At 45.0% G+C, this 56,432-nt stretch carries 58 protein-coding genes, 13 tRNA genes, 1 pseudogene and 1 riboswitch (1 of these 73 running past the window's edge); of the genes and pseudogenes, 59 read left to right on the top strand and 13 right to left on the bottom strand.

The window, feature by feature from the left end:
- The first annotated feature begins 628 nt into the window (after positions 1-628).
- From J2Z34_RS13100 to J2Z34_RS13110, 3 genes are all read left to right on the top strand, one after another.
- Entirely contained in the window at positions 629-1,285 is a 657-nt protein-coding gene (locus tag J2Z34_RS13100) for a hypothetical protein (protein ID WP_209460325.1), read from the top strand.
- A gap of 133 nt (positions 1,286-1,418) precedes the next feature.
- Positions 1,419-2,105: a response regulator transcription factor gene (locus J2Z34_RS13105; RefSeq protein ID WP_209460326.1), complete on the top strand. Its 687-nt coding sequence runs from the start codon at positions 1,419-1,421 to the stop codon at positions 2,103-2,105.
- Entirely contained in the window at positions 2,102-3,466 is a 1,365-nt protein-coding gene (locus J2Z34_RS13110) for a sensor histidine kinase (RefSeq protein ID WP_209460327.1), read from the top strand. Before J2Z34_RS13105 ends, J2Z34_RS13110 begins: the two co-directional genes overlap by 4 nt.
- Before the next feature lie 296 nt (positions 3,467-3,762).
- On the opposite strand, the gene J2Z34_RS13115 is transcribed toward J2Z34_RS13110, so the two are convergent.
- Entirely contained in the window at positions 3,763-4,485 is a 723-nt protein-coding gene (locus tag J2Z34_RS13115) for a pseudouridine synthase (protein WP_209460328.1), read from the bottom strand.
- Between the two features lie 159 nt (positions 4,486-4,644).
- Between J2Z34_RS13115 and J2Z34_RS13120 the strand changes: the two genes are divergently transcribed.
- Positions 4,645-4,875 carry a glutaredoxin family protein gene (locus J2Z34_RS13120; protein ID WP_209460329.1) on the top strand — a complete coding sequence of 77 codons (231 nt, stop codon included), beginning with the start codon at positions 4,645-4,647 and terminating at the stop codon, positions 4,873-4,875.
- Positions 4,876-4,933: 58 nt separating this feature from the next.
- Here the strand turns inward: J2Z34_RS13120 and J2Z34_RS13125 are convergent, their stop codons facing one another.
- On the bottom strand, positions 4,934-5,938 hold the full coding sequence (locus tag J2Z34_RS13125) for an anti-sigma-I factor RsgI family protein (RefSeq protein ID WP_209460330.1): 1,005 nt from the start codon (positions 5,936-5,938) through the stop codon (positions 4,934-4,936).
- Positions 5,939-6,111: 173 nt separating this feature from the next.
- On the opposite strand from J2Z34_RS13125, the gene J2Z34_RS13130 reads away from it, so the two are divergent.
- From J2Z34_RS13130 to J2Z34_RS13150, 5 genes are all read left to right on the top strand, one after another.
- Positions 6,112-6,915, top strand: a complete 804-nt coding sequence (locus J2Z34_RS13130; protein ID WP_209460331.1) for an alpha/beta hydrolase — start codon at positions 6,112-6,114, stop codon at positions 6,913-6,915.
- Between the two features lie 206 nt (positions 6,916-7,121).
- Complete coding sequence (locus tag J2Z34_RS13135) at positions 7,122-7,760, top strand: redox-sensing transcriptional repressor Rex (protein ID WP_209460332.1); 639 nt, start codon at positions 7,122-7,124, stop codon at positions 7,758-7,760.
- A gap of 282 nt (positions 7,761-8,042) precedes the next feature.
- Entirely contained in the window at positions 8,043-8,945 is a 903-nt protein-coding gene (locus tag J2Z34_RS13140) for a sulfide/dihydroorotate dehydrogenase-like FAD/NAD-binding protein (RefSeq protein WP_209460333.1), read from the top strand.
- On the top strand, positions 8,932-10,323 hold the full coding sequence (gltA, locus tag J2Z34_RS13145) for an NADPH-dependent glutamate synthase (protein ID WP_209460334.1): 1,392 nt from the start codon (positions 8,932-8,934) through the stop codon (positions 10,321-10,323). The genes J2Z34_RS13140 and gltA overlap by 14 nt, the downstream gene beginning before the upstream one ends.
- Positions 10,324-10,325: 2 nt before the next feature.
- On the top strand, positions 10,326-11,267 hold the full coding sequence (locus J2Z34_RS13150) for a DNA-3-methyladenine glycosylase family protein (protein WP_209460335.1): 942 nt from the start codon (positions 10,326-10,328) through the stop codon (positions 11,265-11,267).
- Between the two features lie 134 nt (positions 11,268-11,401).
- On the opposite strand, the gene J2Z34_RS13155 is transcribed toward J2Z34_RS13150, so the two are convergent.
- The gene (locus J2Z34_RS13155) at positions 11,402-12,064 is read right to left on the bottom strand and encodes a TIGR01906 family membrane protein (RefSeq protein WP_209460336.1); all 663 of its coding nucleotides are present in this window, start codon (positions 12,062-12,064) and stop codon (positions 11,402-11,404) included.
- A 305-nt stretch (positions 12,065-12,369) separates the two neighbouring features.
- Between J2Z34_RS13155 and J2Z34_RS13160 the strand changes: the two genes are divergently transcribed.
- The 7 genes from J2Z34_RS13160 (at position 12,370) to J2Z34_RS13190 (ending at position 19,249) form a co-directional block, all read left to right on the top strand.
- The gene (locus J2Z34_RS13160) at positions 12,370-13,752 is read left to right on the top strand and encodes an MATE family efflux transporter (protein ID WP_209460337.1); all 1,383 of its coding nucleotides are present in this window, start codon (positions 12,370-12,372) and stop codon (positions 13,750-13,752) included.
- A gap of 15 nt (positions 13,753-13,767) precedes the next feature.
- Complete coding sequence (locus J2Z34_RS13165; protein ID WP_209460338.1) at positions 13,768-14,667, top strand: LysR family transcriptional regulator; 900 nt, start codon at positions 13,768-13,770, stop codon at positions 14,665-14,667.
- A 75-nt stretch (positions 14,668-14,742) separates the two neighbouring features.
- Positions 14,743-15,543 carry an MBL fold metallo-hydrolase gene (locus tag J2Z34_RS13170; protein ID WP_209460339.1) on the top strand — a complete coding sequence of 267 codons (801 nt, stop codon included), beginning with the start codon at positions 14,743-14,745 and terminating at the stop codon, positions 15,541-15,543.
- Positions 15,544-15,773: 230 nt separating this feature from the next.
- Positions 15,774-16,055: a co-chaperone GroES gene (gene groES / locus J2Z34_RS13175; protein WP_209460340.1), complete on the top strand. Its 282-nt coding sequence runs from the start codon at positions 15,774-15,776 to the stop codon at positions 16,053-16,055.
- Between the two features lie 10 nt (positions 16,056-16,065).
- Positions 16,066-17,682 (top strand): chaperonin GroEL, encoded by a 1,617-nt coding sequence (gene groL / locus J2Z34_RS13180; protein ID WP_209460341.1) that lies wholly within the window; start codon positions 16,066-16,068, stop codon positions 17,680-17,682.
- Positions 17,683-18,334: 652 nt separating this feature from the next.
- The gene (locus tag J2Z34_RS13185) at positions 18,335-18,679 is read left to right on the top strand and encodes a type II secretion system protein (RefSeq protein ID WP_209460342.1); all 345 of its coding nucleotides are present in this window, start codon (positions 18,335-18,337) and stop codon (positions 18,677-18,679) included.
- Positions 18,680-19,249, top strand: a complete 570-nt coding sequence (locus tag J2Z34_RS13190) for a hypothetical protein (protein WP_209460343.1) — start codon at positions 18,680-18,682, stop codon at positions 19,247-19,249.
- A 38-nt stretch (positions 19,250-19,287) separates the two neighbouring features.
- On the opposite strand, the gene J2Z34_RS13195 is transcribed toward J2Z34_RS13190, so the two are convergent.
- Complete coding sequence (locus tag J2Z34_RS13195; RefSeq protein ID WP_209460344.1) at positions 19,288-20,076, bottom strand: Cof-type HAD-IIB family hydrolase; 789 nt, start codon at positions 20,074-20,076, stop codon at positions 19,288-19,290.
- Between the two features lie 227 nt (positions 20,077-20,303).
- A riboswitch (purine riboswitch) is annotated at positions 20,304-20,403 on the top strand.
- Positions 20,404-20,461: 58 nt separating this feature from the next.
- Here J2Z34_RS13195 and guaB point away from each other — a divergent pair.
- Together guaB and guaA are read left to right on the top strand one after the other, a co-directional pair.
- Entirely contained in the window at positions 20,462-21,919 is a 1,458-nt protein-coding gene (gene guaB, locus J2Z34_RS13200; RefSeq protein ID WP_209460345.1) for an IMP dehydrogenase, read from the top strand.
- A gap of 8 nt (positions 21,920-21,927) precedes the next feature.
- On the top strand, positions 21,928-23,460 hold the full coding sequence (gene guaA, locus J2Z34_RS13205) for a glutamine-hydrolyzing GMP synthase (protein ID WP_209460346.1): 1,533 nt from the start codon (positions 21,928-21,930) through the stop codon (positions 23,458-23,460).
- 72 nt (positions 23,461-23,532) lie between these two features.
- Here guaA and J2Z34_RS13210 read toward each other — a convergent pair whose 3' ends face one another.
- The 3 genes from J2Z34_RS13210 to J2Z34_RS17980 form a co-directional block, all read right to left on the bottom strand.
- A complete protein-coding gene (locus tag J2Z34_RS13210; protein ID WP_209460347.1) occupies positions 23,533-24,507 on the bottom strand; it encodes a hypothetical protein in 975 nt (324 codons plus the stop codon).
- Between the two features lie 88 nt (positions 24,508-24,595).
- A complete protein-coding gene (locus J2Z34_RS13215) occupies positions 24,596-25,057 on the bottom strand; it encodes a helix-turn-helix domain-containing protein (RefSeq protein ID WP_209460348.1) in 462 nt (153 codons plus the stop codon).
- Between the two features lie 197 nt (positions 25,058-25,254).
- Positions 25,255-25,425, bottom strand: a complete 171-nt coding sequence (locus tag J2Z34_RS17980) for a transposase domain-containing protein (RefSeq protein ID WP_209460349.1) — start codon at positions 25,423-25,425, stop codon at positions 25,255-25,257.
- Between the two features lie 473 nt (positions 25,426-25,898).
- Here J2Z34_RS17980 and J2Z34_RS13225 point away from each other — a divergent pair, with 473 nt between their 5' ends.
- Positions 25,899-26,276 (top strand): DUF4143 domain-containing protein, encoded by a 378-nt coding sequence (locus J2Z34_RS13225; RefSeq protein WP_209460350.1) that lies wholly within the window; start codon positions 25,899-25,901, stop codon positions 26,274-26,276.
- A 163-nt stretch (positions 26,277-26,439) separates the two neighbouring features.
- On the opposite strand, the gene J2Z34_RS13230 is transcribed toward J2Z34_RS13225, so the two are convergent.
- Complete coding sequence (locus tag J2Z34_RS13230; RefSeq protein ID WP_209460351.1) at positions 26,440-27,279, bottom strand: HAD family hydrolase; 840 nt, start codon at positions 27,277-27,279, stop codon at positions 26,440-26,442.
- 313 nt (positions 27,280-27,592) lie between these two features.
- On the opposite strand from J2Z34_RS13230, the gene J2Z34_RS13235 reads away from it, so the two are divergent.
- The 30 genes from J2Z34_RS13235 (at position 27,593) to J2Z34_RS13380 (ending at position 44,369) form a co-directional block, all read left to right on the top strand.
- Positions 27,593-27,919 carry a CC/Se motif family (seleno)protein gene (locus J2Z34_RS13235; RefSeq protein WP_209460352.1) on the top strand — a complete coding sequence of 109 codons (327 nt, stop codon included), beginning with the start codon at positions 27,593-27,595 and terminating at the stop codon, positions 27,917-27,919.
- A gap of 50 nt (positions 27,920-27,969) precedes the next feature.
- Complete coding sequence (locus tag J2Z34_RS13240) at positions 27,970-28,257, top strand: CC/Se motif family (seleno)protein (protein ID WP_209460353.1); 288 nt, start codon at positions 27,970-27,972, stop codon at positions 28,255-28,257.
- A gap of 146 nt (positions 28,258-28,403) precedes the next feature.
- Positions 28,404-28,706: a CC/Se motif family (seleno)protein gene (locus J2Z34_RS13245; protein WP_209460354.1), complete on the top strand. Its 303-nt coding sequence runs from the start codon at positions 28,404-28,406 to the stop codon at positions 28,704-28,706.
- A 203-nt stretch (positions 28,707-28,909) separates the two neighbouring features.
- Entirely contained in the window at positions 28,910-29,104 is a 195-nt protein-coding gene (locus J2Z34_RS13250) for a hypothetical protein (protein ID WP_209460355.1), read from the top strand.
- 66 nt (positions 29,105-29,170) lie between these two features.
- On the top strand, positions 29,171-29,668 hold the full coding sequence (locus J2Z34_RS13255; RefSeq protein WP_209460356.1) for a SprT-like domain-containing protein: 498 nt from the start codon (positions 29,171-29,173) through the stop codon (positions 29,666-29,668).
- A gap of 146 nt (positions 29,669-29,814) precedes the next feature.
- Positions 29,815-31,155 (top strand): glucose-6-phosphate isomerase, encoded by a 1,341-nt coding sequence (locus J2Z34_RS13260; protein ID WP_209460357.1) that lies wholly within the window; start codon positions 29,815-29,817, stop codon positions 31,153-31,155.
- 73 nt (positions 31,156-31,228) lie between these two features.
- Positions 31,229-31,939 (top strand): pseudouridine synthase, encoded by a 711-nt coding sequence (locus J2Z34_RS13265; protein WP_209460358.1) that lies wholly within the window; start codon positions 31,229-31,231, stop codon positions 31,937-31,939.
- Positions 31,940-32,275: 336 nt separating this feature from the next.
- Complete coding sequence (pcrA, locus tag J2Z34_RS13270) at positions 32,276-34,510, top strand: DNA helicase PcrA (protein ID WP_209460359.1); 2,235 nt, start codon at positions 32,276-32,278, stop codon at positions 34,508-34,510.
- 28 nt (positions 34,511-34,538) lie between these two features.
- Positions 34,539-36,539, top strand: coding sequence for an NAD-dependent DNA ligase LigA (gene ligA, locus J2Z34_RS13275; protein WP_209460360.1), 2,001 nt, complete (start codon positions 34,539-34,541; stop codon positions 36,537-36,539).
- Positions 36,532-36,837, top strand: a complete 306-nt coding sequence (locus J2Z34_RS13280; protein WP_209460361.1) for a hypothetical protein — start codon at positions 36,532-36,534, stop codon at positions 36,835-36,837. The genes ligA and J2Z34_RS13280 overlap by 8 nt, the downstream gene beginning before the upstream one ends.
- Before the next feature lie 76 nt (positions 36,838-36,913).
- Positions 36,914-37,204, top strand: coding sequence for an Asp-tRNA(Asn)/Glu-tRNA(Gln) amidotransferase subunit GatC (gene gatC / locus J2Z34_RS13285; protein WP_209460362.1), 291 nt, complete (start codon positions 36,914-36,916; stop codon positions 37,202-37,204).
- 1 nt (position 37,205) lies between these two features.
- Positions 37,206-38,648 carry an Asp-tRNA(Asn)/Glu-tRNA(Gln) amidotransferase subunit GatA gene (gene gatA / locus J2Z34_RS13290; RefSeq protein WP_209460363.1) on the top strand — a complete coding sequence of 481 codons (1,443 nt, stop codon included), beginning with the start codon at positions 37,206-37,208 and terminating at the stop codon, positions 38,646-38,648.
- A 9-nt stretch (positions 38,649-38,657) separates the two neighbouring features.
- Positions 38,658-40,091 carry an Asp-tRNA(Asn)/Glu-tRNA(Gln) amidotransferase subunit GatB gene (gene gatB / locus J2Z34_RS13295; protein WP_209460364.1) on the top strand — a complete coding sequence of 478 codons (1,434 nt, stop codon included), beginning with the start codon at positions 38,658-38,660 and terminating at the stop codon, positions 40,089-40,091.
- Between the two features lie 102 nt (positions 40,092-40,193).
- Positions 40,194-41,168: an AIR synthase family protein gene (locus J2Z34_RS13300; RefSeq protein ID WP_209460365.1), complete on the top strand. Its 975-nt coding sequence runs from the start codon at positions 40,194-40,196 to the stop codon at positions 41,166-41,168.
- Between the two features lie 30 nt (positions 41,169-41,198).
- Complete coding sequence (gene rph / locus J2Z34_RS13305; protein WP_209460384.1) at positions 41,199-41,936, top strand: ribonuclease PH; 738 nt, start codon at positions 41,199-41,201, stop codon at positions 41,934-41,936.
- Between the two features lie 3 nt (positions 41,937-41,939).
- Positions 41,940-42,551, top strand: coding sequence for an RdgB/HAM1 family non-canonical purine NTP pyrophosphatase (rdgB, locus tag J2Z34_RS13310; RefSeq protein WP_209460366.1), 612 nt, complete (start codon positions 41,940-41,942; stop codon positions 42,549-42,551).
- Between the two features lie 3 nt (positions 42,552-42,554).
- Entirely contained in the window at positions 42,555-43,043 is a 489-nt protein-coding gene (locus J2Z34_RS13315; RefSeq protein ID WP_209460367.1) for a metallophosphoesterase family protein, read from the top strand.
- A 101-nt stretch (positions 43,044-43,144) separates the two neighbouring features.
- Positions 43,145-43,220: transfer RNA gene (locus J2Z34_RS13320), tRNA-Pro, on the top strand.
- A gap of 94 nt (positions 43,221-43,314) precedes the next feature.
- A tRNA-Gln gene (locus tag J2Z34_RS13325) sits at positions 43,315-43,389 on the top strand.
- Between the two features lie 9 nt (positions 43,390-43,398).
- Positions 43,399-43,474: transfer RNA gene (locus tag J2Z34_RS13330), tRNA-Lys, on the top strand.
- Positions 43,475-43,482: 8 nt separating this feature from the next.
- Positions 43,483-43,556 (top strand) — tRNA-Gly (locus J2Z34_RS13335).
- 21 nt (positions 43,557-43,577) lie between these two features.
- A tRNA-Pro gene (locus J2Z34_RS13340) sits at positions 43,578-43,653 on the top strand.
- Positions 43,654-43,674: 21 nt separating this feature from the next.
- Positions 43,675-43,749 (top strand) — tRNA-Gly (locus tag J2Z34_RS13345).
- A 9-nt stretch (positions 43,750-43,758) separates the two neighbouring features.
- Positions 43,759-43,835, top strand: a tRNA-Arg gene (locus tag J2Z34_RS13350).
- 4 nt (positions 43,836-43,839) lie between these two features.
- Positions 43,840-43,915: transfer RNA gene (locus J2Z34_RS13355), tRNA-His, on the top strand.
- 9 nt (positions 43,916-43,924) lie between these two features.
- Positions 43,925-43,998: transfer RNA gene (locus tag J2Z34_RS13360), tRNA-Gln, on the top strand.
- Positions 43,999-44,003: 5 nt separating this feature from the next.
- A tRNA-Leu gene (locus J2Z34_RS13365) sits at positions 44,004-44,088 on the top strand.
- 14 nt (positions 44,089-44,102) lie between these two features.
- A tRNA-Gly gene (locus tag J2Z34_RS13370) sits at positions 44,103-44,177 on the top strand.
- A 1-nt stretch (position 44,178) separates the two neighbouring features.
- Positions 44,179-44,252: transfer RNA gene (locus J2Z34_RS13375), tRNA-Gly, on the top strand.
- Between the two features lie 40 nt (positions 44,253-44,292).
- Positions 44,293-44,369: transfer RNA gene (locus J2Z34_RS13380), tRNA-Arg, on the top strand.
- A gap of 123 nt (positions 44,370-44,492) precedes the next feature.
- Here J2Z34_RS13380 and J2Z34_RS13385 read toward each other — a convergent pair.
- The gene (locus J2Z34_RS13385) at positions 44,493-44,630 is read right to left on the bottom strand and encodes a DNA-binding protein (RefSeq protein ID WP_209460368.1); all 138 of its coding nucleotides are present in this window, start codon (positions 44,628-44,630) and stop codon (positions 44,493-44,495) included.
- A 234-nt stretch (positions 44,631-44,864) separates the two neighbouring features.
- Positions 44,865-45,053 (bottom strand): annotated as a pseudogene (locus J2Z34_RS13390) (LysR family transcriptional regulator substrate-binding protein); the annotation flags it as partial.
- Positions 45,054-45,086: 33 nt separating this feature from the next.
- Here J2Z34_RS13390 and J2Z34_RS13395 point away from each other — a divergent pair.
- The 8 genes from J2Z34_RS13395 to J2Z34_RS17985 all read left to right on the top strand — a co-directional run bounded on the left by J2Z34_RS13395 (position 45,087) and on the right by J2Z34_RS17985 (position 50,722).
- Entirely contained in the window at positions 45,087-45,230 is a 144-nt protein-coding gene (locus J2Z34_RS13395) for a hypothetical protein (protein ID WP_209460369.1), read from the top strand.
- Between the two features lie 126 nt (positions 45,231-45,356).
- Complete coding sequence (locus tag J2Z34_RS13400) at positions 45,357-45,581, top strand: helix-turn-helix domain-containing protein (RefSeq protein WP_209460370.1); 225 nt, start codon at positions 45,357-45,359, stop codon at positions 45,579-45,581.
- An 18-nt stretch (positions 45,582-45,599) separates the two neighbouring features.
- A complete protein-coding gene (locus J2Z34_RS13405) occupies positions 45,600-46,442 on the top strand; it encodes a hypothetical protein (protein WP_209460371.1) in 843 nt (280 codons plus the stop codon).
- Between the two features lie 56 nt (positions 46,443-46,498).
- Complete coding sequence (locus J2Z34_RS13410; protein ID WP_209460372.1) at positions 46,499-47,806, top strand: DUF262 domain-containing protein; 1,308 nt, start codon at positions 46,499-46,501, stop codon at positions 47,804-47,806.
- A complete protein-coding gene (locus J2Z34_RS13415; protein ID WP_209460373.1) occupies positions 47,803-49,584 on the top strand; it encodes a DUF262 domain-containing protein in 1,782 nt (593 codons plus the stop codon). Before J2Z34_RS13410 ends, J2Z34_RS13415 begins: the two co-directional genes overlap by 4 nt.
- Before the next feature lie 100 nt (positions 49,585-49,684).
- Positions 49,685-49,846 carry a hypothetical protein gene (locus J2Z34_RS13420; RefSeq protein WP_209460374.1) on the top strand — a complete coding sequence of 54 codons (162 nt, stop codon included), beginning with the start codon at positions 49,685-49,687 and terminating at the stop codon, positions 49,844-49,846.
- Between the two features lie 105 nt (positions 49,847-49,951).
- A complete protein-coding gene (locus J2Z34_RS13425; RefSeq protein WP_209460375.1) occupies positions 49,952-50,452 on the top strand; it encodes a DUF4238 domain-containing protein in 501 nt (166 codons plus the stop codon).
- Between the two features lie 27 nt (positions 50,453-50,479).
- Entirely contained in the window at positions 50,480-50,722 is a 243-nt protein-coding gene (locus J2Z34_RS17985) for a DUF4238 domain-containing protein (RefSeq protein ID WP_425348048.1), read from the top strand.
- A gap of 291 nt (positions 50,723-51,013) precedes the next feature.
- On the opposite strand, the gene J2Z34_RS13435 is transcribed toward J2Z34_RS17985, so the two are convergent.
- Genes J2Z34_RS13435 through istA (J2Z34_RS13445) form a run of 3 tightly spaced genes read right to left on the bottom strand, consistent with a single transcriptional unit; the run spans position 51,014 to position 53,699 of the window.
- On the bottom strand, positions 51,014-51,442 hold the full coding sequence (locus J2Z34_RS13435; RefSeq protein ID WP_209460377.1) for a hypothetical protein: 429 nt from the start codon (positions 51,440-51,442) through the stop codon (positions 51,014-51,016).
- A complete protein-coding gene (gene istB / locus J2Z34_RS13440; protein WP_209460378.1) occupies positions 51,435-52,202 on the bottom strand; it encodes an IS21-like element helper ATPase IstB in 768 nt (255 codons plus the stop codon). The genes J2Z34_RS13435 and istB overlap by 8 nt, the downstream gene beginning before the upstream one ends.
- A gap of 15 nt (positions 52,203-52,217) precedes the next feature.
- Positions 52,218-53,699, bottom strand: a complete 1,482-nt coding sequence (gene istA / locus J2Z34_RS13445) for an IS21 family transposase (protein ID WP_245250754.1) — start codon at positions 53,697-53,699, stop codon at positions 52,218-52,220.
- 630 nt (positions 53,700-54,329) lie between these two features.
- Between istA (J2Z34_RS13445) and istA (J2Z34_RS13450) the strand changes: the two genes are divergently transcribed.
- Entirely contained in the window at positions 54,330-55,895 is a 1,566-nt protein-coding gene (gene istA, locus J2Z34_RS13450; RefSeq protein ID WP_209460380.1) for an IS21 family transposase, read from the top strand.
- Positions 55,892-56,432 carry the 5' portion of an ATP-binding protein gene (locus tag J2Z34_RS13455; protein ID WP_209460381.1) on the top strand. It continues 200 nt past the right edge of the window, so the window shows 541 of its 741 coding nt (coding positions 1-541); it begins with the start codon at positions 55,892-55,894; the stop codon falls past the right edge of the window. Before istA (J2Z34_RS13450) ends, J2Z34_RS13455 begins: the two co-directional genes overlap by 4 nt.

Consider the following 56,432-nt stretch of genomic DNA (forward strand, 5'->3'; position numbering starts at 1 on the left):
TGTGCCTTTCTTGTCCTGGATCAGCACACTTTCATTGTATTGCTATGGGTCTCCTTTTTCAAAGTTCAGGTTTTTTCATTACAGGAATGCTCCTTAATTTGAAATCCCAGGCAGTTTCACCATGCTAAGGAGTCTTTTTGTTTCCGGCCGAAAAACAAAAAGACTCCCGCCTCATACAGAGGCGAAAGTCAAGCTTCCACGGTTCCACTCTGTTTAAGGAAAATCACAAGGATCTTCCCAAACTCATTATCGGTACGATCATACCTCAATGCTGTAACGGGCATACCCGCTGGAGTCTACTAGTCTTCGATCCAGTACTCAGAGATGCATTTCATTCCTGCTACGTATGGGATCCCTCTCAGCCATGGGGTTCCTTCTCTGTAGACATCGCCTGGAACTACTCTTCTCGTCAATGTAATCCGATTATTCTGCTCGGGATTAAATACAATTGTTACTATAAAGCAGAAGCGGAATGTTGTCAACACCATTTCAGAAAAAAACGAGATTTGAACTTACCACAATTATGCCACAGTCTTCACTGAGGTTTAGGGGTATTATTGAATCAGAGAGATGGTATAGTTTCTACAAGGGAAGCAGATAGCTTCAGAAATGAAAGGGAGAGATGATGATGAACAAGAAAGTAATTGCAGCTGCAATGGCAGCGGTGATAGGAATCGGAGCAATGGCATTCTTCGGATCGAAGGCACTTGCGGCAGAAACTGAGACGGAGGTTCCACAGCAGAATCAGTTCTTAGGAAGAGGCGGATCGTTCGGTGGCGGAATGTTCGGCGGAGGCAGAATGTCTGGTGGACGTGGCATGATGGGCGGACAGGCAGGTAACTACCAGGACCTCACAGATGCTCAGGTAGCTGACCTTCAGAAAATCAGGGAAGAGATGGTAGACCTCAGGGATGAGTTCTATGAAGAGACACAGGAAGTCAGGGACGCTTTGGTAGGAGCTCTTGAAGAAGCGGACAAGACTAAGATACTTGCAGCATATCCAGATTTCAAGACACAGAAGGAAGCTAACATAGCGAAGCTGGAAGATCTTAGAAACAAGATGCATGAGATCCTTGGAACTACTGATGTAACACCAAGAGGACTTGAATTCATAGCAGAGGCTGATGCTCTTATAGTTGAACTCAAAGCTACTGATGACCAGACCGAGATAAAGAGCATAGCTGATGAAATCCTCGGACTTTTCGGCAGAGGCGGCAGGGGTGGCAGAGGCGGCTTCAGAGGAGCTGGCTGTGGATTCTACAACGCACCTGACAGCGACAGCTAGAAACAAATAGCATGACAAATACCTCTGGTCTCCAGGGGTATTTTCCTTATCCGGGATATTTTCAGCATCCCGGATGAAATGTTTGAAAGAATGGTTTAGAATCAAGTAAAGATGTGAAATTATGGAGGTTGAAATGGGAAGACTCATATATGCCGCAGATGATGAAGAGAATATCAGGAAACTCATACAGTCATTCCTTGAGAAGGAGGGCTATGAGGTTGTAACCTTCGGCGATGGGGAAGCCCTGCTTTCAGCTTTCAGGGAGAAGCCTTCAGACCTTGTGGTGCTTGACATAATGATGCCTGGAAGGGACGGCTTTGCCATAACTCAGGAGATAAGGAGCATCAGCAGGGTGCCGATCATAATACTTACTGCCAAGACCTCGGATGCTGACTTCATAGCGGGGATAACACTAGGCAGCGATGACTACATGACCAAGCCATTCAGTCCCATGGCTCTTGTCATGAAGATCAGGGCGATGTTTAGAAGGGTGGAGCTTGACAGGGAGGACCAGGGTATCGAGCAGTCAGTCTTCCTCGACATTATGATTGAGAACCAGAAGAAGGAGGTAAAGGTAAAGGGGAAAACCGTTGACCTTGCCCCCAATGAATACAGCCTTCTCAAGTACCTTGTCGACAACCAGCACAGAGCGGTTTCAAGGGATGAGCTTCTGGATAAGGTCTGGGGTTATGCTACTGCAGTTGAGACAAGAGTGACAGATGATACCATGAAGAGGCTCAGGAAGAAGATATCAGAAAGCGAAGCCCAGATTGAGACAGTCTGGGGATTCGGCTTCAGACTCAGAAAGAGGGATGCATGATGGCTAAAAGAGGCATCAGGACAAAGATACTTGTATATTTTTCAGCTGCTATGGCGCTGGTGCTCATCATGGTCGCAGTGGCATTCGGCCTGGCCGGCCGGCAGTATTCCATCAACGAAGCCAAAAGGCAGCTTGAGGACGCATACGTGACAATATCCTCAAGGAGCGGAATGGGCATGGGTCGTGGCATGAGGTCAATGGAATATTCCATGATGATCAGGCAGGGCAATGTCCTGTCGGATGTCGATGCGATAATCGTTGATAAAGACCATAATATCGTGCAGGAAAATACACTTACGGACAGGTCTGCCCGGATTGTAGCTGAAGCAGCAAAGGATAACGGAATTTTGCTTGAAAAAAGTGAAACTACCAGGGTAGCAACTTCAGACGGGGCTTATTTCGTGAAGTCTGCGAAGCTTTCAGATACAGCGGACGAATATCTTCTCATGTACATCAGCATAGCCAAGTTCCAGGGAATAACAGACCGGTTCCAGGGGATATTAAGGCTTGTCATATTGTTTGCACTTGCTATTACAGTAGTCTTCGTGCTGTTTCTTTCAAACAGCATTGTTGAGCCAATATACAAGCTTCAGGGACTTTCAAGGAGAATCGGGAATGGGGATTTCACCCACGAGGACTTCAATTTCAGCGAGAAGGAGCTTGCGGACCTGAACCTGAGCCTCAATGAGGCTTCAGCCAAGCTCTCAGACTATAACGAAGCCCAGAAGACATTCTTCCAGAATGTATCCCATGAGCTGAAGACTCCCCTAACATCCATCGAAGGTTATGCGGAGGGGATAAAGTACGGAGTATTCACGCCGGAAGAGGCAAGCGATGTCATTGTGGCAGAAAGCGAGAAGCTTAACAGGCTGGTGGAGGATATACTTTTCCTCTCCAAGATGGAAACTAGGGGTGAGGGGCATCAGGAAATGACCAGGAGCCTTCTTGATGACATAGTCATGGAATCCATAGAAAGGACAGCTACATTCTTCAGGAAAAGCGGCAGGGAGCTTTCGATTAACGTATTGGAGAAGGGAATGAAGGCGGATGTTGTTACCGAGGAGATTCTAAGGGCCTTGGACAATATCCTGAACAATGCTGCCAAGTACTCAAAATCAAAGGTTCAGGTCTCCCTCACAAAGGAAGGGGACTTTGGAGCAATCAGGATCAGGGATGATGGCGACGGGATTTCAGAAAAAGACCTTCCTCACATTTTTGAAAGGTTCTACAAGGGCACTTCAGGAAGCCATGGGATTGGCCTCTCAATAGCAACCACAGCAGTAGAGAAGCACGGAGGCACCATAGAGGCGGAGAATACCGGGAATGGAGCAGTGTTCACAGTGAGGCTGCCACTAGTATAGGTCAGAGGTAAAAGATTAAGGTCTGGAGATTTTTCTCCAGACCTTAATTTGTTGCTGTGGACAAGCAATATGCCATCCCCAGGCTTTACCCTGTACTTGCAACAGGTTATCCACAGATACTGCACTGGTTTGCGTGGATAACTGTGGATAACTACTGAAATGGGTAGATGATTTTCTAAAAGCATTTTGAGTTTCAAACTGCTTTCCATAGGATAAAAACAGCATCTCCACAAGTTATCCACAGGCAACTGTTAACAATGTTGAAAACTGAACAGATGTACTAAATATGTATATTCTTATGGGGTAAAGGTCTTATCCGAATCCTTAAGAAGTTCTTCAAGACCCTTGAGCTCCAGTGGTGAAAGGTTCCTCCACCTGCCTGTCTCGAGGGATCCGAGAGTAATGTTCATGATCCTTATCCTCTTCAGTGAAACCACCCGGTAGCCCAGATATTCTGTCATCCTTCGAATTTGCCTGTTTAAGCCCTGGGTGAGGATTATCCTGAAGGTTTCACGGCCTAGCCTTTCGACAAGGCATTCCCTTGTGACTGTATCAAGGATAGGGACTCCGCCTGACATCTTTTTGAGGAATGAATCGTCATATGGCCTGTCGACCTTTACGATATATTCCTTCTCATGGTTATTCCTTGCCCTTAAGATCTTATTCACTATGTCCCCGTCATTGGTCATGAGAATAAGGCCTTCTGAATCCTTGTCCAGCCTGCCTACCGGGAATATCCTCTCCTTGTGGTTCACGAAGTCAACAATGTTGTTCCTTGTCCTTCTGTCTGTCGTGCATTCTATGCCTCTTGGCTTGTTAAGGGCGATGTAGACCATGGGCGGCTTCTTTGATACGGTCTTGCCATCTACAGTGATTTCGTCCTCAGCTGTCACCTTCATGCCCATGAGGGCCGGGTTGCCGTTGACCCTTACCCTTCCTGCATCTATAAGGGCATCAGCCTCCCTGCGGGAACAGAAGCCTGTATCTGATATTGCCTTGTTTAGTCTTTTTTGTTCCATTTGATCACCATCTATAAATATTTTGCACAATTTAATTTATCAAAATTTAATCTTTGTACATTAGACAAATTTCATTACATAGTATACAATCATTTTAGGTGGAATGCACAATTATTTTGGCGGCTTAAGTGTCGTCTAGGTTAAAATGGAGGGAAAAAGATGGAGAAGAAGGTTGTAATATATACTTCGCAGACGTGTCCATACTGTGATCTTGCAAAGGAGTACTTCAACGAGCACGGGATATCGTACGAGGAGAAGAGCACAACTAAGCCTGAATTCAGGAAAGAGCTCATTGCACTTGGAGTTAGAAGCGTACCGACTATTTTTGTTGATGACAAGTACATGGTAGGTTTTGAGGAAGGCGCATTCGAGGAGCTTTACAAGGGCTGATCGGGTATATGTAGAAATGACAAGGACTGTCTTATTGCAAGGCAGTCCTTTAATATTGCTATTTTGTCTGCGACTGCTCAATGCTCATCAGGTTGCCCAGGTTGTTTATCTTGTACTTGAGCTGATAGCTTAAAAGCCTGTCATGGGTCCTGCCTGATGTGAAGAAGTCAGATGGCAGGGCCTCTCCTGATATGAGGATTGTAATCTCATCGCCTTCTCTGATGTATTCCTTGATATATGCCTGCTCGATTATCTCCCCAACAGCAGTATCTATGTCCTTCCTGTCAAAATTTGCTCCTTCAAGCATGCTTGTGCCCCAGGAGTTTTCAGCCCTTGATGCAAGCATCGTACCCAGCTCGTTGAACTGAAGCTGTACAAGTCCTCCTGCAGATATCCTGACAGTTGTCGCTATGGTCTTTGACATGTTGTATGAAATGAGAAGGAAAATCGCAAGAAGAACCGTCAGGAGAATGAGAGGTATCCTCAGATGATTCCTTGTATTTGCTATCCTTCCGGTAGTTATCTCGCCGATTCCTGAATCAGATCCTGTTATGGCGAGGAATTCTCCCTGGCTGGTCATTATCATGGTCTTGTCCTTATGCTTCTTGAGGGCTATTCCTGTGAATATCCTCTGTTCCTTCTGGAAGCTGTCACCCTGGCCTTTTTCCGCAAACTGCAGATACCTGGTTACCAGAGGGTACTTGCCGCTGCAGAAAAGGAGAACATAGGCGGTTAGATACCTCTCATGCTTCTGGAGGAAGAATACAGGTTCTTCTACGATTTTTGAGATCTTCTTGAAAGGAAGCTTGCGCGATGACAAAAAGTCGTTAATAAGCGCCTCTTCGGTCGATACTATCAGTGCTATGTTGAGCAGAAGGTTCCGTGTCTTCTCATCAGGTACTTCCTGGGAGAGCTTCATGAGGCTGAGCTTGTGCTGGATGAATTCCCTCTTCATGAGGGATATCTGCCGCTCCCTGCTCTCTATCTCACTCTTGTGATAGATTTCCATGGCAGGGCGTTTCAGGAATATATATTTGTCTTTTTCAAGAATCCTGCCTTTCATCGGTCACCTCGGTGTCGTCTTAAGTATAGAGTCTGTTAGTGAAGTCTAAGTGATGCATAATTGCATACTTGCAGACTTAAGTAGATTTTATCACAATTTGATGCAATATTGGCGCAATGACATAAACATAATCATATTTTAAGATGAATACAGCGTCAGGTTCGTGATGTATAATGGAATGGTCTACAGAAAGTGAAGGGAGAATCAGACTTGACATGGAAAAGGTAATGGAGAGAAAAAAGAGAAATAAGGCCTCATTGGCCATATTCAAGGTTATATTCGTTCTTATTGTGTTCGGAGCTGTGGGAGGCTACATATGGTCATCTGACTACTACAGAGCCTCAGTGACGGCTATGGAGGCCCTTGAGTCAGGAGCTGTAAATGAGAAGGGTGACATCGTGTTTGATGTGGAAGGCACTGCCAAAGGAGTAATAATATACCCGGGAGGCAAGGTTGACGAGAAGGCTTATGCACTGCTTGCAAAGAGCATCTCCGAACAGGGCTATGATGCATATGTGGCAAAGATGCCGCTGCGGCTTGCAATCCTCGGAATAGGAAGAGCGGAAAAGATTATGACCGAAAACACCGAGGTAACCGAATGGGTCATCATAGGTCATTCGCTTGGTGGTGTAGCTGCTTCAAGATTCATAGTGAGGAATCCTGAAGGTGTGAAGGGCCTTGTTCTTCTTGCCTCATATCCTGACGAAAAGACAGACCTCTCAGATATCGGAATCCCGGTTCACTCGCTTCTTGGCACAGAGGACAGGATAGTTGACAGGGCAGCGCTTGGTGCTGCTGATTCAAGGCTTGGGGAAGGCTTAGTCAGGGTAGAGGTTCCTGGCGGCAACCACAGCTACTTCGCGAACTATGGAGTTCAGGAAGGTGACGGTGAGGCCTCCATTGGCTATGGGATGCAGCAGAGCCTTGTGATCAAGGCCGTTTCGGACATATTTGCGCCGGTGCCGTCAGGACAGTGACAATGAGACTCCTATTTTGTTAAAAATGATTGATGTATTGTTAAAAATGATAGTTAAATATTAACAATGTAAGTTTTAAAGTGTTCGATAATTGGATTTTTTGTATTTATTTAAAAATCCTGAAATTTCTTTGATAAAAATGTGCACAAGTATGCAGATAATATGGTATTATATCGTTAATAAATTATCTAACATAGGGGTGTAAGATGGACAAAAAGAGAGACATATCAATGGCGGTCATAAAGAGATTGCCAAAATATTACAGACATCTGGCTGAACTTCTCAGGAACGACGTAGACAGGATATCATCAAAGGAGCTAAGCGACAAGATAGGTTTCACCGCATCACAGATAAGGCAGGATTTCAACTGCTTCGGTGGATTCGGACAGCAGGGCTACGGATACAATGTAAAGGAGCTCTACAATGAGATAGGAAAGATCCTCGGTACTGACAAGGAATATAATACGATTATAGTCGGTGCCGGAAACATAGGTCAGGCTATAGCAAACTACTCGAGGTTCGAGAAGGTTGGTTTCAACCTGAAGGGTATCTTCGATACCAATCCCAAGCTGATAGGCGTAAGGATAAAGGACATAGAGATCGAGGATGTTGACAACATCGATGCCTTCCTTGGCAAGAATTCGGTAGACATCGGAATTATCTGTGTGCCTGCAAACACAGCCCAGAAGATAGCCGACCTTTTTGTATCGAATGGGATAAAGGGAATCTGGAACTTTGCTCCGGTTGACCTGGATGTTCCTGAGGATGTATCGGTTGAGAATGTTCATCTCCTTGAAAGCATGCTGACGCTTGTTTATCTCATGAACGAGCAGAAGGCAAAATAAATATTGAAGTAATGGGCAGGCTGGAATTGTGCGATTCCAGCCTGTCTTTTATCTCCAGGAAGGTGACTTTTCAGTCAGCAACCTTCCATTGTCAAGAAATTCTGCGGGAATGTAAAGTAATGAATGACAACGATTAATAATGAAAATCAGCAAAACTGTAGTCAAAACGATAAAAAAGTCGTAAAATTTATTGATAACGGGTATGCTTTGCATAATATATCAATTCAAGTGCAGAGCCTCAGGTATGTTAGAATAAAGTATCAAGGGATAAGGGGTAGTGTGATGTATCTTATAACAAAAAAAGAAGAGCTTACTGAAAACATCTATTGGATGGATGTTTGCGCACCAAGGGTTGCAAAGTCAGCCAAGCCGGGACAGTTCCTGATTGTCAAGGCCGGGGAAAAGGGCGAGAGGATACCGCTTACGATTTGCGACTTTGACAAGGAACAGGGAACCGTGTCCATAGTTTTCCAGACACTTGGAGATTCAACAAAGAAGATTGCCGCTCTCAATGAAGGTGAATATCTGCATGATTTCGTGGGACCACTGGGTAACCCGTCGGAGCTTGTGTTTGAGGATCCGGAGGAGTTAAGGAAGAAGAAGATATTGTTTGTTGCCGGAGGAGTCGGAACTGCGCCAGTATATCCTCAGATAAAGTTCCTGCATGATCTGGGTGTGGATGTTGATGTCGTGCTTGGAACAAAGAGCAAGACGACTCTTATCCTGGAGGATAAGATGAAGGGAGCCTGCACCAACCTTTATATATGCACTGATGACGGAAGCTATGGCTTCAAGGGCATGGTTACAGACAGGGTGAAAGCGCTTGTTCAGAACGAGGGGAAGACCTATGACCTCTGCGTAGCGATAGGACCGATGATAATGATGAAGTTTGTTGCAAAGCTCACAAAGGAGCTTGGCATACATACTATAGTTTCACTTAACCCGATTATGGTTGATGGAACCGGCATGTGCGGAGCCTGCAGGGTTACAATCGACGGAAAGGTCAAATTCGCATGCGTGGATGGACCTGAGTTCGACGCACACCTTATAGATTTCGATGAAGCCATGAGGCGTCAGGCGATGTACAAGACAGTTGAAGGTAAGAAGGTGATTCTTGCAGAGAACAAGGAAAGAGAGCACAAGGAAAAGTGTGATTATACGGAGGCTTTGAATGAGACTAAATAAGGTACCGGTAAGGGAACAGGACCCGGAGGTAAGGAAAAAGAACTTCAACGAGGTAAGCTTCGGCTACAATATGGAAGAGGCTATGTCAGAGGCTGAGAGATGCCTTAACTGCAAGAAGCCGAAATGCGTGCCTGCCTGCCCGGTGACAATTGATATTCCCGGATTCATCAGGGAGCTCAAGGACGGAAACGTGGGTGAGGCTGCAAAGGTAATTGCAAGGTCAAGCTGCCTTCCTGCGGTATGCGGAAGGGTATGCCCACAGGAAGAGCAGTGCGAGGGCGACTGCATAGTAGGATTAAGAGGAGAAGCCGTGAACATCGGCAAGCTTGAGAGATTCGTAGCTGACTGGTCAAGGCAGAACAACATAGAGTTCACCGAGAAGCAGCCGGCAAACGGAATGAAGGTAGCTGTCATCGGAAGCGGCCCTGCCGGACTTTCCTGCGCAGGGGACCTTGCGAAGATGGGCTACGATGTCACGATATTCGAAGCGCTCCATGAGCCGGGAGGGGTCCTTGTCTATGGAATTCCTGAGTTCAGGCTTCCAAAGGAAGCAGTTGTCAGGGAAGAGATCAATCTCCTCAAGAAGCTTGGAGTAAAGCTTGAGACGAACGTCATAATCGGGAGGACGGTTACCATTGAGGAGCTGTTCAAGGATGAGGATTTCAAGGCTGTGTTTGTAGGCTCAGGAGCAGGTCTTCCGAAGTTCATGGGAATACCGGGAGAGAACTCCAACGGAGTCATGTCAGCTAATGAATACCTTACAAGAGCAAACCTCATGAAGGCATTCAGGAACGACTACGACACACCTATTACCATGGGCAAGAAGGTAGCAGTGGTTGGCGCGGGTAACGTGGCAATGGATGCTGCAAGGACTGCTGTGAGGCTTGGAGCAGAATCTTACATAGTCTATAGAAGATCCGAGAAGGAGATTCCGGCAAGGATAGAGGAAGTCCACCATGCAAAGGAAGAGGGCGTAATATTCAACCTACTTGTCAATCCGGTGGCGATACTGGCAGATGAAAGAGGATGGGTCAAGGGACTGAGATGCGTAAGGATGGAGCTGGGAGAGCCTGATGAATCAGGCAGGAGAAGGCCTGTGGAGATGAAGGGCTCGGAATTCGATATCGAGTGCGACAGCGTGATAATGAGCCTTGGAACAAGCCCGAATCCGCTCATAGCTTCAACCACTGAAGGTATAAACACCAACAGGCATGGCTGCATACTCATAGACGAGGCATCAGGCGAGTCTTCAAGAGAAGGTATTTTTGCAGGCGGCGACGCGGTTACAGGCTCTGCTACGGTTATCCTCGCAATGAGCGCAGGAAGAAAAGCGGCAGCTGGAATAGACAAGTACATCAAAGAGAAGTACATGAGGTAACAATGGACTACAATCATCTGGAGCCCTCTCTAGGCGGACTTAAGCTTATAGGGGTCAGGAATTTCAAGCCGAAGCACATATTCGAATGCGGACAGTGCTTCAGGTGGGACATGGTCAAAGAGGGCAGATACCTTGGCATAGTCAGGGGAAAGGTCCTGGAGGTCAGCGAGGAAGGTTCTGATATTACTCTGCACAATATTACTGAAGAGGAATTCAGGGACATATTCGAGTACTACTTCGACCTTGAAAGGGAATACGGTCTGATCAAGGATGAGCTGTCTAAGGATCCGCTCCTGAAGGAATCGGTTGAATTCGGACACGGAATCAGGATACTTAACCAGGAGCCCTTTGAGACACTGATTTCCTTCATTATTTCCGCGAACAACGGGATACCCAGGATAAAGGCTGCAGTTGCGAAGATTTCAGAGCAGTGGGGAACACCCATTTCTTACAACGGAAGCACCTACTATGCCTTCCCAAGTCCAGAACAGCTGTCAAAGGCTTCAGAAGCGGACCTGAGAGGGATTGGCATCGGCTTCAGGGCAAAGTATGTCCACAGGACAGTAAGGGCTGTATACGAGGCTGAGTGCCTTGAAAGGGAATCCCTTTCAAGGAAGCTTTCTGACGATGAAGCCCTGAGCCTTGAACAAAGCCTCGACAGGATAGCGTCCCTGCCCCACAAGCTCTGCCATAATGCGCTGCAGTGCTTTGAAGGTGTCGGACCCAAGGTAGCTGACTGCATCATGCTCTTTTCAATGGGCAAGCAGGAAGCGTTCCCGGTGGACGTGTGGGTGAAGAAAGCCATGAGCTTCTTCTACAAGGCTCCTGAAATGTCACTTCCTAAGACCAGGGAGTTCGGCCAGGAAAAGTTTGGAAGCCTGTCAGGCTTCGCCCAGCAGTACCTTTTCTACAACGCCAGAGAAAATAAGGTGAAGGTCGAGTAGGATAAGTGTGCGATAGAGCCCAGAAACAGTGAATAGAATAACTTTCAGAGTGAAAGATAAAATGATAATGGAGCGTCCGGTTTCGGATGCTCCATTATCATTTTGTGGTTTTCACAATGATTGCTGTTTTATGGTCATTTCAGCATAAAGTTCCTTGGATCATAGCTTATCCTCTCATCCTTGCCCTTCCTGAAGCCAATTGCAAGCTGAAGGATTGCCAGAAGCATTATCAGGCCGATGATCAGGAACGCCTCCTGCATGAAGAACCATTCAGGCAGTATGTTTATTATCGGGTCCACTGCAGGGTCGAAGAGCCAGAAGTCATTGGAGAACGCCAGCTCATGGAATACCACGAAAGCAGTGGAGAAATCCAGTATGAATGGGATGGCCAGTGAGAATGGAATGAGGACTGTCAGCAGTCCCGACCACTTCATATAGCCAAGGTTCTTCTTTCTTTTAAAGCCGATGAAGAAGGCTACAGAAAGAAGGAAGGTGATTGTCATGGCCCAGAATACCTTGTTGAATATGAGCTTAACCTCATAGAAGTGGAACTCCCCGTTTTCAGACATGGGAATTCCGTCGAGCACAAGCTTGTCAGGTCCTAGCGGGCTCTGATAGTTGATTAGTATGTCGTAATTGGTCCTTATGGTCTCCTGGGTATACTTCGGGTTTTCAGCAGCTATCTTTGGTATCTGAAGATAGTAGGCAGGCCTGAAATTAAGGACTGCTACCACTGAGAAGGTCACTATGAAAATTGCCAGTGTCAGAGCCGCAATCGCAGCTGCAAGTTTCTTCATTAAACACCTCAAAAAGCTGGCGAAGGTCTGTCTTGACCTGCCTCGCTGTATTCTTTCTTTCACCCGATATTATATCAGAAAAATGTTAACAATATGAAGAAAGTGAGCTTGGAATATATTTAGGGTATTTCCGACTTAAGCTGAGATCCAATTTAATATGACAGTATTGTCGGATTGATGTGGCATATTTACATGATAACGACTTGGTTTATAATGCTCTAAAGGCATGGTAAACCATTTAATATAGGTATTTTATTAAAATACGGCTTTCTGGTAAGATGATTTTGAGACAAGGAGGGTTAAAGATGAAACTGTTATCCAAGATTATTGAACCCAAGAAGCAAATAGACGAGAGCAGAAAGCTGTTTTCGAACCAATATCTGAAGCACCTTATACTGCCGCTTTTCGTTGAACAGCTGCTGGTCATGTCGGTGGGAATCGCAGACACCCTCATGGTAAGCTATGCCGGAGAATCGGCGGTTTCAGGAGTGTCCCTCGTCAACATGTTCTACACCATATTCATCTATATATTTACAGCCCTTGCTTCCGGAGGAGCTGTAGTCGTAAGCCATTATGTGGGGAGCAGGGACAAGGAAAAGGGCAGCCTTGCTGCCAGTCAGATGGTTACGCTTGCAATGCTGGTTTCTGCTGTGTCCACAATACTTGTGCTTATATTCAACAGGCAGATATTGCAGCTGCTTTTTGGAAGTGTCGACAGTGCCGTAATGGAATCAAGCGTAATTTACCTCAGGATCTCAGCATACTCGTTTATCGCTCTCGCATTGTACAATGTTGGCGCAGCGCTTTTCAGAAGCATGGGGATGACAAGGGTGACGATGTACATTTCTCTTATGATGAACATCATAAATGTCATCGGAAATGCGATCGGTATATTCGTGCTTAAGGCAGGAGTAGCTGGTGTTGCATGGCCCTCGTTCATATCAAGGGTCTTTGCCGCGGTAGTAATCATCGCTCTATGCTTTTCGAAAAAGAATGCAGTTGCTTTAAGCCTTCAGCATATCTTCAGCTGGAGCAGGAGCATGATAAAGAGGATACTTGGGATTGCGGTACCAAACAGCATAGAAAGCGGATTGTTCCAATTGGCAAAGGTTGCACTCTCAAGCATCACCGCCCTGTTCGGAACAAGTCAGATAGCAGCAAACGGAGTCGCTCAGAGCTTCTGGTCCCTGGCAGCGCTGGTAGGAATCGCCATGGCACCTGCATTCATAACAGTTGTAGGGCAGAGCATGGGTGCAAAGGATACTGAGGCTGCGGAGTACTACATGACAAAGCTTCTGAAGATAACCTTCGTGTCTTCGGTATTGTGGAATGGAGCAATACTCCTTGCAACCCCTCTAATCCTTCGGCTTTATGACCTGCCGGCTTCGACCAAGCAATTGGTTTTCATACTTGTGCTCATCCACAACATCTTCAATTCAGTTGCATTCCCTCTGGCAGCGCCATTCTCCAACGGACTGAGGGCGGCAGGGGATGTCAAATACACCATGTATGTATCTCTCTTCACAACAGTCGTGGTCAGAGTAGTGTTATCTGTCATTTTAGGTATTTGGCTGAACCTTGGAGTAATAGGAATCGCTTTTGCCATGGCAGGGGACTGGTGCATAAGGGCACTTCTCATGTACCATAGGTATAGAGGCGGAAAATGGAAATCATTTAAGCTCATATGAGAAGGAAGGTGCGTCATGGAAATACGTGTCCTCAAATATTTTCTGGCAGTTGCAAGTGAAGGCAACATTACAAAGGCTGCCGAGGTGCTTCATATCACCCAGCCGACACTAAGCAGGCAGCTTTTGGAGCTGGAGGAGTCTCTTGGAACACCTCTGTTTGTAAGAGGCAAAAGATCCATTTCCCTGACCGACAGCGGAATCATGTTCCAGCAAAGGGCAAGGGAAATCATCTCACTGATTGAGAAGGCTGAGCGGGAGATTTCAGAAGAGAACCAGATGGTGGGCGGGGTTGTTTCAGTAGGCTGCGTTGAATCAATGGCATCGCTGATTATGCCTGAAGCCATGGCTGAACTCTCAAATAAATATCCACTGGTAAGGTATGAATTCTATACGGCAGATGGTGACGATATAAGGGACGAGCTTGACTCTGGATCAATTGATTTCGGAATTCTGGTTGAACCTGTTGAGACTTCAAAGTATGAATTCATGAGACTGAATGTAAAAGACAAATGGGGCGTGCTTATGCGAAGTGACGACAAGCTTGCAGATAAGGAATCAATAGACATATCTGACCTTATAGACCTGCCGCTGATCGTACCCAGAAGAACCATTGTGAAAGAGGAGATTATGGATTGGCTTGGAACCGGCAGTGAACAGCTCAACATAGTCGCATCAGTGAATCTCCTTACAAATGCCATTCTTTTAGCAGAAAAGAAGCTGGGCTACATAGTCTGCATTGGAGGAGCCTACATGATCAGGCCAAAGGACGGCATGAAGTTCGTACCGTTCTCACCTGAAAAGACATCAGGACATGTTGTGGCATGGAAGAGGAACCGTATCTTCAATTCAGCTGCCAGGCTGTTCGTGGAACAGATAAGGCAGCTTGCCGGAGAAGAACCGGATACTGGGAAGTAATGAAGAAAATATAAATGATATATGCTTTTAGAAATTTAGTGCGTATTGCAAAGACTCAAGGAAGGAGAAAGGAAAATGGAGAAGAAACAGGCTAAGGCACCGGCAACCGTACGATTCGATGAAAGTGCATTTGGCATGATAAACCACACTGAAGTCCGATGGCTGGGGAATGCCGGGGCTTTCATCAACAGCAGAGGGACGACAATCATGATAGATCCGCTGCTGAAGGGCTTCGATATGCCGCTCTTAATTGAGATGCCGATAGGAACAGAAGAGATTCCAAATCTTGACGCAATGCTTATAACCCACAGTGACAACGACCACTTCAGCAGGGTTACCTGCAGGGAAGTCGCGCCTGTAGTCAGAGAATTTCATGCGCCGTATTACGTGGCTTCATTGATGAAGGAAATCGGAATAGATGGAACTGGTCATGGCATACATGAAACCTTCGCTGTCGGGAATATTAAGGTTACACTGACGCCTGCTGACCATGCTTGGCAGAATGAATATCCGAAGCACAAGACGAGGGAATTCAAAATGGAGGACTACTGCGGCTTTTGGCTGGATACTCCGGATGGAAGCATATGGGCGGTAGGAGATTCAAGGCTTCTTGAGGAGCAGCTGAATATGCCGGCACCTGACGTGATGCTGTTCGATTTCTCAGACAGCGCCTGGCACATAGGCTTTGAGGGTGCGGTAAGGCTTGCTGACGCATATCCTGACTCAAAGCTTATCCTCTGGCACTGGGGAAGCGTAGATGCTCCAAACATGAAGGAATTCAACGGAGACCCGGCAGACCTTGCGGCAAGGATCATAAATCCAGAGAGGATCATTGTCCTTGCTCCCGGCGAAGCCTACAGGATGCATAAGGAATAGGTGCAACTATAAAGACTATGCAAGATGCAAAGATGGAACTGTTCCTTGCTTCAGCTAAACTCTGAAGCCGGGAGTAGTTCTGTTTTTTGTTCGCTTTTCCAAGTAGAATTAAACAGAAATTAATACAAGACTCTTGAAATTTGGCACGAGTGAATTATAATAAAAAGGTAGGTATTAGCACTCGACCAAAGTGAGTGCTAACAAATTTTACTTCTGGAGGTATTAGAAACATGATAAAACCGTTAGCAGACAGGGTAGTCATCAGGAGGCTTGAAGCTGAAGAGACTACAAAATCAGGAATAGTCCTTACAGGGTCAGCGAAGGAAAAGCCTCAGGAGGCTGTTGTAGTTGCTGTAGGCCCAGGTGGCTATGTGGATGGAAACAAGGTTGATATGGAAGTCAAGGTGGGAGACAAGGTCCTGTTTTCAAAGTATGCAGGAACTGAAATCAAGCATCAGGGCGAGGAAGTCATAATAGTAAGGCAGAGCGACATACTGGCGATAGTGGAGTAGGAGGAATAAAATGGCGAAGAAGATTGTACTTGGAGAAGAAGCAAGGAGATCCATGCAAAAAGGCGTGGACATACTGGCAAATACTGTTAAGGTGACTCTCGGGCCTAAGGGCAGAAATGTAATTCTTGAGAAGAAATTCGGATCACCGCTCATAACGAATGATGGTGTGACTATAGCAAGGGAGATCGAGCTCGAGGATGGATTCGAGAACATGGGAGCTCAGCTTGTAAAGGAAGTTGCAACCAAGACCAATGACATAGCAGGAGACGGAACAACTACTGCTACAGTTCTTGCACAGTCGATCATAAAGGAAGGCCTCAAGAACGTGACTGCAGGAGCAAACCCAATGCTCATCAGACAGGGCATCAGGATGGCTGTTGACAAGGCTGTTGAAGAGATAAGGAACCAGTCCATCGCCATAAGAGGCAAAGAGGACATAGCAAGGGTTGCTGCAGTATCAGCATCTGACGAGGAAATCGGAATACTCATATCCGATGCAATGGAAAGAGTCGGAGCAGAAGGCGTAATAACTGTAGAAGAGTCAAGGTCAATGGTTACAGAGCTTGAAGTGGTTGAAGGAATGCAGTTTGACAGGGGCTACGTATCAGCATATATGGCAACTGACACTGAGAAGATGGAAGCTGTTCTTGACGACCCTTACATACTCATAACTGACAAGAAGATATCCAACATTCAGGAGATACTTCCTGTACTTGAGCAGATTGTTCAGCAGGGCAAGAAGCTTCTCATAATCGCTGAGGACATTGAGGGAGAGGCTATAGCTACTCTCGTAGTGAACAAGCTCAGAGGCACGTTCATCTGTGTCGGCGTAAAGGCACCTGGCTTTGGCGACAGAAGAAAGGAAATGCTTCAGGATATCGCGATTCTTACAGGCGGTAAGGTAATTTCAGAGGAGCTCGGTAGAGAACTCAAGGAAGCTACTATAGACATGCTTGGAAGAGCTGAAAGCGTAAGAGTAAGCAAGGACAACACTGTACTTGTCAACGGACATGGTGACAAGAGCGAAATCCAGAACAGGATAGCTCAGATAAAGAGCCAGCATGAGGAATCAACCTCAGACTTCGACAGGGAAAAGCTCCAGGAAAGGCTTGCAAAGCTTGCAGGCGGAGTTGCGGTAATCAAGGTTGGAGCAGCAACTGAGACTGAGCTTAAGGAAAAGAAGCTCAGGCTTGAGGACGCTCTTTCAGCTACAAAGGCTGCAGTAGAGGAAGGAATCGTAGCAGGAGGCGGAACTGCCTATGCCAACGTAATTCCTAAGCTTGCCGGTCTTACACATTCGAACCCTGAGATAAAGGTCGGAATCGACATAATCAGGAGAGCTCTTGAGGAGCCTCTCAGGCAGATAGTTACTAACGCAGGCCTTGAGGGCAGCGTAGTAATAGAGAAGGTAATGCACAGCGAGCCTGGCATCGGATTTAACGTACTCACTGAAAAGTATGTTGACATGATCCAGGAAGGAATCGTTGACCCGACTAAGGTAACAAGGTCAGCGCTCCAGAACGCTGCATCAGTAGCTGCGACATTCCTCACAACCGAGGGTGCGGTAGTAGACATCAAGGAGCCAACACCTCCTATGCCGGCAGCTGGAATGGACGGAATGTACTAAACACTTCCAATAAATAATCAATGACAAAGGGATGCGCGAGCATCCCTTTTGTTTCGGTAAAACTTGAAAAAATCATCTTGAAAGTCAGCTTGGTTTAATTGACGAAAAGGGTATACGATACGACTGTAAAACTAAAAGGCATTCCAGAGACAATATAGCTAATATCCATGAAAAGGATTATAGATTTTAATAAGGACTGGAATCATTAATACTGGTTTCATCACAACTGCCTGAATCACACAATAATATGGAATTATGTGTTGAGAATCACATAATTATTGGTTATTGTGTGAACTTCGTGGATTTCTGATTCATAGGATATATTTTAGCTCAAAAGACTCTTTTAGAAATGTTATTGTCTTGCGACGCTCGGTCTATCGCTTCATCTATCGTTGCATTTTGAAGCGATAATGTGTCTATCGTTGCACATCGATCTGCATTTATGGAAATCCAGCCAAGAAGTTCTAATGATCAATATTTCGAATGGTGAATAAAATCGACCTTAAATTTCAGTCTCTGTACATTCATTCCTATTCAAAAAAAGATAGAAATAAACAATGGGAAATTTGGAGTAACCTCCAGCTTATAATGTTTGTTCCTGCCTATTCCCCGGCATAATGTGGATACCAAAACAAAAAGAGGGGGAATATCAATGGAAAGACGTAAAAGGATGAAGGGCTTCACTCTGGTGGAGATGCTGGTGGTCATCGCGATTTCAGGAGTGCTTCTTGCTATCTCTGCGCCAAAGTACAACGGCCTTCTAGAGAAGGCGGAGAGCATTCAGGAGCTGTCGGTCAAGAGGGAGATCGTCATGCTGGTCGATACCTACAACGCGCTGAATGCAACTGACATCGCTGAGGATGACACCATGACGGAAATTGCAGCGCTCACTGGAATCAGCCCAGACCTGAAAGACATACTTACAAGGGAGAATGCTGACGAAGCTTTCTCTGCCCTTACAGTTGCAGGTATCAGGACTGCACTTTCTACACCCTGATTGATGACGCTGACATCAGTGGTTCTGTCAGCTATTTCTACGTTTGCAGCATGCTTATCAGGGGCTCTTATACTGTTAAAGGGTAGAAATGAGGTGAAGAAGGCGGCACTAGCCGCTATCTTCGCTTCATCCATGCTTCTCAACCATGTTTCCGGAATTGAGGGCATGGAGGTGGTTTTCTCGTCTGTGCTGCTTGTGAGTGCAATCACAGATGCCTATACAGGAGAAGTGCACTCGATTCCTATGTGGCTCCTGTTTCCGGCTGCTGCAGCGGGCTTCATTGTGAGGAAGAGCTATGTTGCTGCATTGTTCGGATTCCTGGTTTGGATCTACAGGAAGGACAAGAGGCTGTCTTACTGGTTCGGTGAGGGGGATTTGTATATCCTTGCAGCAATTGCCATGATGTATGGGACAGGAGTGTTCAGGGCCATGGCCTTGGGAGCGGCGTTTGCGCTAATCTGGTGCCTTGTGAAAAGAAGCCGCGAAGCTTTCTTCATACCTTTCCTTTATCTGGGGCTGATGGTGTCCAGGATGGAGATTGCTGATTCTTTATTTTACTTCTTCATATAGAAAATGCCTCCGGAAGCTGAGCTTTCGAAGGCATTTTCTTATTTCAGGTGCTGTTCCATAATCGCGAGCACTCCGTCATCGTTGTTTGAGGGTGCTGTGAATCTCGCGGCTTCCTTGACCCTTGGTATGGCATTGTCCATGGCGTAGCTGTATTCTGCCATGCCCAGCATCTCTATGTCATTGCCGTTATCGCCGAATACCATGGTTTCTGAAGGCGAAATGCCAAGCTTACTCTGCAGGTATGCTATGGCGGTCCCTTTGTTTATGCCTTTCTTCATGATGTCCACGTTATTCTTTGCAGTCGCGACAGCTACCATCGAGTCTCCGACTATATCCTGTAATATTGGGGCATAGTGGACAGCATCATTGTCCTCCGTAATTACTGTAAGCTTCAGTATCTCATCCTGAAGTTCGCTCAGGGTATCCATATCCCTCAGCCTGTGGAAGAACTTGCTTATGTGTGCAGCCGTCTCGGCTTTGACTCCTGAGATGTATGCTGATTCTTTACCGCATACAACGAGCGCGACCCCGTCCATGGCCTGTATTGCATCTATTGCCTTGCCGGTTATTTCCTTCTCTATGGAAGTGTTGAACACAGGCTCGGATCCCTTGACAAGGAAGTTTCCGTTTTCAGCTGCGAACCATATCTCATCCATCTTGTCCTGGAAGAAGCTTCTTATCTGGTAGTACTGGTTTCCTGAAGCGACGACGAAATATACTCCGTTTTCCCTCATTCGGTTGAAGAGGGCGTCGAAGCGTTCCCTGTCATAGGTCATGTCTGACCGTAAGAAGGTTCCGTCCATATCTGTAACAACAAGCTTTATCATTCAATTCACCTCTCCACAATTATACCAGTACTTATTTTTAAGCAGTCAAAATTCTCAGAATCTGGAAAATCAGAACGTGTAAACCATTGCGGTTCCTTGCTTTACGGATTTCTAAGAATATGGCTTCAAAATATGAAGGATTCGATTTAATGTTTATGTAAATTTACAACTTTTCTTGCATGGCTTCAATTGACATGGTACAGGTACATGGATATAATTAAGTTTAAAATTAAATAGAATACTTTACTCATATATGTTCTGGATAAGGCAGAACGTCTCTACAAGGAACCATACAAATTCCTGTCTATGAGTGATAGAAGCTGATTATAAGGCATGCTGTCACTTGTTGATGGTATGCCATTTTAATTTTGAGGAGGAAACCGACTTGAACAAGATTGTCAAAACCGCTTACACCTTCGATGATGTGCTTCTGTTACCCCATAAATCCGAGGTACTTCCAAAGGATGTTTCCCTGAAGACAAAGCTCACAGCAACACTGGAACTTAACATCCCTCTCATGAGCGCAGGTATGGATACGGTCACTGAGTCTTCGATGGCGATTGCAATAGCTAGGGAAGGCGGAATCGGTATAATCCACAAGAACATGTCGATTGAGGAGCAGGCGCATGAGGTAGACAGGGTTAAGAGGCAGGAGAACGGTGTAATAACTGATCCATTCTTCCTCAGACCTGATAACACACTTGAGGACGCCAAGTCGCTGATGGCAAGATACAGGATAAGCGGAGTGCCCATCGTAGTGGACAGCAAGCTGGTCGGTATAGTAACCAACAGAGACCTTGTATTTGAGACAGATGACACAAGGCTTATAGATGAAGTCATGACAAAGGAAGGTCTTGTTACGGCTCTTGAAGGGACAACCCTTGATGAAGCTAAGGAAATCCTCAAGAAGAACAAGATTGAAAAGCTTCCGCTTGTCGACAAGGACAACAACCTCAAGGGCCTGATAACAATCAAGGATATTGAGAAGATAAAGAGGTTCCCGAATTCAGCCAAGGATACAAGGGGCAGGCTGCTCTGCGGAGCTGCAGTAGGAGTTACTGACAATCTGCTCGACAGGGTTAGCGCTCTGGTCAAAGCACAGGTGGATGTGGTAGCATTAGATACGGCACATGGTCATTCACAGGGTGTCATGGATGCGGTGAAGAAAATCAAGGCCGCTTTCCCGAGCCTTCAGGTTATTGCCGGAAACGTGGCGACTGCCGAGGCCTGTGAGGACCTCATAGCGGCAGGTGCTGACTGCATTAAGGTCGGCATTGGGCCTGGATCCATCTGTACGACAAGAGTCGTTTCAGGTGTGGGAGTTCCTCAGCTGACAGCTGTCATGGATTGCGTAGAGGTATGCAGCAAATATGGAATCCCTGTCATCGCTGACGGTGGAATCAAGTTCTCAGGTGATATCGTAAAAGCGCTTGCTGCAGGAGCTAAGGTAGTAATGGCCGGCTCGATACTTGCAGGCTGCGAGGAATCACCGGGAGAAATGGAGATTTACCAGGGCAGAAACTACAAGGTATACAGAGGAATGGGTTCCCTTGCTTCAATGAAGAAGGGATCAGGAGACAGATATTTCCAGGAGAACGCAAAGAAGCTTGTACCTGAGGGAGTCGAAGGAAGGGTAGCATACAAGGGCTTTGTTTCAGAGACCATATTCCAGCTCATGGGCGGAGTCAGGTCAGGAATGGGCTACCTTGGTGCAGAGAACCTTGAGGCTCTTGAGAGAAATGCAAGATTCGTAGTCCAGACTTCAAGCGGACTGAAGGAAAGCCATCCGCATGACATCTATATTACAAAGGAAGCACCGAACTACAGCAACGCAGATTTATAGGAGGTCCCATGGAACAGAAGGGAATCGTAGTCATCGACTTCGGAGGTCAGTACAATCAGTTAATAGCAAGAAGAGTCAGGGAAGCTGGTGTATTCAGCGAGCTGATACCAAACAGAACGCCTGTCGATGAGATAAGGAAGAAGAATCCGGTGGGCATAATACTGACAGGAGGTCCTAACTCGGTCAATGCTGAAGGGTCAATGACCATCAGCAGCGAGATTTTCGAGCTTGGCGTCCCGGTTCTCGGAATATGCTACGGCCATCAGCTTATGACAAAGCTCCTGGGAGGAGAAGTTGTCAGAGGTGACGTCAAGGAATACGGAAAAACTGAGATAAGGTTCGAGGACAACACGACCCTGTTCGACGGACTCAAGAAGGAATCCATCGTCTGGATGAGCCACGGGGACACGGTACACAGGGCTCCGGAAGGCTTCAAAATATCAGCCTCCACCAGGGACTGCGAAGTTGCAGGAATGGAGAATGATGAGAGAAGGCTATACGGAATCCAGTTTCATCCAGAGGTGGTTCACACCGAGCTTGGAACAGAAATCCTTGAAAACTTCATACACAACATCTGCAAGGCTGAAAAGACCTGGGAGATGAAGGACTATGGCGACATGAAGATCAGGGAGGTCAAGGAGCTTGCAGGAGATTCAAAGGTCATCTGCGCGCTTTCAGGAGGAGTTGATTCATCAGTTGCGGCTGTCCTTGTCCACAAGGCCATAGGCAAGAACCTGACCTGCATATTCGTTGACCACGGCCTGCTTAGAAAAGATGAAGGCGACATGGTCGAAGAGATATTCAGGAAGAGGTTTTCAATGAACCTCATAAGGGTAAACGCAGAGGAAAGGTTCCTTTCAAAGCTCAAAGGTGTATCAGATCCTGAGAGAAAGAGAAAGATAATCGGTGAAGAGTTCATAAGGGTATTCGAGGAAGAGGCCAACAAGCTTGGTGACATAGACTACCTTGTACAGGGAACCATATACCCTGACGTAGTAGAGTCAGGTACCGGAACCTCAGCTGTAATCAAGAGCCACCACAATGTGGGCGGACTTCCTGAAGACATGAAGCTTAAGCTGATAGAGCCTCTGAGAGAGCTCTTCAAGGATGAGGTCAGGAAGCTTGGAGAAGAACTTGGAATACCTCATGACCTTGTATACAGGCAGCCATTCCCGGGACCTGGTCTTGGAATCAGGGTACTTGGAGAACTGACTGAGGAGAAGCTCCACATAGTCAGGGAAGCTGATGCGATATACAGGGAAGAGATAGCCAAGGCTCACCTTGATGAGACCATATGGCAGTATTTCGCTGCACTTCCTAACGTAAGGTCAGTTGGAGTAATGGGAGACGAGAGAACATACTCACACATGATAGTCCTGAGGGCTGTCAATTCGATCGACGGAATGACCTCAGACTGGTCAAGGATTCCCTACGATGTACTCGACATCGTAAGCAGAAGGATAGTCAATGAGGTAAAGGGAGTAAACAGGGTAGTTTACGACATAACCTCAAAGCCGCCTGCTACAATAGAATTCGAATAACATTAAGAAACGCTACAGCCCAGTAAAATCAAGGGTTGTAGCGTTATTTTTTCGTTGTGATTCTAGTTTGATTCAATTTTTATTTCTAATAGCATCTATAATTGAAATCCAATCACCTTTAGATTTTTCTTCTATTTGTTTATTGAAATAGTAATTTGCAATTAATGAATACTTGCAGATAGAGTATTTCTCATTAAAAAGTACTGCAATGGTAGATACGATTTCTGTTACATATTTCAAATAATGATTGATATTATCTTGATTTAGGAAGATTAGGTCCCCACTGACTAATTTTTGGATGCGGCTGTATGTCGGAGATTTTTTGAATTTTTCATCCATAAGGCCATTATTATGAACGATAGTATTTCTCATATTTACTATGTCCAATAGATTATTCCAACTATCATCGCTTATAATTGAGCGAAGATTAATATCAAGAGCCTTTTTATAATGGTTATTAGCTTTCTCAATATTCATAAAATCATTTCCAGTGCTTTTGTTTATTATATTATTGATGTAAGAATTTTTTTGGGTTTGATAATTTATATAAACAAATGATATAAAAAAGTCACGAAGCATTACTTCTAGAATAGAAGCAATTTCTATTAATTCAAGTTGATAGATATCGTAAGTTACAATTCGGAGTTTATCTTCATCATATTTTGCTTTAACAGATTTTAAGCCGGCAGCATGAAAATGCTGAATTCTGACTAGACGACTTAACTGAAAAAAAGCATTTTCTGAAGTAGAACGTTTGCCACAATTGGTGCAGTAATTCATAAGTTCAATTGTTTTAAGGTTTCCTTTTGAAACCATAACATTCATGTTTCCACAATATGGACAACATACTTGAACAAGTTTGACGTTGTGGCGCCTCATATTATTGAAAAAGGTATCTTGTGGTAATGGTTTTATGTTGTGTGATTTGCAAAATGAATTATAGATTGAGTAATAAAATTCTCTCATAAAATTGATATGGAACGGATTGAAATTTTCCATATATGTTTCATCCACAATATCGTATATATCGGTGGTACTCGTTTTCATTTTAATTTATCTCCAAAGTTTTTATTAAAGCTCCTTCAGTTCCCTTCTTTACGACCAAATTGCTATCAACCAAGCTCTGCTTAATCCTCTAGCACATTTCCATAAGTTCAGCTAATTCAGAATTATATTCGTTCTCACTTCCAAATTCATGCCTAGAATCAATCGTTTTCTGCAAAGCAGCTTTAGCCTGTGCCCATTTCGACAGTCTCTCATTAATCTGTGGGTGATTAAACAGCAAAGTCAAAGTTATTGGACCAATAACACCCTTTGAAATTTTCTTTCCCTGAAAATCCACATCTATCTGCTCGTCCATCTTAAAAATACGAGACAACACGTCTGAAACTGTTTCTATATCAAAATCCATAAACAAATTAATACTTATGCCAAGTGTATTGGCAATTTTAAGAAGCTGGTCAGGTTTTGGATTCCTGTCACCGGCTTCATATTTTCTTATGTTCACTTCATTAATACCACCTGCAAGTTCTCCAAGCATCTTTTGGGAAATGCCTCGCATGGTTCGGTAAGCTTTTATTTTTTCTCTAACTGCCATGTAAAAACTCCTTTCGAAATCATTTTAAAGATAAAATACAAAAGTATCTGTGAGATACAATTGAATTCTAACACGCAATGTATTGAAAAGATAGAAAGCGGAAATTGTTGTGGACATGGTGGTCATACTTCAAGTTAGAGAAAATGCAATATGCTCTAAAATGAAAACCCCATCCGAAGATGAGGTTTTCTCTAATTTTAGACTGGCAGTCTGCAGTTGTCAGGTAGATTAGATGACCAAGGTATAAGCGAATCAACCTCCGCCTGGTTATTCAAATCTATATTTGGAAGCTTACCAAGGACATATGTCAGGTACGGGAATGGATTGAGGTTGTTGTCAGTAGCTGTTTTGATGATGCTGTAAACCACCGAGTTTGCTGTTGCGCCACGTGTCGAATTGCTGAACAGGAAGTTCTTTCTTTTATGTTCTTAAACACATAAAAGAAATTACGAGATGAAACCAATTATGTCTGAGAATCAATTTAAGTAAAATTATGTAACATTTCTTTGTTATGATGAAGTCAAAAAGGAGAAATGTTACATGGAGATATCTAACAATCACTTGCCTTAGAAGCATTTGAAGATTATCTCATTCATGCTGGATATTCATAACTCACGATTCCAGGTTATCTGCGTAGAGTTAGAGAATTCTTAATCTTTTGTAATGAGATCAGAGCCGAAAATATGGATTCGATATACTTTAAAGCGGTCTTCAATCAATTCGTTGCACTGGAATCCGTCTGCAACAGAAAATGTTTCAGCAATGATTGGAGATGTTGATTTGAAGAACATCATTCATCTTGTCATCATAGGTGGGTAGCCCGGAAATCTAAACGTTCCTAATGAAGGCAACTCCTGAAATGCTGCTGAATGACCTGGAAACGTTAGGGTTCCTGTTTGAATCACTCTGTGAGCGCGACTTGAAGATATATGCGGAATCCTTTGGTGCAAACCTATATCATTATCAGGACTACAGGAACAGGGAAGTAGATGCAGTCATTGAAATGAAGGATGGCAGATGGTGCGCATTTGAAATAAAGCTTGGTGCAAACCAGATAGATATTGCGGCAGAAAGCCTGAAAAAATTGAGCAGGGAAATTGCAGATGATCCACAAGGGAAAGTGCCATCTGTACTTTGTGTGATATGTGGGATGTCTGTTGCAGCTTATAAGAGGAAGGATGGGGTATACGTAATTCCAATAACTGCATTAAGAGCATAAACAGTTTATTTATTTTTGGATACAGTGAAATCATATGGTGTAACTGCATCTGGAGTATCATACCGCACAAGTGAATAGACCATAGCATTGACAAAATCGGGGCACCACAGCTGAAAAACCTGTGGTGCCCCGAAGTCTAACCAATACTAAATAATTTTCGTTGTCAGATCAGCCCGAAATGTACGAATGCATTATATAGGCCGTCCTTGTCGACGTCGGTGGTTACGAAGTCACAAGCCTTCTTGGCCTCATCACCGCCACTTCCCATGCAGCAGCTCTTTGCGCAATATTCGAACATCGGGATGTCAATGTTGGCATCTCCGAAGGCGATGGTGTCCTCTGCATCAGCACCAAGGTGCTCGAGAAGCTGATGGACGGCGTTAGCCTTGTCAATTCCTTTGACTCCAAGGTCGCCAAACAGGGGATGCTCACCCTTTCCTCCCCAGGTATTTGCATTAAGGTCTGGGAACTCTGTGCGGGCATCAAGGAAATCCTTGTAGCTCGAGAGGATGAAGCTGACCTTGTTAAGGTCATCCCGGTAAAGCTCGCCTCCGAAAATCATATCCGGAAAAGCTTTGCGGACTGTCATGGTGGTGGCATCAGCATTTCCCTTTCCAGCGGTGTATTCCTGGATCACAGGCTCACCAGCCTCCTCGAAGTGTTCGCTTGCATAAAGGCCGCTGTTTGATTCAAGATAGAATTCGAGTTTGCGTGCATGGAGCCAGTCTACTATCCGCTTTGCCTGCTCAGGGGTTATCCTCTGGTGCATGACAACGTAGCCGTCATCCTCAACGTAGCTGCCATTGCCTCCTATCATCCCATCAAGGCCGATGTCCCAGATGTTCTGATATACTTCGGACCTGCTCCTTCCAGTGCAGATATAGACGCGGTGACCGTTCTTTCGTGCTGCCCGAATGGCATTCACTGCGCTTTCCGGAATATTGTTCTTATAGTCCACGAGAGTACCGTCAACATCGATGAAGAGTAACTTCTTTTCGCCCATCTCTTATCCTCCGTTCCTTTATGGTAGTGTATATGAGGTCTTTTTATTTCTCCTCTAATTATATGCTATTACCTATAGTTAAGGCTTGTTAAGATTCAGTGAATGGAAACACCATAACGATAGATAACTGAAAGGCAATTTGAATCGGAAACGGCTGGGTATCTGAGTTTAGTCCAGATCTAATGGGAAGGGATACGTGATATTCATGGCCAAGAAATTTAGAGTTTTTTAGGGATACTATGGTATGATTTAATATATGTATATTTAGAAATCAGACATTGAAGCAATTAATTATCTCGTAAGGAAAGGAGTAATGATTCGATTGCAATCTGCTGAAACCAGGAGAAATGACGTAAGGGTCAGCGTGACTGCTGAAGCCAGGGAATTCATATTGTCAAAGGGAGGAGCCTGCTATGTCAACGAGGGTGGAATACACGGCTGCTGCACAGGTGCCGCTCCCATACTGACAGCATATGTCGGAGCTCCCAAGGATTTGACAAGGTTCACTCTGGTTGAGACTGACGGCATAAAGGTATATGTTGACAGGAAATATGTCGGCAGAAATACTGTAAGGATTTCCCTCGACAACATAATCATGATCAAAAGACTATACGCGGAGGCTGGGGTTAGCGAAGAATAGACTGATCCGCGTTTGGATAAACTATAATATATCGTAGCGGAGGATTTGAAATGAACGTAAACATAACTAAGGAAGCAAGGGATTTCATAGTTCAGAAGGGCGGAGTCGTCTATATCAACGAGGCGAATTCACAGGGCTGCTTCAGCGGAGCTACGCCCATACTGTCGATATACGTAGGCAAGCCCAAGGATACGACCAGGTTCGAGCTTGTTGAGGACGAAGGCGTCAGCGTATATGTTGACAGAAGATACGTCATAAGGAATGTCATAAACATCTCGCTCGACAACATACTCATGATCAAGAAGCTTTATGTCGAGGCAAAGAGCGTAGAGGAATAGATTTCCTGCACCTATTTGAGAATTGTTATCAATAATTCACAGGCTTTTAAAAGTGCGTACATATGGAGATGAATTATGGATGATACAATGACTATGATGGAGGAGATATAACCATCCATCAATAGCCTGTAAAAGAGGTGCAGAAAATGAGGATCAAAATTTCACCAGAGGCAATGGATTTCATAGTCGAAAAAGGTAATAACGTATATATTGTAGTTGCAAATGCGATGGGTCGCATTTCATGGGTTCATCCGGTGCCAAGCATATATGTTGGAGTCCCGAAACATTCAGAACGCTTTGTAAAGTATGAGAAGGACGGAGTCAATCTGTATATAGACATGAGATATCCTCTCAAGGACGAGATAAGGATAACGCTGGACAAGATATTCAACATAAGGAAGCTTTATGCTGAAGGAAGGCTTGTAGAAAGCCTGTTCAACACTGCCTGACCTGAAGTATATTGCAAGCGGTTTGTTTCCTGCGATATTATGGCTGAAGCTGAAAGCTTCAGCCATTGAAATTAGTACCTGCTGCAACCTGCTGCAATTAGAGAGATTGTCTGGTGTCATCGTGCGTCGTTTTTGTTAATCGAATGTACATAGAATCAAAACATTTTGATGGTATAATTTTAAAAAACAAGGAGGCGATTTCTTTGAGTATCGAGGACATCAAGAAGAAGGCTGGAATTATAAAGAAGCACGACGATCCTGATACCAATGTTGATGTCAACAAGATCATCGAACATAGTGATATCACCAGGGAGAAGGTAAATCCTGCGGGGATAAGCCATGACAACAGCTTCATGCACAAGGAGAAATCCACAGCACAGAAGAAGAGAGGGAAATAAAAGAAAATGGAGGCCAGATGATTCTGGCCTTTCTTAATGGGTGGTAACATGCATAAGATATGGAATTTGAGCGATGTTGAAAGAGTACTCGCAGAGACTGGTGACAAAGCTGGGCTTGATGTTATGGGGATCCCTGTGAGCATCAGCGACAGGATGGAGAAGACCATGGGCTCATTCGTCTTCAAGGAAAAGGACGGAAAAGTAAAGGCCCATGAGTTCAAATTTTCGGCAAGGCTCCTGTCGGGGGAATTCGACGAGGAGATCGTGAAGAATGTGATCATACATGAATATGCGCATTTCTACGCCAATGTTACGAGTGGAAAGAACAACGGCCATAATGCGGTATTCAAGAATGTATGCAGATCTCTCGGGATACCCGAGGACACTCTGTTTACAGCTCCCGGGACCCGGGTCATAAGAAAGAAGGGCTACAAGCTGGTATGCTCGAGCTGCGGAGAAACAGTTGCTGTAAGAAGGCACAGGGATGCCGCAGTGGATATAGTGAAATACAAGATATCAGGCTGCTGTGAAGCGAAAATAAAGGCCATGACGGGCTATTTCTGACCAAACTTTCCTGAAAAATCTTGTTTCGTTGAAAATCTGTTCAGCTTGGCGTAAAATTGAATCAGGTGGCTGAATAAAATGTAACAAAGTATAATAAAGTTCAGCCATTGAAATAACCATAAGATAAAATAAAGGTTGGTGTAAGTATGTTAAAAGTCGATCTTTCAAAACTTCAGGGATTCATCAATCCGGACGAACTCGAAAAGCTTGAACCAATGGTCAGGGCAGCGCACAAACTGGTGAAGGATAAATCAGGTGCAGGAAATGACTTTCTTGGATGGGTAGACCTTCCTGAGGACTATGACAAGGAAGAATTTGCCAGGATAAAGAAGGCTGCAGAGAAGATCAAGGGCGATTCAGACGTGCTTGTTGTTATCGGAATTGGCGGTTCTTACCTTGGAGCCAAAGCGGCAGTAGAGATGCTTAACCATGGATTCCACAACATGCTTCCGAAGGAGAAGAGGAACGCTCCTCAGATTTTCTTCCTTGGGCAGAACCTGTCAGGAGCTTACCTTAACCAGGTACTGGAGATGATTGAAGGAAAAGACCTTTCAGTCAACGTAATATCCAAATCTGGAACAACTACTGAGCCTGCAGTTGCCTTCAGGATAATGAAGGACTACATGGAGAAGAAGTACGGAAAGGAAGAGGCTTCAAAGAGGATATATGCCACAACAGACAGGGCAAGGGGAGCTCTTAAGACACTTGCTACAGCTGAAGGCTACGAGACCTTCGTGGTTCCTGATGATGTAGGCGGAAGGTTCACAGTACTCACTGCAGTAGGACTTCTTCCGATAGCAGCAGCTGGAATAGACATAGATGCGATGATGGGCGGAGCAAGGGCTGCAAGGAATGACTACTCTTCAGAGAACCTGAAGGACAACGAGTGCCTGCAGTATGCGGCAGCAAGATGCGCGCTCTATTACAGGGGCAAGGTAACAGAGATACTTGTAAACTACGAGCCGGCACTGATATTCTTCTCGGAATGGTGGAAGCAGCTGTATGGCGAGAGCCAGGGTAAGGACGGCAAGGGAATATTCCCAGCATCAGTCTCTTTCTCAACAGACCTTCACTCCATGGGGCAGTACATACAGGAAGGTCTCAGGAACATATTTGAAACTGTAATAAAGGTTTCTGAGCCTACATCGGACTTTGTGATAGAGGCCAATGAAGACGACCTTGACGGACTGAATTTCCTTGCCGGAAAGACACTGTCCTATGTCAACACCAATGCCTTCAAGGGCACGCTTCTCGCTCATGTTGACGGCGGAGTACCGAATGTGGTGCTGAACCTGGACAAGATAGATGCTGAGAACTTCGGATACATGGTTTACTTCTTTGAACTTGCATGCGCAGTGAGCGGATACATGACAGGAGTCAATCCGTTCGACCAACCGGGTGTAGAGGCATACAAGAAGAACATGTTCGCACTCCTTGGAAAGCCTGGCTACGAAGAGCTTAAGGAAACGCTGGAAAAGAGACTGTAATATAAAGTAAATGCAAGGGGAAACGCCTGAAGAACAGTTTTCAGAGTTTCCCCTTGTTTTTTAAGGAGTTAGAATGGAAAGACTGGACAAGATACTGGGAAATATGGGTTATGGATCAAGGAAGGACATCAAGATAAGCGTTAAGAAGGGACTTGTCAAAGTAAACGGGGTCGTTGCAAAGGATCCCGGGATGAAGGCAGACCCTGTGACTGATGTCATCGTCATTGACGGGGAGGAGATAGTCTACAGGAAGTACATATACCTTCTCATGAACAAGCCGGCAGGAGTAGTATCTGCAACCTTTGACAACCACGACACTACAGTAGTCGACCTTCTGCCCTTCGACTACAAGTCATTTGAGCCGTTCCCCGTGGGCAGGCTGGACAAGGATACCGTGGGGCTGCTGCTGTTGACGAATGACGGCGAACTGAACCACAGGCTTCTTGCTCCAAAAAGCCACGTTGATAAGGTGTATTACGTGAACCTTGAGAATGAGGCCGATGAGAGCGACATCGAGGCCTTTAGAAAAGGACTTGAGATTGACGGAGGCTACAGGTGCATGCCAGCAGACCTTGTGATCTCAGAGGATGACAAAAGGGAAGTTCATGTCACCATACGTGAAGGGAAGTTCCACCAGGTCAAGAGGATGTTCAAGGCGAGGGGAAATGAAGTTACATTCCTCCAGAGGGTTTCCTTCGGACCTATCGTGCTTGACGAGGCCCTGGACGAAGGTGAAATCAGGGAGCTTACGGAAGATGAAATAGATATGCTCAAAAATCTGTAAATCTAATAGTTTACATTAAAGCAATTGCCAATTGAAAAGGTTTAATCAGACGAGGTTCTGAAATATCCCGTAAAGCGTTGATACAGGCGGTTTTTTGGGTTTATAATCCATGTAGGGATAAGCAAAGGAACAACAGCCCCTTTTCTTATTTGGCATGGCGCCCCCCAATTCGCCTTGCCCGAAAGCCTTATAAACCCTCCGGATCCCCCCAGATTACCGGAGGGTTGTTTTTTATTTGAGAGTTATTACAGGTGAACATAAGTTCTGATAAAAGTCATGGAGAGCTGCGGCATATATGGTATAATCTAATGTGAAATGATCTTAGGAGTGAGTTATTTGGACCTTAAGAAACTGCTTAACAAAGAACAGTATGAAGCCGCAACCACAATAGAAGGACCTGTCCTGATACTGGCCGGTGCAGGCTCTGGAAAGACCAGGGTCCTGACCCACAGGATCGCCTACATGATAGAGGAGATGGGGGTCCAGCCTTATGAGATACTTGCCATCACGTTTACCAACAAAGCGGCGGGTGAGATGAGGGAAAGGGTCGTAAGCCTCATTGGAGAGGTGGCACTCAACATGTGGATATCCACATTCCATTCAAGCTGCGTGAGGATACTCAGGCGCGAGATTGAAAACCTGGGATACAAGAAGGACTTCACCATTTATGACAGCTATGACCAGAAATCCCTAGTCAGGCAGATCATGAAGGAAATGAACATAAGCGACAAGGAATATCCTGAAAAAGCGATCATCGGGATGATCTCCGATGCAAAGAACAAGCTCGAAAGCCCTGAAGCCTTCAGGAAGAAGCACGAGTACCACTACAGGAACCGAAAGATAGCCGAGATCTACGAGGCTTATCAGTCAAGGCTCAAGTCAAACAGCGCAATGGACTTCGATGATCTGATCATGAAGACCGTGGAGCTGTTCAGGAGGTTTCCTGAGGTTCTTGACAAGTACAGGAGAAAGTTCAGGTACATCATGGTCGATGAGTACCAGGATACTAACCATGCGCAGTACACATTGATCAAGTTGCTTGCATCGGAGCACAAAAACCTTTGCGTCGTCGGAGACGATGACCAGAGCATATACGAGTTCAGGGGAGCTGACATCAGGAACATCCTGGACTTCGAGATGGATTTCCCTGCAGCCAAGGTAGTGAAGCTGGAGCAGAACTACAGGAGCATGGGAACCATACTTGATGCTGCAAACAACGTCATAAGGCACAACATGGAAAGGAAGCCCAAGGCTCTCCGGACAACAAAGGACAGGGGCGAAAAGGTCCGGGTCTACAGCGCCTACAATGACAAGGATGAGGCTTCGTTTGTCTCGTCCGAGGTAAGGAGACTATCTAGGGACGGAAGGAACTACAAGGAGTTTGCCGTACTCTACAGGACCAATGCCCAGTCAAGGAACTTCGAGGAAGCCTTCATGAGGGAGGGGATACCCTACAGGATCATTGGGGGACTCAAGTTCTACGACAGGAAGGAGGTCAAGGACATCCTTGCATATCTAAGGCTTGTCAACAATCCTTTCGATGAGGTAAGCCTGAGAAGGATCATAAACGTACCCAAGAGGGCCATAGGAGACACTACTTTAGAGAAGCTTGCCCAGGCAGCTAGGGACAACGAGGAGACGATCTTCGATCTTATGCAGGACCTTGAGGAGCTCAATATCATCAAGGGAAAGACTCTGAAGTCTGTCATTGACTTCAGGAACATGCACCTTTCCTTCATGGAAAGCCAGCTTGACATGACGGTATCAGCCTTCGTGAAGCATGTGCTTGAGACTACCGGCTACATGAAGGAGCTGGTGGACTCGAAGGACCCTGAGGACCTTTCAAGGATAGAGAACCTTGAGGAGTTCGTGAATGCTGCACTTGATTTTGAGATGATGAATCCGGACGGTCAGCTCTCTGATTTCCTAGAAAGCGTGGCGCTCGTTTCAGACATAGACTCAATGGATGCAAAGGAGGACGCAGTTCTCCTAATGACGCTCCATAGCGCCAAGGGTCTGGAGTTTCCTGTGGTATTCATGGTGGGGATGGAGAACGGATTGTTCCCTGGAGCCAGCTCCCTTGAGGACCAGAAGGAGATGGAGGAGTCCAGGAGGCTTGCCTATGTCGGCATAACCAGAGCCATGGAGCTACTGTACATGACCCATGCCGAGGTAAGGGTAGTCTACGGAAGGACAGTCATGTATCCGCCGTCGGAGTTCCTTGTGGACATCCCGAAGGAGCTGAAGGAAAGCGTCGGAGGGAACAAGGAGGCCTATGTAAGGTCACATTCACAGGGCACAGGAGGCTTTTTCGAGAGAAGGTCCAAGCTTTCAGAGTATGCCACAAGGGAAGCCCAGGAAAGTGCAATGCAGACACTCGACAGGCCTGGAAAGAAGACTCTGTCAAAGGAAGAGGCCAAGCCTGGAACAAAGGTCAGGCATCCGAAATTCGGGAACGGAACGATAGTCAATGCCGCATATGAGAGCGGTGACGTGAAGGTTACGATAGCCTTCGATTCACAGGGAATAAAAAATCTGATGCTTAGCCTTGCTCCACTGGAGCTGGTATAGCTCCAGAAGAGCTGGTATAGGAGTTGAAATGGATAAGATTAAGCAGATGGAGGAGCTTGTTTCGGAGCTGAACAGGCTTTCAAGGGAATATTATGTTTTGGACAGCCCCAGCGTCAATGATGCTGAATATGATAAAAAATACGACCTGCTTAAGGCTATTGAAGCTGAGACAGGTATCGTACTTCCGGACTCGCCTACCCAGAGGGTGGGTGACTCGGTGCTGCCTGAATTCAGGAAGCATGCACACAAGGGAAGGCTTTGGAGCCTCGACAAGGCTCAGAGCCTTGAGGAGCTTCATGCATGGCATGCGAGGAACGTCAAATTCGTTGAGGCATCAAATGCAGAGGGTGGTGAAAGCCTGCCCTTGCCCTCATATGTCATAACGAGGAAATTCGACGGACTGACCCTGAACCTGACCTATGAGGACGGGCTGCTTGTTACTGCCGCGACAAGGGGAACAGGAGCCATCGGAGAGGAAGTCACAGCTCAGGCGAAGACAATAAAATCCGTGCCTCTGAGGATTCCTGACAAGAACACTTTTGAGATACATGGCGAGGCCATGATGACGAAGACAGCCTTCAGGAAGTATAACGATGAGTCTGATGCTCCGTTGAAGAACACAAGAAACGGTGCTGCCGGAGCCCTCAGGAACCTGAACCTGTATGAGACCAGGAAAAGGAACCTGACCGCATACTTCTATGACATAGGGTACATTGAAGGCAAGACGTTTTCGACTTACACCGAAATGCTTGACCATATCAGGGAGTGCGGCTTCCTTATGGATGAGTATGTAAGGAGTGCTTCAACCTTCTCGGAAATCGAGGCAGCTATTAAGGAAATCCAGTCTGAAAGGGCAAGCCTTGACTTTGACATTGACGGGGCGGTAATAGCAATTGATGACACCAGGACAAGGGAGCTCATGGGCTATACTGTGAAATTCCCCAAGTGGGCCATAGCCTACAAGTTTGAGGCTGAGGAGGCTGTCACTAAGCTTCTTGACGTGGAATGGAACGTAGGCAGGTCAGGCAGGGTTGCACCTACCGCAATACTTGAGCCGGTGGACCTTGCCGGAGTCACTGTAAGGAGGGCTACCCTCAACAACATGGACGACGTGAGGCGCAAGAACGTGAGGATAGGCTGTGACGTGCTTGTCAGAAGGTCTAACGATGTCATTCCTGAAATCTTAAGGTCCGTATCTGAAGATGATGAAGGAACAAGGGAGATAGTGCCTCCTGAATTCTGCCCTTCCTGCGGGACTCCATTGGTTCTCACCGGTGCCCACTATTTCTGCGACAATACGCTTTCATGCAAGCCGCAGATGGTGAAGAGCATCGTGCATTACACCTCAAGGGATGCGATGAACATAGAAGGGCTGAGCGAAAAGACTGCTGAGCAGCTTTTTGAGAGTTTAGGCGTGAAGAGCATTTCTGACATCTACAGGCTGAAGAAAGAGGAACTCCTGAAGCTTGAGAAGTTCAAGGACAAGAAGGCGGATAACATACTGAAGGCCATTGAGGATTCAAAGGGCAGGGAGCTTCATGCGTTCCTGTATGCCCTTGGAATACCGAACGTGGGAGTGAAGACGGCAAGAGACCTTTCAGAAAGGTTCGGGTCCCTTGAGAAGATCAGGGATGCGGAGCTTCAGGAGCTTCTCGAGGTTCCGGAGGTTGGTGGAATAGTCGCTGAAAGCATCCATGAGTTCTTCAGGAGCCAGGCTGTTCTTGACGAGCTCGAAAGGATAAGGGAGAGCGGAGTAGTACCGAAATCGACTGAAATTGTAAGGATTGAAAGCCCGTTCACCGGGAAGACCGTTGTCGTGACGGGGACGTTAAAAAGCTTCGGCAGGAAGGAAATTGAGGAGAAGCTCATTTCCTTGGGTGCAAAGGTTGCATCCTCCGTTTCGAAGAAGACCGATTTCGTGCTGTACGGCGAGGAAGCGGGCTCAAAGCTCACCAAGGCCAGAGACCTGAATGTCAGGACAATAACAGAGGATGAATTCCTCGATATGGCTGGTGGTCAGGATGGATAGGGGAACCTTAAATAACCTTGAGTTCCTTGACCTGCTTCTGACAATCCTTTGCTGGGTGTTCGTGGCTGTAAGTACCGGGGTCCTTATCCTCACTACGCTCACGACATACCATTTCCTGTACCTGCAGTATTTCAATAACTATGACGCTCTGCAGCTCTCCATGTTCATAAGTCAACTGCTGTGGGGTATAAGGTTCATGATTGATTCGAAAAGATGGCCTAAAAGTAAGGTTTATGGGATGATATCGCTTGCAATGGCGGCAGTTAGCCTCTTTTTCTTCTATTCAGGAGTGTCCTGAAGCGAGGGTTGTGGTAAAATATATAAATTAAGGCGGAAACGGCAACTTAAGCCGGCGTCTTCAATGGAGGTAGAATATGTCTGTTTCTAGGAAGGACGTGGACTACATAGCTGAGCTTGCGAGGCTTAAGTTCACCGAAGAGGAAAAATCCGGGTTCATTACGGACCTCAACAACATACTGGGATATGTCGACAAGCTCTCTGAGCTTGACACTGAAGGTGCTGACATCCTGGTCAATCCTATCTATATAGAGAATGTGTACAGGGAAGATGTGGTCACAAAGTCGATGGAACAGGAGGAATTCCTGATGAATGCTCCCGACAGGGTCGAAGAGTATCTCAGAGTTCCAAGCGTCATAGAGGTGTAAGATGGAGCTATTTGAATACAAGGCGCATGAGCTTAAAGCTATGCTTGGCAAAGGCGAGGTCAGTGCAAAGGATATAACTGAATCGTTCCTTGGCAGGATAGAATCAGTGGAGGAAAGCGTAGGTGCGTTCCTTAAGGTTGACAGGGAATCCGCTCTATCAGGAGCGAAAAGATACGACGACGGTGAAAAGGAAGGTCTTCTTGCAGGAATACCTGTAGGGATAAAGGACAACATCTCCGTGAAGGGGATGCAGAATACCTGCGCCTCGAAGATACTCGAAGGATATATCGCTCCCTATGATGCCACTGTAACCGAGAAGATAAAGAAGCAGGGCGGTGTTATCGTAGGAAAGCTCAACATGGACGAATTTGCCATGGGATCATCCACAGAGCACAGCGCATTCAAGATAACGAGGAATCCATTTGACCTGACAAGGGTACCCGGAGGATCTTCAGGCGGATCGGCTGCGTCAGTTGCTGCCATGGAGGTTCCGCTGTCACTTGGAACAGACACAGGCGGATCGGTAAGGCAGCCTGCAGCATACTGCGGAATCGCAGGACTCAAGCCTACCTACGGTTCAATTTCAAGGTACGGGGTAACCGCCTTCGGTTCCACCCTTGACCAGGTTGGAACCTTAGGCCGAGATGTCAGGGACCTTGCCCTCATAACCTCTGCAATAACAGGCAGGGATGACAGGGACTTCACTACCCATTCGAGGGACCTTGGTGACCTGTATGCGAACCTTTCGAAGGACATAAAGGGCAAGAGGATCGCTCTTCCTGAGGAATTCCTTGGTGAAGGCCTCAATGACGATGCAAGGAAGAGCATCGAGGAATCGGTGAAGGTGTTTGAAGCACTGGGAGCTACAGTCGAGAGGGTAAGCCTCAAAATGGCTGACTACTCGCTTGCTGCATACTACATAATATCCTCGGCGGAGGCTTCATCAAACCTTGCAAGGTTTGATGGCATCAGGTACGGCTTCAGGGCAAAGGATGCCTGTGACCTCATAGACCTATACAAGGAATCCAGGAGCCAGGGCTTCGGACCTGAGGTCAAGAGAAGGATAATGCTCGGGACCTATGTGCTGTCAGCCGGCTACTACGATGCCTACTACAAGAAGGCACTGAAGGTAAGGAAGCTTATACAGGACGAATACAATTCCATATTCTCGAAGTTCGACGCGATGATTTCCCCGACTACTCCTACTCCTGCATTCAGGATAGGGGACAAGACAGAGGATGTCATGGCAATGTACCTTAACGACATCTACACGGTTCCTGTCAACATAGCAGGTATTCCTGCAGTTTCCATACCGTGCGGACTTACTGAAGGGATGCCGCTGGGACTCCAGATAATGGGGGCCCATTTCAGCGAGCAGACCATACTTGATATTGCTTATGCATACGAGAGTGAACGGGGCCTTGACCTAAGGCCTTCATTATAGGAGGGCACCATGAGATACGAAGCGGTTATAGGACTCGAGGTCCATGTTGAGCTCCAGACAAAGACGAAGGCATTCTGCGGCTGCACCACTGAATTCGGCGGAAAGCCCAATTCACATGTATGCCCCGTATGTCTCGGACTTCCGGGAGCTCTTCCGATGATAAACAGGCAGGTCGTTGACTTCGCGCTGAAGACAGGACTTGCGCTCAACTGCAAGATCAACACGTTCAACAGGTTTGACAGGAAGAACTATTTCTATCCTGACGCTCCGAAGAACTACCAGATAACCCAGAATGATTTTCCGATATGTCATGACGGCTATGTGGAGATAGAGATATCTGACGGCAGCATAAAGAGGATCGGAATCGAAAGGATCCACATGGAGGAGGATGCAGGAAAGCTGATCCATACCTCAAAGGGCTCACTTGTCGATTTCAACAGGTCAGGAGTGCCTCTCATTGAGATTGTCACGAAGCCTGACATAAGGACTCCCGAGGAGGCTACTGCTTACCTTACGAAGCTTAGGGCAATACTATTCGCTCTTGGAGTATCTGATGTCAAGATGGAGGAAGGAAGCCTGAGGTGCGACGGCAACATTTCCGTAAGGGAAGTTGGAGTTGAAACTCTTGGCGTCAAGTCTGAGATCAAGAACATGAATTCCTTCAAGGCCCTTGAGAAGGCTCTCGGCTATGAGTACAGAAGGCAGTGCGAGGCTGTTGAGAATGGCGAGAGGCTGACAATCGAGACCAGAAGATGGGACGATTCCATTGAAGAGACCAGGCTCATGAGGTCCAAGGAAATGGCCAACGACTACAGGTATTTCCCGGAGGGAGACCTTGTTACCCTTGACATCAGCGACGAGTGGATAGACAGGGTAAGGAAGACCATACCTGAGCTTCCGCATGAGAAGGCGGAGAGGTTCGTAAGGGAATACGGGATACCTAAGTATGATGCCATGGTACTGACACTTACTTCTGATATGGCTGACTTCTTCGATGAGGCTGCCAGGGAATCAAAGGATGGAAAGGCTGTATCCAACTGGATCATGGGTGACCTTTCGAGGCTCATGAATGAGAAGGGCACATGGATAGCGGATCTGAAATTCGGACCTAAGGAGCTGTCGGGACTGGTTGCAATAATAAAGGACGGCACCATATCCTCTGCAATGGGCAAAAAGGTCCTTGAGTTCATGTTCGAGGAAGGGAAGGATCCTTCTGTCATCGTGAAGGAAAGGAACATGGTCCAGGTAAGCGATGAAGGCGCTCTTCTTGAGGAAGTAAAGAAGGTGCTTGCAGCAAATCCGAAGGTGGTTGAGGACTACAGGGCAGGAAAGACCAAGATTTTGGGCTTCGCTGTCGGGCAGGTCATGAAGGCCACAAAGGGGCAGGCGAATCCGACTGTCATAAACAAGCTTGTCGCTGATGAGCTTGAAAGGCTGAAATAGGAAGAATGGCAATGCCTCCGGACACTTTACGGGTCCGGAGGCTGTTCCATTTTACAGCCATTGTGGTAGAATGTAATGAGTCAAATAGTAGCGAGGTAAATTATGGAAACTGGCAAACTCAACTGGGACATACTCCAGAGGCTTATAAAGAAGAACAGCGGCGCTGAAAGGGCGGAAGTGCTCAAGAGCGGAAGCATAGGTGAAGACTGTGCGGTCCTTAAGATGAATGACGGCCTGATAGTCATGTCGACTGATCCTGTGACTGCGGCGACGAATGGTCTTGGGAACATAGCTCTTCATATCAACATCAATGATATTGCAACGACAGGGGCTGAACCTCTTGGAGTGCTTGTCACGATTCTTGCACCTAAAGGGTCGACCTTCGGCGACATAGAGACTGTGATGAAGGACATTTCAAGGGAGGCACGCCTCATGAATGTGCAGGTCATGGGCGGCCATACTGAGGTGACTGATGCGGTTAACAGGATGGTTGTATCCTTAACTGCAGTGGGTGTGGTCAGCGAGGATGAGCTGATTACAACTTCAGGTGCTAAGGTTGGGGACAGCATCATTGTAACCAAATCGCTGTGCCTCGAGGGCACCTCGATAATAGCGAAGGATTTCGCTGAAAGGTCCAGGGAGGTGCTTACCGAAGAGGAGCTTAAGGAAGCTGAAAACTACGCACTGGAGCTTTCTGTGCTCAAGGAAGGCATGCTCCTGAAGGGTCTTGCATCCTCGATGCACGACATCACCGAAGGCGGCGTGCTTGGAGCGCTCTGGGAAATGGCCCAGGCTTCGAGTACGGGATTTTCGGTCCGTGAGGACCTGATGCCTGTAAGGCGATTGACGAGAAAGCTTTGCGAAAACTTCGGTCTTGACCCGTTAAGGCTTATCTCATCAGGATCCATGCTCGTAGCGGTCAAGGATGCTGATGAAGCTGTAAGGAGACTGGAGGGTGCTGGAATAGCAGCCACTGTCATAGGCAAGGTTACCGAAGCAAGAGGAATACTCCTGGCAGAGGAAGAAATTGAAGTTATCCCTCCGGCGAGGGATGAGATATACAGGCTGTACGATTGAATGCCGAACAGGCGCGAAAGAGGAGAAGGTATGAGGGTTGACGGCAGAAGAAACGATGAGATAAGGAATGTGAAGGTAACGAGGAATTTCACCAAGTATTCCCAGGGCTCTGTGCTCATGGAGATGGGTGACACAAAGGTAATATGCACCGCCATGATCGAGGATAAGGTCCCGGTATTCCTGAAGGGCTCAGGAAGCGGATGGATAACGGCTGAATACAGCATGCTGCCTGGATCAACCCAGACAAGGAAGCAGAGGGACATCGCAAAGCTGAGGCTTGACGGAAGGTCAAATGAGATACAGAGGCTTATCGGTCGTGCCCTGAGGTCAGTGGTTGACCTTACAGCCCTCGGTGAGAGGACCATATGGGTCGACTGCGACGTTATCCAGGCTGATGGAGGCACGAGGACTGCCAGTATCACGGGCGCTTTCGTGGCCCTTGTGGACGCGGTAAACGCCATCGACAAGGTGACGCCTTTCAAGAGGTATCCAATAAGCTCCGCAGTCACTGCAATCAGTGTCGGGGTGGTTCACGGTGAGCCAATGCTAGACCTTTGCTACGTGGAGGATTCCAAGGCTGAAGTGGACATGAACGTCGTCATGAACAGCAAGGGAGATTTCATAGAGCTGCAGGGAACGGGTGAGGAAAGACCCTTCAACAACATTGAGCTGATGGATATGCTTGAGCTGGCGACAATCGGAAACACAGCACTCATCGAAAAGATGAAGGAAACCCTCGGCAGCTCTATGGACAGGGTTTTGAGGTAGGATATGAGGATAATAATCGCAAGCAACAACAAACACAAGGTTGAAGAGATAAAGGATATGATGGCGCCTTTGGGATTTGAGGTACTGTCCATGAAGGATGCCGGAATTGTGATGGAGGTAGACGAGGACCAGGATTCCTTCAGGGGGAATGCCCTTAAGAAGGCAACTGAGCTTTTTGAAAGTCTGAGCCTTCATGACAGGAAGGATACCTATGTCCTTTCTGATGACTCTGGACTTTCAGTAGACATCCTTCACGGCGCTCCTGGCGTCTATTCGGCGCGCTATTCGGGTGAAGGAGCGACTGACGCAAAGAACAATGAGAAGCTCCTGAAGGAGCTCTCTGGAGTCATGTGGGATGAGAGGACCGCAAGGTTCATCTGCGCCATGGCATTTATAGGAGAAGAGAAGGAAATCATAGTCCAGGGGGAGACTCCCGGGATAATCACATTCGAGCTGAAGGGTGAAGGCGGCTTCGGGTACGACCCCATGTTCTATTCACTTGAGCTTAACAAGACCTTCGGTGAAAGCGCACCTGAAGAAAAGAATGCCATATCCCACAGGGGAAAGGCGCTTGCACTCCTCGTAAGGGAGCTGTCTCTAGAGGAAGGGGAATAGCAGATGCTGATTGCGGTAGTATCGGATACCCACAGGAGGACGACCAGGATCAAGCAGGCCATAGCCATAATCGGGAAGGCAAATCCTGACAAGGTGATCCACCTTGGTGATAATATGGACGATGCCGACCTTATGGAGGCAATGCTTGGAATGGAGATAATAACCGTTCCTGGCAACTGCGACTACAGCGCCGATAGGGACTTCAAGGTCATAGAGGCTGGTCATCTTAAGATATTCGCGACACATGGGCATTCCTACGGAGTAAAAAGGGGTCTTCATGAGCTTGCTAAGGCTGCGAAGGACCACGGGTGTCATATAGCCCTCTACGGGCACACTCACGTCGCTTCGGAGGACTTAATGGACGGAATCCTGACCTTCAATCCGGGCAGCGCTGCAGAGCCCAGAGGGGGCCAGAAGCCTACCATTGGTTTCATAGAGATCAAGGGAAACAATACCGGCTTCAGGTTTGCAGGCATTGACGCGGGCCGATAGGCAATAAAAACTCATAAAGCAAATTCTTCAAATTTTGGTATTGACGCTTCATTGATTTTAGTATAGAATAAATTTTGTCGCTGAAAGGTGATAACTTTTATCGGGGTGTAGCGCAGCTGGGAGCGTGCGTGCTTCGGGAGCACGAGGTCGCAGGTTCGATCCCTGTCACCCCGACCAAGTACGCTTAGCATGTGGGCCAGATGAGCTGAGGTGAGCGTCAAGCGAAGCTATTCAGATGAAGGCCGGGATAAGTCCTGCAATGCCTTGATACTGGGATATCGCCAAGCGGTAAGGCACCAGACTTTGACTCTGGTATTCGTTGGTTCGAATCCAGCTATCCCAACCAATTCAATTTGGTTCGCTAGCTCAGTCGGTAGAGCACGTGACTTTTAATCACGGTGTCCGGGGTTCGATTCCCCGGCGAGCCACCATTAAATATGCGGGTGTAGTTCAATGGTAGAATTCCAGCCTTCCAAGCTGGTCGTGAGGGTTCGATTCCCTTCACCCGCTCCATTAGTCCCTTTTATTACACTTCGGGGTGTAGCGCAGCTGGGAGCGCGCGTGCTTTGGGAGCATGAGGTCGCAGGTTCGATCCCTGTCACCCCGACCATTTTAACCCTAGCCCCAATATGCGGGAGTGGCTCAGAGGTAGAGCGTCACCTTGCCAAGGTGAATGTCGCGAGTTCGAATCTCGTCTTCCGCTCCAATATAATATGCGTCTTTAGCTCAGTTGGATAGAGCAACGCCCTTCTAAGGCGTGGGCCGGGAGTTCGAATCTCTTAAGACGCACCATATGGTGAACGTAGTTCAGTTGGCAGAGCGCCAGTTTGTGGCACTGGTTGTCGTGGGTTCGAGTCCCATCGTTCACCCCATTTATTCTTTGGGATATGGCCAAGTGGTAAGGCTCCAGACTCTGACTCTGGCATCGTTGGTTCGAATCCAGCTATCCCAACCAAATATGCAGATGTGGCGAAATTGGCAGACGCACTAGACTTAGGATCTAGCGCCGAGAGGCATGGGGGTTCAAGTCCCTTCATCTGCACCACAATACCTCTTTAAGCGGGAGTGGCTCAGAGGTAGAGCGTCACCTTGCCAAGGTGAATGTCGCGAGTTCGAATCTCGTCTTCCGCTCCATGCGGGTGTAGTTCAATGGTAGAATTCCAGCCTTCCAAGCTGGTCGTGAGGGTTCGATTCCCTTCACCCGCTCCATTATGGAAAGACCTGCTTTGCAGGTCTTTTTTCATAACATGCCCCATTAGCTCAGTTGGATAGAGTGATGGTCTTCGAAACCAGAGGTCATGCGTTCGAGTCGCATATGGGGTACCACACAGGCAGAAATGCCTGTGGCAACAGAGAAAGCCTCCAAATCACCTTAAGCAGTGATTTGGAGGCTTTTTTTTGCATCACTTGAAAACCTTCAGTCTCCATGAAAAAAGAGCCCTCAGGCTCTTATTTCTCTCTCTTGAGAAGTACTGTCAGTATATAGTTGTTCAGGCTGCGGTTCACAGCATCGGCTTCCTTAACCAAATCTTCCTTCAGGTCTTCTGGTATTGTAAGCAGTATTTTTGTCTTATCAGTCGCTTTCATATCACACCTCATTCAAGTTTATGTTTATATTAAAATTATATACATATTCTGAAAAGACTTCAACATTAATATAAAAGTTTCACATATTTACTATAGAAAATTCACAGATTAATCCTTAAGACTTTTTGGAATTGAATAATTTTCATATAATAGATTTTCACTATTATATTTCAGGATTTCTTAAAGTCATGAATGACATCTCTTCAAACATTGGCTTTACATAAGAATTCTTTGTTATTTGTTCCTATACTGCAGATACTCAAGGAACTTCTTTACTGCAAGTGAGGTTCGGTTTCTGTCCCGAAATGCAATTCCGATATTCCTGAAGGCTGGTGTGTCCAAATCTTTTGCAATAATGCGGTAGGGAACACGCTTAAGTATAAGCTGAGGCAGGATGCTGATTCCGAGTCCGCTTTCTACCAGGAAGCATCCATCAGGATAAAAAGATACGAATTGATGACTTTCCTCGAGGGTCTTTCAAAGGAACATCCTGAGTGCGCTGAACAGTATGTCAGAACACTCCTGGAAAAGATAACAGTTTACGATGATCAATTCATTGTAGAATTTAAATCAGGGATTGAAATCCAGATTGATGAATAATCGATACAACATTAGACCCGCCTTCACAGAGTCGCGGGTCCTTTTCATAGAAAATATTTACAAGTTTTTTTGTTAGTTGAAACCAAATGTTTTATAATTATCTTATAGAGGTGTGGAGGGACTATGATGAAAACTTCGGATATGATACGACAGCTTTGTGACCAAATGAATATCAGCGTTTCCGAATTGGCTAGACGATTAGGCCAGTCTCCACAGAACTTCGGAAAAAAGTTGAAGCGTGAAACGATTACCTTAGAAGAACTTAAGGCCATTGCGGATGTTATGGATGTGAAGTTTGAACAGGCTTTTATTTTGCCTGATGGAAATGAAATTAAGACAGGAAGTGAGTAAATGAGGGAGGCGATCAAATTGATAACAATAAATATAAACGGTGTTGATTACAATGTTATTAGCGCTAATGAAAGCCATTCGAAAACTCAACCACATATTATAGAAACACTTTCCGGCAAAATCCCAGAGGGTAAACAACTGGGCTTACTTAAAGAGTACCTAAAACAGAATGGTATTATGCCTAAAGAAGGTGCGACAACATATTGGTGTATCAATAAGATTCTTCAACTTGGTATTAATAAGGGAAAGTACAAAAAGCCTAAAAAAGCTGAAAGGATGTATTTACCTTTAACTGAAGAGAATATTGAGGAACAGCATCAGTCTGTAAAAATGAGTTCTAGTTATGGTAAGGAAGGTTTGATAATACATGATGTTTTGAATTCCTTTCCTTTACATAATGACCTAAATACTATTGCTATGAAGATTGCTGTAATAGATGTGACTAACTCGACACACCTTTCGCAACATAAGAGTAAGCTGTCGCTATATGATCTAGCCAAAGTAGTACTGGAGATCCCCGAGTTTGATGAACGATTGAGAAAAGGGGATCCTGGGCTTGTAAATCTCATTGCAAGAAACATTGGCGAAACAAACATGTTCTCTTTTGCATCCAAGTATTGTACATATCACAATGTTGAAGTATACGGTAGAGATGATTATTCCATATTTGATGGAATAGTTAAAAATGCTCTGCCTTTATATATACAAGATTTAACTGTTAATAAAATTGATACTTGGCGAGTAAATTTTGAGTTTGAGTCATTTAATAGATGTGTCGGGGAGCTACTTGATGAGAACAATATTCACATTCCATTTAGAAGAAGAAAATTTGATCATTTTTTATGGTATGCAAACAGATAGAATTTGGATATTTCATTTGTGATTAAGAATTGATGGGAAATATGAGGGGATTAATTATGGCTCTAATACAAGATGAACTTGAAATAACCAAATTGAAGGACTTACTAAAAAAAAATTTAGCTTTACCTTCATATCAGAGACCATATAGTTGGAGTGTGAAGTCAACCAACACCTTATTTATTGATACATATGAGGCGTTTGGGAATGAAATTAAAGAATATCGACTTGGTTCAGTTATCTTCCACAAAGAACGCTCTGACAAATACAATATTGTTGATGGCCAACAAAGGCTTACTACCTTATCGATTTTGCTTTATTGTTTAGGTGAAAATAAACAAGGTATGCTTAAAGAAAAGTATAGTAAACAGTCTAACGATGTCATTGTCACAAATTTTGGTGTACTTTCAAAGAGAGCTAACGAATTAAACGATGATGAACGTCAAAAATATAAAAATTATTTATTGAACCAGTGCACAATGGTTCAAATCGTTACAGACAATGAGCAAGAGGCGTTTCAATTCTTCGATTCACAAAATTCTCGCGGTAAAGAATTAGCACCACATGATTTATTGAAGTCATACCATTTGCGAGAAATGAATAGTGAAGATGAAAATCAAAAAGTTAAAACAATAAATAGTTGGGAAAATATAAACCAAGATGATTTAGACGATTTGTACAAAAATTATTTGTACCCTCTGGTTCAATGGTATAAAGGAAAAGACGGTTTAGGTTATTCATCAAGTAAAATTGATTCTTTTAAAGGAATAAAGGGAGCAAATATCTACAATTATGCAATTTACCATAAAGTTAGTAATTTGTATGTGGAACAATTTAATGCTAACGGCAGTAACGAATTGCTAGCTTCGAAATTATTGAATCAATTCCAATTGACGCAGCCTTTGATAGCTGGGAAGCGTTTTTTTAGCTATACCCTTCATTATGGAAGACTATTAGAAAAAGTGCAGGGTCAAATAAATCACTTTCATGAGCATGATCAAATTCCAAGCAAGCGTTCTGGGGACATTTATATCAAGCAGCTTTATGAATGTTCTTTATTATTCTTTGCAGATAAGTTTGGTCTTGAGAACTTAACAAAATCTGTGATGCAGCAGCTTTATTCATGGAGTTATTCATTGCGGTTGGCTATGAATTCTGTGTATCCGCAGACCATAAATAAATATGCAAAAGGTCAGCATGAAAGAGCAAATTTTGAAATTGATATGTTTTCTGCAATCAGTGAAATGTCGGATCCAGAAGAATTGAAGTTAATTGTGCTTAAACAGCCAGACATTGACAACGGTAATAAAGAAAAATATAAAGTAGTTTATGAATTGCTTTGTGAATGGAACAGGTGGAGGAAATGAAAAATGATTTAAAAATAATACCGGTGTCACATGTTTTTGAGAACATCAACTACCTAGTGCCGATTTATCAACGCAATTTTGCGTGGAATGAAACCCAAATAGTGCAATTAATTGAAGATATCGATAGCTCAATAGACGATTCTAATAAAAACTACTTTTTAGGGAATTTGATCGTTAATCAAAAGGATAACAATATCTTCGAAGTGATTGATGGACAACAACGGCTAACTACTTTATATTTGCTTGAGAAGTACTTAGAAATTGTATTTGCAAAAGAAGCGTTGCGATTTGAGGCTCGTGAAAAATCAAATCGTACACTTAGTTATGTTAGCGATCGTAGTAATCATGAAATAATTGAAGAATTATCATCACCTGAAATCTTGAATGGATTTCAAGTCATAGATAATTACTTTAAGAATAAAAACATCGACAGAAACAGTTTTTCTGAAAAGTTGAAGAGAGTATTTCTTATTCGAGTTCAAGTTCCACAGAATATTGATTTAAACCATTATTTTGAAATCATGAATACCAGAGGTGAACAACTAGAACTTCATGAAATAGTAAAGGCCAAATTGCTAGAAGTACTTGAAAGCGACCACGAAAAAAACGTTGCAGCTTTGATTTGGGAAAAATGCTCCGACATGAACTCCTATGTCCAGATGAATTTTGATGTTAATACAAGAAGAAGCATCTTTACTGATGATTGGAGCAATCTATACCAATCAATTACGAATTTTGATTCGATAAAAAGTAAAATTTTTACAGCAAATGAATCTATAGATAAAAAAACCCTAATCGGAATTCTAAGCGAAAATAAATTACTTAATGTTTCAACTACGCAATTCGAAGATGAAAACGAGCGGTTTGAATCGATTATTTCATTTCCCAATTTCTTATTGCAAGTTAATGCTGTCTTGAGAAAACTTGGAGAAGAAGATGCAAGTCTTGATGATAAACATTTTCTTAGTAATCTATCGTGGACATGGTCAACATCTGAGAAAGCAAAAGATTACTTGTTTCATTTACTGAAGTGTCGGGTTCTATTTGACCAGTATGTATTAAAACGTGAGTTTGCGAGAGATTACAAAGATATGGGTAAATGGTCACTGCAACGTTTAGAAAAATATCGAGATAACAAGAAGAATAGCGATAAGCCTAAATATGTGGGTACTTTCGGTGATGAGGATAATGATAATAAGAAGTTAAGGACTCTTCAATCGTGTTTACGTATTACGTACACATCTCCAAAAACTATGCATTGGATTTCGGTAATAATATCTACCTTATTAGAAGACAGGGCAGTTGAAATTATTCCCATGTTAGAAAGTTATTGTAAAAAGAAGATTGTTGATTCTGATTATACAAAAGCTTATGGTTTCGGATTTGAACGAATTGTATTCACATATCTTGATTACTTAATCTACAGAGATGGATATTCTTATAATGGAAATGAAATTATACCACCCCTTCAGGATGATTGGCAATTCCAGTTTAGGAGTTCAATCGAGCATTTTCATCCGCAACATCCTGTCGAGGGTGAATTTTGGAAACCAGATGATTTGAACAGTTTCGGTAATCTTGCGTTGATTACAGTTTCTGGAAATTCTAAGTTTTCCAATTTGCCACCTGCAGGTAAAATCAATTCATACCCGAGTATCATCAATCAAAGTTTGAAACTTAGAATTATGGAAAAAATGACTAGACTGGGTGATGGGAAATGGACGGTAGAAAAGGCTAGTAAGCATAAAAATGATATGTTCGATATTCTAAGAAATTAAATGAAATTTTCGCGCCAAAAGATTTAACAACAGACATGATCATAAAGTGAAAAGTGAATCCTTTTAAACCTAGGGTTAGATTTAAAAAGGAGGAAACACTATGGCTAAAAAAAGACAGCATTATGTTCCTCAAGTGTATATGAAAGCTTGGGAAACAGAAGTCGTAAAAATTGCAGAACCATATAAAAAATTCCAAGGCGTATATGCATTCAAGCAGGGTGTTAATTTTGGAGATGGTGCAAATCGTGATACTATACTATGAGAAACGCATACATATACAATAAATTTTAACTATATATATATATATATATATCACAAAATCTTGTCCGCAAATATACAACTATTTGTAAATCAGGTCTTTGAAATAATGAGAAGCAAAAAACCGATGCCTGTATACGGAAAATTAAGATACAGCATCATAAAAACAAAAGCCAGTGTTCGAAAACACTTGTATGATATCTATGACTGGGAGTTTTATTATGATGATGGCAATCTGACCAGAAAGAAAAGCATCATTAATCGAATAAATGATTTGAATTGCTATATTCTAGAGAATGCTTTTGATGACAACTATGAGAAGCGCTGGGAATCAATATATATGAACTTTATTGATGAAGTTCATTGTGGTACGCCTATTGCTATCGGTCAGAGTGAGAGAAGAATAACTAAAGTTGCTGCAGTAGAAATGTTAGAATTTTTCTTCATGATGTTGTATCGAAGTCCTAAATTTGATGCTATGGGAATATATTCAGAGATAAAGGATAGGATTTTATATCCGGTCTTAAAAGAAGCTAAAGTGACAGATGAATTGATGACAGGTACTTTGTATTCAGAATTGTATAGAATGTTTTTTAAAGAGAACAGATGATTTTATCATAATGTAATTGCAAAAACAATGGAAGGGTGTCAAATGATATTGTTCGAGGCATATGACGATGCTGGAACATTTATAACATCAGATAATCCATCATTTCATCATGTTTCGATGGTAGAAAAAGAAAATTCAAATGGATTTATTTTTCCGATAACGCCGAAGCATTTATTATTCATTGGAAAAGGGGATACGGACTCAATAGACATAGTTGACCATCGATTTGCAGATCATAGTACAATCCAACATTTTAACAAAATTGTTTAAAATTTATAGTAAAAACACTTTGATAGCAAGCGGACGAACGCTTGACAATTTGACATAGGAGAACCGCCTTATAATCCAAATTGTTGGGATACAAGGCAGTTCTCCTATGTTAATTTTACGTCCACCATCACAACGGACTTGAATTCCACGGTGAATTTGCCCTCGTGGATTTGAACCTATTCAATTAAACGCATGACAAGAGTCTTGTCATATTCGGTCAGGGTGGTAGACTGATGTTGTTTGTCAACCAAATTTGACCCCCTTTTACATTGAAATCTGACCCCCATGGGGTCATTTTTCAACAACTCGGAAACCGTCCTGGACCAGACCCTTCCTGTCGATTATTACAGTCCGGGTACCATGGTTGATTCGAATATATCGGCTCAATTCCAGGCCTCGGTCATAGACAAGTTCCACTACCAGCTTATCGAAGTCCAAATCAGAAGGGACAGGTTCCGGAATCTGAATCGGTTTTCTCGACCTCTCCAGTTCCTCCAGGCTCAGGAACTTCTCAGGTGGGTTCATCGGCACCTCATGGTGCCTGTATTCGCCTGTAGTAACGTCAAAGCGATAGTCTGTCAGCCTCTCCAGTCGACGTTTCATCTGCTGAAAGCTTAAGTTATAACGGGTCCTGGCGAGTCTTGAGGCCTCCGCCTTGCCTTGTTGGTTATATGTATCAATGAATCCTTCGTAGTCTATGTTTGGATCGTGCTTAAGCATCCAGGACCTCCTCCAGTTTCTTATTTACGCGGTAGCTGTCCCCTGATATACTAATCACATGAGCATGATGAAGGAGACGGTCGAGCACAGCGGCAGCTGCGAGCTCGTTCGTGAAGATTTCATCCCACCTGTTAAAAGGTAGGTTGGTCGTGACAATGAGAGATTTTTTTTCGTATCTTTGCCGGATAAGCTGAAAAAATATGCTCTCTTTTTCTTTGTCCATTTTTAGGTAGCCCAGGTCATCGATGATGAGCAGGTCCACTTTTAACAGCTTCTTAAGCCGCTGCCGCAGGGTCCCTTTCTCCAGGCATTCGGACAAGTAGTCCATCAATTCGATGGCATTCGCAAACAGGACCGAACGGCCTGCTTCGCAAGCTTTCATTCCAAGGCCGGTGCTGATATGGCTCTTCCCTACACCAGGCGGACCTACGAGGATAACGTTCTCCTTTTTGTCTAGGAAACTAAGTGAGGCCAGGTCCAGTATTTTGCTCTGGTTTACACTCTCCTGGAATCTGAAGTCGAATCCCTCAATCACCTTATGTTGCTCGAAATGCGCTTCTTTGATCTTCTTTCTTCTCAGCCTTTCCTTCTTCCCTTGTTCCTCCACTATGAGCAGTCTTTGCAGGAATGCCCTATGGCCCAAGTTTTCTTCGACAGCACGGCCAATTTCTTCATTGAAGCGGTCATGTATGTCCGGAAGCTTGAACTGCTTCAGCAGCCGTCTGATTTCGCTGTCCACAATGTTTTCATTCTGGTTCAAGCGGTTTCCTCCTTTCTAGTAGTATGTTAGGTTCCTGACCAGCGCATCCTCATTCTTCAGTTTGAACCTTTCTTTCCGCTCCTTTTCCTTGCTTAGCAGAAACTTTGTCCGTTCATAGGTCATGATCAGTTCAAAATACCGTTCCTTGATGATCCTACGCATGTCATCGATCTTAAAGATGTTGTTCTCGATGCAGTGTGCAAGGATGAGGTCGAGGTCTGCCACATCGTAGAGTTCCAGCAGTTTCAGGATTTCCCTTGCGTGGAAGTGGGGTTGGTTGGTTACACGCCTGGCCAGGGCGTAGAAAGCCGGTCCATGCGAGAATGTCGCTTCGAAGACACGCTGGATCTCTGGAATTGAACTTGGCACCCTGGAGGCGATAGCCCTGTAGTCTGTGTCATTATAGATCCGCTCGTGCCTGCCTTCGTTGGTGTCCCAAGTTCGGATTAGGTTCATCTCTTCATCGTAGATTTCCAGGAGGTATCCATAGACAATGCGTATTTTCACTTGGTGGTCGACATAGTAAACCGGCAAACTGTAGCGGTTTGTCCCCACTGTTACGTGAGAGTCGGGACTCACTATCCGCTGTTCCATCCCGACATCCAGGACCAGCCTGGACGGAACAGGAAGGAGTGAATCCTTCTCTTCCTCGAACATTTCCTCGGGTGTCCGCCTGGTTGTCCCATGCACCTTCTGGTTCCAGATCTCCATGAATTTTCGAAGGCTGTCATTGAGGTCGTGCATATCTGCGAAATGGCTTCCCTTTACGAACTGTTCCTCTATGTACTGGTTCGGCTTCTCCACCTTGCCTTTTGTCCTAGGGCGCAGAGGTTCACAGGCATTGGGATCCGTCTTCAGGTGCATGAACAGCTTTAACGCGCTAGTGTTGAACTCCACTTCTTCGCCTTTCCTGTGGCTGGTGACTAGCGCCTTTGGGTTGTCGATGAGCAGTTCTCTGCTAACGCCACCAAGTGCCTTGAAAAGGTCCTGGATTGCCTCGTAGATACATAACCCATTGACCGCCTTGGAACAGATGGCAGCTTTCTTCCGTGAATAGCTCAGGACCATTGTAAAACAGTAAATCTTAATTTTCTTCCCACCGACGTCCATCATATATTCTGCCCAGTCGAACTGGGCCTGGTCACCTGGCGGGGTCTCGAACCTAACGGTGGCTTTCTTACTGATGCGACCTTTCTCGGTATCCAGTGTCTGGAGGTACCGGTAGACTGGGTTGATGGTTCCGGCGTACCCGATCTTCACGAGTTCGTTGAAGATCCTGGTCCCGATGTAAGAGTATTCACTATCGAGGTACCAGAGCCTGATGATGTCCTTGTAATCGTCCACCTTGGTCGGACTTCTTTCCCGCCTGTATACAGGTTCGACCTCCAAAGCGAGAAGCTTCTTCACTGTGTTCTTCGACATCTTCAGTTCTCTTGCAATCTGTTTCTTGGACACCCCCTTGTCATACATTTTTTTCACTGCGTTCCAGTCCTGCATGTCCTTCACCTGCTGTCCTCCTTAGGCTGCTATTTACAACATCCTAAGGATATTATCATTTCAGTAGGGGGGTCAACTTTCAGCGTAAAAAGGGGGTCAATATTCAGTGTAAATCAATAACTGATTCCTCAGGAATATAACCATCTCGGGAAACTGATTTTTAAACTCATCATGTACAGCACTTTCCAGCTGGACTTTCTGCTTTTTCTCGCGTAATCGGTAAATATCTTCTCCAAAGGGCTCATATTCTGCCTTGGTGTTAATGCTGACTTCTGTTGTCCAAAACCTGATGTGTTTTCTTGTCCAAGATTTGCTTTGGTTAATGGCAGGCTGAGTTGATCAGCCTGCCATCCTTTATGTCAATTCTCCATTGATTACCAATTTCACCATATGGTCATCAATTATTCTTCTGCCGTTCTGGCAACCGTAAATCAGTGAACTGGTACAAACCTTGATTATTACGCGCTTTCGATACCCCCGATACTCGTTTAAAGACCGCCAGTATTTTTAATGGAGTCCGTTTTGTATTTCATTGATACTCAATTGAAGTCCGGCAATATATCTAATAAGTCCACCTATCTATAGAATGAAGTTGTAGCTCATAGCTACAAAATAGAGAGGAGGCTTATTATGGCCACTAAAATCAAAGTCAAACTCATTCTGGAACTTCGGGCTTCACTAATGTCCAGGAATGCAATCGCACAGCTACGCGGGATGTCCCGAAACTCTGTCACTTCTGTCTTTCGTATTGCGGACCAAATGGGAATTGCTTATTCAGACGTAAAGGATAAGAGCCCTGATGAGGTCTACAAGTTGTTCTTTCCTGACAAGCATGCTGTAGAATCTCTCTATCAAGCCCCTGACTATGAGTACGTCCATTCAGAGCTTAAGAAGGTGGGAGTCACCCTAAAGCTACTATGGAAAGAGTACCTAGATACCTGTAGCGCTGTTGTAACTATGCCAATGGGATACACAAAGTACTGCAGAGGTTATCAAGACCACACTGTATCCAACAAATTGACAAACCATCTCGAACATAGGCCTGGAGTTAAGGCGGAGGTTGATTGGTCAGGGCCTACCATGTCCTATACAGACATGCAAACTGGAGAGGTTATCACTGCCTATCTCTTCGTGGGAACCTTGCCCTACAGCCAGTACTCTTACGTTGAGCCTTGTCTAGACATGAAGCAGAATACATGGTTAAGGTGCCATGTCCACATGTATGAATACTTTAATGGTGTTCCGATAAGAACCGTATGTGATAACCTCAAGACTGCTGTGATTAAACACCCAAAAGAAGGAGACATCATACTCAATGATGAGTACGAAGCATTGGCGCAGCATTACGTAACTGCAGTAATGCCGACAGGTGTTAGAAAACCAAAACAAAAATCTTCTGTCGAAGGAACCGTTGGTAAAATCGCAACAGCCATTATCGCAAGACTAAGGAATAGAAGATTTGCATCCTTCAATGAACTGAAACTTGGAGTTAGCGATGCACTTGATGATTTCAATAAGGCACCATTCCAGATTCGTGAAGGCAGCAGGTTTGAAATATTTGATGGTGAAGAGCGTCAGTACCTACATTCATTGCCAGAGATCCCATACGAGATAGCAGATTGGTTCTATCAGCGATCCATTGGCCTTGACTCCCACATTGTGTTGGCCAAGAATAGGTATTCCTGTCCTCATCAATATATGGGGAAAAAGGTGGATGTCAGAGTATCCGAGAATTTTGTGGAAATATACTATATGGACCAGAGAATAACAACACATAAGAAGTTTCCTGGTTACTTAACTAACAGATATTCCACGCATGAAGAGGATATGCCCGACCATTTCAACAAGCCAGAATGGGATGACACACGAATCGTACATTGGGCTTATTCAATCGGCAAACATACCGGTGAAGTCATTGAAAGGATATTCTCCAATGTGAAAATAAAAGAACAGGGATATAACCCATCCCTGTCCGTCTTACGCCTTAGCAAAACTTATTCGGAGGCTCGTCTCGAAACCGCCTGCGAATTAGCCCTGACAAAAGTCAATGTGCCTCGGTACCATCATCTTAAAACAATCCTAGCCTCCAATCAAGACCAAGTATTCTTAGGGAACAAGCAAAAGCAATCAACACCCACAAGAGATGGTGAAGGCTATGTTCGCGGCCCTGAATACTATGGAGGTAAGATAAGATGATACACGATGAAACAAGACGCAAGCTCAGAGCACTGAAATTAGACGAGCTGGTAGAGTATCTGGATATGCACATTACGGAATCGGATAAGCTTGGACTTTCTTTCGATGAAAAACTCCAGCTAATGATCGACTATCTGTATCAGGCTAAATTCAACACTAAAACTGAGCACCTCATTAAATTGTCAAAATTTAGACTGCCACGGGCTGAGTTGAACGATATCCACTACGTGCAACGAGGAATAGACAAGCTTAAGATGCTTGAAGTCGGAACTTGTTCGTTTATGCATGATTACCAGAATATAGTATTCCAAGGCTTCACGGGATCGGGTAAAACATACCTGGCTTGCGCTATAGGAAAGCAAGCATGCAAACAACAGTATAGAACCCGATATATCCGAGTTCCAGATCTTCTCATGGAGTATGACGAATACAGACTACTACCTAAAGGTAAACAAAAACTCTTAAAGAAATACTCTGCATACCAACTCCTGATTCTAGATGAATGGCTTCTTGAGGAGATATCAGATGAAGAAAGAT

Source organism: Youngiibacter multivorans (assembly GCF_017873395.1).
GTDB lineage: Bacteria > Bacillota > Clostridia > Clostridiales > Clostridiaceae > Youngiibacter > Youngiibacter multivorans.

Bases quoted from the DNA above. Each gene is read 5' to 3' on its own strand.
- J2Z34_RS13260 (WP_209460357.1), top strand. From the start codon at position 29,815: ATGTTAAAAGTCGATCTTTCAAAACTTCAGGGATTCATCAATCCGGAC.
- J2Z34_RS13385 (WP_209460368.1), bottom strand. From the start codon at position 44,630: ATGAAAGCGACTGATAAGACAAAAATACTGCTTACAATACCAGAAGAC.
- J2Z34_RS13185 (WP_209460342.1), top strand. From the start codon at position 18,335: ATGGAAAGACGTAAAAGGATGAAGGGCTTCACTCTGGTGGAGATGCTG.
- J2Z34_RS13400 (WP_209460370.1), top strand. From the start codon at position 45,357: ATGAAAACTTCGGATATGATACGACAGCTTTGTGACCAAATGAATATC.
- gatB (WP_209460364.1), top strand. From the start codon at position 38,658: ATGAGATACGAAGCGGTTATAGGACTCGAGGTCCATGTTGAGCTCCAG.
- rph (WP_209460384.1), top strand. From the start codon at position 41,199: ATGAGGGTTGACGGCAGAAGAAACGATGAGATAAGGAATGTGAAGGTA.
- J2Z34_RS17985 (WP_425348048.1), top strand. From the start codon at position 50,480: ATGGAAGGGTGTCAAATGATATTGTTCGAGGCATATGACGATGCTGGA.
- J2Z34_RS13410 (WP_209460372.1), top strand. From the start codon at position 46,499: ATGGCTCTAATACAAGATGAACTTGAAATAACCAAATTGAAGGACTTA.
- J2Z34_RS13120 (WP_209460329.1), top strand. From the start codon at position 4,645: ATGGAGAAGAAGGTTGTAATATATACTTCGCAGACGTGTCCATACTGT.
- J2Z34_RS13280 (WP_209460361.1), top strand. From the start codon at position 36,532: ATGGATAGGGGAACCTTAAATAACCTTGAGTTCCTTGACCTGCTTCTG.
- J2Z34_RS13245 (WP_209460354.1), top strand. From the start codon at position 28,404: ATGAGGATCAAAATTTCACCAGAGGCAATGGATTTCATAGTCGAAAAA.
- J2Z34_RS13215 (WP_209460348.1), bottom strand. From the start codon at position 25,057: ATGGCAGTTAGAGAAAAAATAAAAGCTTACCGAACCATGCGAGGCATT.
- J2Z34_RS13265 (WP_209460358.1), top strand. From the start codon at position 31,229: ATGGAAAGACTGGACAAGATACTGGGAAATATGGGTTATGGATCAAGG.
- J2Z34_RS13315 (WP_209460367.1), top strand. From the start codon at position 42,555: ATGCTGATTGCGGTAGTATCGGATACCCACAGGAGGACGACCAGGATC.
- ligA (WP_209460360.1), top strand. From the start codon at position 34,539: ATGGATAAGATTAAGCAGATGGAGGAGCTTGTTTCGGAGCTGAACAGG.
- groES (WP_209460340.1), top strand. From the start codon at position 15,774: ATGATAAAACCGTTAGCAGACAGGGTAGTCATCAGGAGGCTTGAAGCT.
- J2Z34_RS13155 (WP_209460336.1), bottom strand. From the start codon at position 12,064: ATGAAGAAACTTGCAGCTGCGATTGCGGCTCTGACACTGGCAATTTTC.
- J2Z34_RS13395 (WP_209460369.1), top strand. From the start codon at position 45,087: ATGACTTTCCTCGAGGGTCTTTCAAAGGAACATCCTGAGTGCGCTGAA.
- rdgB (WP_209460366.1), top strand. From the start codon at position 41,940: ATGAGGATAATAATCGCAAGCAACAACAAACACAAGGTTGAAGAGATA.
- J2Z34_RS13125 (WP_209460330.1), bottom strand. From the start codon at position 5,938: ATGAAAGGCAGGATTCTTGAAAAAGACAAATATATATTCCTGAAACGC.
- gltA (WP_209460334.1), top strand. From the start codon at position 8,932: ATGAGACTAAATAAGGTACCGGTAAGGGAACAGGACCCGGAGGTAAGG.
- J2Z34_RS13435 (WP_209460377.1), bottom strand. From the start codon at position 51,442: ATGCTTAAGCACGATCCAAACATAGACTACGAAGGATTCATTGATACA.
- J2Z34_RS13135 (WP_209460332.1), top strand. From the start codon at position 7,122: ATGGACAAAAAGAGAGACATATCAATGGCGGTCATAAAGAGATTGCCA.
- gatA (WP_209460363.1), top strand. From the start codon at position 37,206: ATGGAGCTATTTGAATACAAGGCGCATGAGCTTAAAGCTATGCTTGGC.
- J2Z34_RS13160 (WP_209460337.1), top strand. From the start codon at position 12,370: ATGAAACTGTTATCCAAGATTATTGAACCCAAGAAGCAAATAGACGAG.
- J2Z34_RS13420 (WP_209460374.1), top strand. From the start codon at position 49,685: ATGGCTAAAAAAAGACAGCATTATGTTCCTCAAGTGTATATGAAAGCT.
- J2Z34_RS13140 (WP_209460333.1), top strand. From the start codon at position 8,043: ATGTATCTTATAACAAAAAAAGAAGAGCTTACTGAAAACATCTATTGG.
- groL (WP_209460341.1), top strand. From the start codon at position 16,066: ATGGCGAAGAAGATTGTACTTGGAGAAGAAGCAAGGAGATCCATGCAA.
- J2Z34_RS13300 (WP_209460365.1), top strand. From the start codon at position 40,194: ATGGAAACTGGCAAACTCAACTGGGACATACTCCAGAGGCTTATAAAG.
- J2Z34_RS13105 (WP_209460326.1), top strand. From the start codon at position 1,419: ATGGGAAGACTCATATATGCCGCAGATGATGAAGAGAATATCAGGAAA.
- istA (WP_245250754.1), bottom strand. From the start codon at position 53,699: ATGCAGGACTGGAACGCAGTGAAAAAAATGTATGACAAGGGGGTGTCC.
- guaA (WP_209460346.1), top strand. From the start codon at position 21,928: ATGGAACAGAAGGGAATCGTAGTCATCGACTTCGGAGGTCAGTACAAT.
- J2Z34_RS13130 (WP_209460331.1), top strand. From the start codon at position 6,112: ATGGAATGGTCTACAGAAAGTGAAGGGAGAATCAGACTTGACATGGAA.
- J2Z34_RS13100 (WP_209460325.1), top strand. From the start codon at position 629: ATGAACAAGAAAGTAATTGCAGCTGCAATGGCAGCGGTGATAGGAATC.
- J2Z34_RS13230 (WP_209460351.1), bottom strand. From the start codon at position 27,279: ATGGGCGAAAAGAAGTTACTCTTCATCGATGTTGACGGTACTCTCGTG.
- J2Z34_RS13165 (WP_209460338.1), top strand. From the start codon at position 13,768: ATGGAAATACGTGTCCTCAAATATTTTCTGGCAGTTGCAAGTGAAGGC.
- J2Z34_RS13195 (WP_209460344.1), bottom strand. From the start codon at position 20,076: ATGATAAAGCTTGTTGTTACAGATATGGACGGAACCTTCTTACGGTCA.
- J2Z34_RS13415 (WP_209460373.1), top strand. From the start codon at position 47,803: ATGAAAAATGATTTAAAAATAATACCGGTGTCACATGTTTTTGAGAAC.
- J2Z34_RS13210 (WP_209460347.1), bottom strand. From the start codon at position 24,507: ATGAAAACGAGTACCACCGATATATACGATATTGTGGATGAAACATAT.
- J2Z34_RS13235 (WP_209460352.1), top strand. From the start codon at position 27,593: ATGATTCGATTGCAATCTGCTGAAACCAGGAGAAATGACGTAAGGGTC.
- J2Z34_RS13240 (WP_209460353.1), top strand. From the start codon at position 27,970: ATGAACGTAAACATAACTAAGGAAGCAAGGGATTTCATAGTTCAGAAG.
- gatC (WP_209460362.1), top strand. From the start codon at position 36,914: ATGTCTGTTTCTAGGAAGGACGTGGACTACATAGCTGAGCTTGCGAGG.
- J2Z34_RS13170 (WP_209460339.1), top strand. From the start codon at position 14,743: ATGGAGAAGAAACAGGCTAAGGCACCGGCAACCGTACGATTCGATGAA.
- J2Z34_RS13225 (WP_209460350.1), top strand. From the start codon at position 25,899: ATGAAGGCAACTCCTGAAATGCTGCTGAATGACCTGGAAACGTTAGGG.
- istA (WP_209460380.1), top strand. From the start codon at position 54,330: ATGGCCACTAAAATCAAAGTCAAACTCATTCTGGAACTTCGGGCTTCA.
- J2Z34_RS13110 (WP_209460327.1), top strand. From the start codon at position 2,102: ATGATGGCTAAAAGAGGCATCAGGACAAAGATACTTGTATATTTTTCA.
- J2Z34_RS13115 (WP_209460328.1), bottom strand. From the start codon at position 4,485: ATGGAACAAAAAAGACTAAACAAGGCAATATCAGATACAGGCTTCTGT.
- J2Z34_RS13425 (WP_209460375.1), top strand. From the start codon at position 49,952: ATGAGAAGCAAAAAACCGATGCCTGTATACGGAAAATTAAGATACAGC.
- J2Z34_RS13150 (WP_209460335.1), top strand. From the start codon at position 10,326: ATGGACTACAATCATCTGGAGCCCTCTCTAGGCGGACTTAAGCTTATA.